At 65.5% G+C, this 57,671-nt stretch carries 50 protein-coding genes, 2 tRNA genes and 3 rRNA genes (2 of these 55 running past the window's edge); 35 read left to right on the plus strand and 20 right to left on the minus strand.

What is annotated here, in order from left to right; all coding sequences use genetic code 11:
• From hrpA to PA01_11105, 13 genes are all read left to right on the plus strand, one after another.
• Positions 1-3,283 carry the 3' portion of an ATP-dependent RNA helicase HrpA gene (gene hrpA, locus PA01_11045; GenBank protein KON82455.2) on the plus strand. It extends 842 nt beyond the left edge of the window, so the window shows 3,283 of its 4,125 coding nt (coding positions 843-4,125); its start codon lies off the left edge, out of view; it ends in the stop codon at positions 3,281-3,283.
• A gap of 123 nt (positions 3,284-3,406) precedes the next feature.
• Positions 3,407-3,793 carry a 30S ribosomal protein S6 gene (gene rpsF, locus PA01_11050; GenBank protein ID KON82059.1) on the plus strand — a complete coding sequence of 129 codons (387 nt, stop codon included), beginning with the start codon at positions 3,407-3,409 and terminating at the stop codon, positions 3,791-3,793.
• A gap of 1 nt (position 3,794) precedes the next feature.
• Positions 3,795-4,151, plus strand: coding sequence for a primosomal replication protein N (gene priB / locus PA01_11055; GenBank protein KON82060.1), 357 nt, complete (start codon positions 3,795-3,797; stop codon positions 4,149-4,151).
• Positions 4,111-4,386, plus strand: coding sequence for a 30S ribosomal protein S18 (gene rpsR, locus PA01_11060; GenBank protein ID KON82061.1), 276 nt, complete (start codon positions 4,111-4,113; stop codon positions 4,384-4,386). The genes priB and rpsR overlap by 41 nt, the downstream gene beginning before the upstream one ends.
• Positions 4,387-4,401: 15 nt before the next feature.
• Positions 4,402-4,854 carry a 50S ribosomal protein L9 gene (rplI, locus tag PA01_11065; protein ID KON82062.1) on the plus strand — a complete coding sequence of 151 codons (453 nt, stop codon included), beginning with the start codon at positions 4,402-4,404 and terminating at the stop codon, positions 4,852-4,854.
• A 128-nt stretch (positions 4,855-4,982) separates the two neighbouring features.
• Complete coding sequence (gene dnaB / locus PA01_11070; GenBank protein ID KON82063.1) at positions 4,983-6,383, plus strand: replicative DNA helicase; 1,401 nt, start codon at positions 4,983-4,985, stop codon at positions 6,381-6,383.
• Between the two features lie 352 nt (positions 6,384-6,735).
• Positions 6,736-8,273: ribosomal RNA gene (locus PA01_11075) — 16S ribosomal RNA — on the plus strand.
• Between the two features lie 77 nt (positions 8,274-8,350).
• Positions 8,351-8,427 (plus strand) — tRNA-Ile (locus PA01_11080).
• Positions 8,428-8,442: 15 nt separating this feature from the next.
• A tRNA-Ala gene (locus tag PA01_11085) sits at positions 8,443-8,518 on the plus strand.
• A 260-nt stretch (positions 8,519-8,778) separates the two neighbouring features.
• Positions 8,779-11,661, plus strand: a 23S ribosomal RNA gene (locus tag PA01_11090).
• Between the two features lie 96 nt (positions 11,662-11,757).
• A 5S ribosomal RNA gene (rrf, locus tag PA01_11095) occupies positions 11,758-11,870 on the plus strand.
• Together the 16S, 23S and 5S rRNA genes with 2 tRNA genes alongside form the textbook arrangement of a ribosomal RNA operon.
• Before the next feature lie 219 nt (positions 11,871-12,089).
• Positions 12,090-13,253: a UbiH/UbiF family hydroxylase gene (locus PA01_11100; GenBank protein KON82064.1), complete on the plus strand. Its 1,164-nt coding sequence runs from the start codon at positions 12,090-12,092 to the stop codon at positions 13,251-13,253.
• Positions 13,254-13,268: 15 nt separating this feature from the next.
• Positions 13,269-13,994, plus strand: a complete 726-nt coding sequence (locus PA01_11105; GenBank protein ID KON82456.2) for a DsbC family protein — start codon at positions 13,269-13,271, stop codon at positions 13,992-13,994.
• A 56-nt stretch (positions 13,995-14,050) separates the two neighbouring features.
• On the opposite strand, the gene PA01_11110 is transcribed toward PA01_11105, so the two are convergent.
• The gene (locus PA01_11110) at positions 14,051-15,307 is read right to left on the minus strand and encodes a murein transglycosylase A (protein KON82457.2); all 1,257 of its coding nucleotides are present in this window, start codon (positions 15,305-15,307) and stop codon (positions 14,051-14,053) included.
• Positions 15,308-15,484: 177 nt separating this feature from the next.
• Here PA01_11110 and PA01_11115 point away from each other — a divergent pair, with 177 nt between their 5' ends.
• Together PA01_11115 and PA01_11120 are read left to right on the plus strand one after the other, a co-directional pair.
• A complete protein-coding gene (locus tag PA01_11115; GenBank protein KON82065.1) occupies positions 15,485-16,345 on the plus strand; it encodes an ATP-binding protein in 861 nt (286 codons plus the stop codon).
• Between the two features lie 12 nt (positions 16,346-16,357).
• Positions 16,358-17,299: a Nudix family hydrolase gene (locus PA01_11120; protein KON82066.1), complete on the plus strand. Its 942-nt coding sequence runs from the start codon at positions 16,358-16,360 to the stop codon at positions 17,297-17,299.
• Here the strand turns inward: PA01_11120 and PA01_11125 are convergent.
• The 11 genes from PA01_11125 to glnA all read right to left on the minus strand — a co-directional run bounded on the left by PA01_11125 (position 17,290) and on the right by glnA (position 27,499).
• Positions 17,290-17,487, minus strand: a complete 198-nt coding sequence (locus PA01_11125; GenBank protein ID KON82067.1) for a DNA gyrase inhibitor YacG — start codon at positions 17,485-17,487, stop codon at positions 17,290-17,292. The two genes, PA01_11120 and PA01_11125, sit on opposite strands and share 10 nt — an antisense overlap.
• Positions 17,488-17,501: 14 nt before the next feature.
• Positions 17,502-18,257 carry a cell division protein ZapD gene (gene zapD / locus PA01_11130; protein KON82068.1) on the minus strand — a complete coding sequence of 252 codons (756 nt, stop codon included), beginning with the start codon at positions 18,255-18,257 and terminating at the stop codon, positions 17,502-17,504.
• 120 nt (positions 18,258-18,377) lie between these two features.
• Complete coding sequence (coaE, locus tag PA01_11135) at positions 18,378-18,995, minus strand: dephospho-CoA kinase (GenBank protein KON82069.2); 618 nt, start codon at positions 18,993-18,995, stop codon at positions 18,378-18,380.
• A complete protein-coding gene (locus PA01_11140) occupies positions 18,992-19,462 on the minus strand; it encodes an SPOR domain-containing protein (GenBank protein KAI5913104.1) in 471 nt (156 codons plus the stop codon). Before PA01_11140 ends, coaE begins: the two co-directional genes overlap by 4 nt.
• Before the next feature lie 365 nt (positions 19,463-19,827).
• On the minus strand, positions 19,828-21,195 hold the full coding sequence (locus PA01_11145; protein KON82070.1) for a TrpB-like pyridoxal phosphate-dependent enzyme: 1,368 nt from the start codon (positions 21,193-21,195) through the stop codon (positions 19,828-19,830).
• A 55-nt stretch (positions 21,196-21,250) separates the two neighbouring features.
• Positions 21,251-21,979 (minus strand): type III pantothenate kinase, encoded by a 729-nt coding sequence (locus PA01_11150; protein KON82071.1) that lies wholly within the window; start codon positions 21,977-21,979, stop codon positions 21,251-21,253.
• Complete coding sequence (locus PA01_11155) at positions 21,976-22,785, minus strand: biotin--[acetyl-CoA-carboxylase] ligase (protein KON82072.1); 810 nt, start codon at positions 22,783-22,785, stop codon at positions 21,976-21,978. The genes PA01_11150 and PA01_11155 overlap by 4 nt, the downstream gene beginning before the upstream one ends.
• A 103-nt stretch (positions 22,786-22,888) precedes the next feature.
• Positions 22,889-24,316 (minus strand): nitrogen regulation protein NR(I), encoded by a 1,428-nt coding sequence (ntrC, locus tag PA01_11160; GenBank protein ID KON82073.1) that lies wholly within the window; start codon positions 24,314-24,316, stop codon positions 22,889-22,891.
• 42 nt (positions 24,317-24,358) lie between these two features.
• The gene (glnL, locus tag PA01_11165; GenBank protein ID KON82074.1) at positions 24,359-25,426 is read right to left on the minus strand and encodes a nitrogen regulation protein NR(II); all 1,068 of its coding nucleotides are present in this window, start codon (positions 25,424-25,426) and stop codon (positions 24,359-24,361) included.
• Positions 25,427-25,478: 52 nt separating this feature from the next.
• Entirely contained in the window at positions 25,479-25,958 is a 480-nt protein-coding gene (locus PA01_11170; GenBank protein KON82458.1) for a DUF4124 domain-containing protein, read from the minus strand.
• Positions 25,959-26,089: 131 nt separating this feature from the next.
• Positions 26,090-27,499 (minus strand): type I glutamate--ammonia ligase, encoded by a 1,410-nt coding sequence (gene glnA / locus PA01_11175; GenBank protein ID KON82075.1) that lies wholly within the window; start codon positions 27,497-27,499, stop codon positions 26,090-26,092.
• Positions 27,500-27,885: 386 nt separating this feature from the next.
• Here glnA and PA01_11180 point away from each other — a divergent pair, with 386 nt between their 5' ends.
• The 6 genes from PA01_11180 (at position 27,886) to PA01_11205 (ending at position 32,603) form a co-directional block, all read left to right on the plus strand.
• Complete coding sequence (locus tag PA01_11180; protein KON82076.1) at positions 27,886-28,338, plus strand: rhodanese-like domain-containing protein; 453 nt, start codon at positions 27,886-27,888, stop codon at positions 28,336-28,338.
• A 97-nt stretch (positions 28,339-28,435) separates the two neighbouring features.
• Positions 28,436-29,536, plus strand: coding sequence for a quinolinate synthase NadA (nadA, locus tag PA01_11185; GenBank protein KON82459.1), 1,101 nt, complete (start codon positions 28,436-28,438; stop codon positions 29,534-29,536).
• Complete coding sequence (locus PA01_11190) at positions 29,536-30,297, plus strand: endonuclease/exonuclease/phosphatase family protein (GenBank protein KON82077.1); 762 nt, start codon at positions 29,536-29,538, stop codon at positions 30,295-30,297. Before nadA ends, PA01_11190 begins: the two co-directional genes overlap by 1 nt.
• Entirely contained in the window at positions 30,294-31,451 is a 1,158-nt protein-coding gene (clsB, locus tag PA01_11195) for a cardiolipin synthase ClsB (GenBank protein ID KON82078.1), read from the plus strand. The genes PA01_11190 and clsB overlap by 4 nt, the downstream gene beginning before the upstream one ends.
• A 116-nt stretch (positions 31,452-31,567) precedes the next feature.
• The gene (locus tag PA01_11200; protein ID KON82079.1) at positions 31,568-31,801 is read left to right on the plus strand and encodes a DUF2789 domain-containing protein; all 234 of its coding nucleotides are present in this window, start codon (positions 31,568-31,570) and stop codon (positions 31,799-31,801) included.
• Between the two features lie 91 nt (positions 31,802-31,892).
• Positions 31,893-32,603, plus strand: a complete 711-nt coding sequence (locus PA01_11205) for an SDR family oxidoreductase (protein KON82080.1) — start codon at positions 31,893-31,895, stop codon at positions 32,601-32,603.
• A 48-nt stretch (positions 32,604-32,651) separates the two neighbouring features.
• Here the strand turns inward: PA01_11205 and gluQRS are convergent, their stop codons facing one another.
• Positions 32,652-33,602 (minus strand): tRNA glutamyl-Q(34) synthetase GluQRS, encoded by a 951-nt coding sequence (gluQRS, locus tag PA01_11210; GenBank protein ID KON82460.2) that lies wholly within the window; start codon positions 33,600-33,602, stop codon positions 32,652-32,654.
• The gene (locus tag PA01_11215; protein KON82081.1) at positions 33,599-34,504 is read right to left on the minus strand and encodes a ChbG/HpnK family deacetylase; all 906 of its coding nucleotides are present in this window, start codon (positions 34,502-34,504) and stop codon (positions 33,599-33,601) included. Before PA01_11215 ends, gluQRS begins: the two co-directional genes overlap by 4 nt.
• 98 nt (positions 34,505-34,602) lie before the next feature.
• On the opposite strand from PA01_11215, the gene PA01_11220 reads away from it, so the two are divergent.
• From PA01_11220 to PA01_11235, 4 genes are all read left to right on the plus strand, one after another.
• On the plus strand, positions 34,603-35,634 hold the full coding sequence (locus PA01_11220; protein KON82461.2) for a glycosyltransferase family 2 protein: 1,032 nt from the start codon (positions 34,603-34,605) through the stop codon (positions 35,632-35,634).
• A 62-nt stretch (positions 35,635-35,696) separates the two neighbouring features.
• Positions 35,697-37,274 (plus strand): glycosyltransferase family 39 protein, encoded by a 1,578-nt coding sequence (locus tag PA01_11225; GenBank protein ID KON82462.2) that lies wholly within the window; start codon positions 35,697-35,699, stop codon positions 37,272-37,274.
• Positions 37,271-37,669, plus strand: a complete 399-nt coding sequence (locus PA01_11230) for a GtrA family protein (protein ID KON82082.1) — start codon at positions 37,271-37,273, stop codon at positions 37,667-37,669. The genes PA01_11225 and PA01_11230 overlap by 4 nt, the downstream gene beginning before the upstream one ends.
• Positions 37,670-37,786: 117 nt before the next feature.
• A complete protein-coding gene (locus PA01_11235) occupies positions 37,787-38,587 on the plus strand; it encodes a peptidylprolyl isomerase (GenBank protein ID KON82083.1) in 801 nt (266 codons plus the stop codon).
• Positions 38,588-38,727: 140 nt separating this feature from the next.
• Here the strand turns inward: PA01_11235 and ychF are convergent, their stop codons facing one another.
• Both ychF and nhaR read right to left on the minus strand, forming a co-directional pair.
• Positions 38,728-39,819 (minus strand): redox-regulated ATPase YchF, encoded by a 1,092-nt coding sequence (gene ychF, locus PA01_11240; protein ID KON82084.1) that lies wholly within the window; start codon positions 39,817-39,819, stop codon positions 38,728-38,730.
• A 221-nt stretch (positions 39,820-40,040) separates the two neighbouring features.
• Complete coding sequence (nhaR, locus tag PA01_11245; GenBank protein KON82085.1) at positions 40,041-40,937, minus strand: transcriptional activator NhaR; 897 nt, start codon at positions 40,935-40,937, stop codon at positions 40,041-40,043.
• A gap of 122 nt (positions 40,938-41,059) precedes the next feature.
• On the opposite strand from nhaR, the gene PA01_11250 reads away from it, so the two are divergent.
• Positions 41,060-41,410, plus strand: coding sequence for an HPF/RaiA family ribosome-associated protein (locus PA01_11250; protein ID KON82086.1), 351 nt, complete (start codon positions 41,060-41,062; stop codon positions 41,408-41,410).
• 49 nt (positions 41,411-41,459) lie between these two features.
• On the plus strand, positions 41,460-42,125 hold the full coding sequence (locus PA01_11255) for a Bax inhibitor-1/YccA family protein (GenBank protein KON82087.1): 666 nt from the start codon (positions 41,460-41,462) through the stop codon (positions 42,123-42,125).
• 96 nt (positions 42,126-42,221) lie between these two features.
• Here the strand turns inward: PA01_11255 and PA01_11260 are convergent, their stop codons facing one another.
• Positions 42,222-44,906: an HAD-IC family P-type ATPase gene (locus tag PA01_11260; protein ID KON82088.1), complete on the minus strand. Its 2,685-nt coding sequence runs from the start codon at positions 44,904-44,906 to the stop codon at positions 42,222-42,224.
• A 65-nt stretch (positions 44,907-44,971) separates the two neighbouring features.
• On the minus strand, positions 44,972-46,306 hold the full coding sequence (locus tag PA01_11265) for a hemolysin family protein (protein ID KON82089.1): 1,335 nt from the start codon (positions 46,304-46,306) through the stop codon (positions 44,972-44,974).
• Between the two features lie 517 nt (positions 46,307-46,823).
• On the opposite strand from PA01_11265, the gene PA01_11270 reads away from it, so the two are divergent.
• Positions 46,824-47,792, plus strand: coding sequence for an acetyl-CoA carboxylase carboxyltransferase subunit alpha (locus tag PA01_11270; GenBank protein KON82463.1), 969 nt, complete (start codon positions 46,824-46,826; stop codon positions 47,790-47,792).
• Between the two features lie 28 nt (positions 47,793-47,820).
• A complete protein-coding gene (tilS, locus tag PA01_11275) occupies positions 47,821-49,092 on the plus strand; it encodes a tRNA lysidine(34) synthetase TilS (protein KON82090.2) in 1,272 nt (423 codons plus the stop codon).
• Positions 49,093-49,116: 24 nt separating this feature from the next.
• Here tilS and PA01_11280 read toward each other — a convergent pair whose 3' ends face one another.
• A complete protein-coding gene (locus tag PA01_11280; protein ID KON82091.1) occupies positions 49,117-49,725 on the minus strand; it encodes a response regulator in 609 nt (202 codons plus the stop codon).
• Positions 49,722-51,755, minus strand: coding sequence for a PAS domain S-box protein (locus PA01_11285; protein KON82464.2), 2,034 nt, complete (start codon positions 51,753-51,755; stop codon positions 49,722-49,724). The genes PA01_11280 and PA01_11285 overlap by 4 nt, the downstream gene beginning before the upstream one ends.
• 150 nt (positions 51,756-51,905) lie before the next feature.
• Here PA01_11285 and PA01_11290 point away from each other — a divergent pair, with 150 nt between their 5' ends.
• From PA01_11290 to PA01_11315, 6 genes are all read left to right on the plus strand, one after another.
• Positions 51,906-52,910, plus strand: coding sequence for a TRAP transporter substrate-binding protein (locus PA01_11290; protein ID KON82092.1), 1,005 nt, complete (start codon positions 51,906-51,908; stop codon positions 52,908-52,910).
• Positions 52,911-52,984: 74 nt separating this feature from the next.
• Positions 52,985-53,689: a TRAP transporter small permease gene (locus PA01_11295; GenBank protein KON82093.1), complete on the plus strand. Its 705-nt coding sequence runs from the start codon at positions 52,985-52,987 to the stop codon at positions 53,687-53,689.
• A complete protein-coding gene (locus tag PA01_11300; GenBank protein KON82094.1) occupies positions 53,686-54,969 on the plus strand; it encodes a TRAP transporter large permease subunit in 1,284 nt (427 codons plus the stop codon). The genes PA01_11295 and PA01_11300 overlap by 4 nt, the downstream gene beginning before the upstream one ends.
• Before the next feature lie 151 nt (positions 54,970-55,120).
• Positions 55,121-56,074, plus strand: coding sequence for an ornithine cyclodeaminase family protein (locus PA01_11305; protein KON82095.1), 954 nt, complete (start codon positions 55,121-55,123; stop codon positions 56,072-56,074).
• Positions 56,075-56,138: 64 nt separating this feature from the next.
• Complete coding sequence (locus tag PA01_11310) at positions 56,139-56,837, plus strand: FHA domain-containing protein (protein ID KON82096.1); 699 nt, start codon at positions 56,139-56,141, stop codon at positions 56,835-56,837.
• Between the two features lie 147 nt (positions 56,838-56,984).
• Positions 56,985-57,671, plus strand: partial view of a 3',5'-cyclic-nucleotide phosphodiesterase gene (locus PA01_11315; protein ID KON82097.1) — the 5' portion only. It continues 81 nt past the right edge of the window; 687 of the gene's 768 nt are visible here — the first part of the coding sequence; the start codon lies at positions 56,985-56,987; its stop codon lies beyond the right edge, outside the window.

Below are 57,671 nucleotides of genomic sequence, written 5' to 3' on the forward strand. Positions count from 1 at the left end.
GCGGAAGGAGAAGGGGCGCGACCTGTACGACGCGATCGTCGACGCGGTCGACGAGGCGCACCGCAGCGGGCCGGGCGACACGCTGGTGTTCCTGCCGGGCGAGCGCGAAATCCGCGAGGCCGCCGAGGCGTTGCGCAAGGCGCATCACGCCGGCAGCACCGAGATCCTGCCGCTCTTCGCGCGCCAGTCGGCGCAGGAGCAGGCGCGCGTGTTCTCCGCAGGCCGGGGGCGGCGCGTCGTGCTCGCGACGAACGTCGCCGAGACGTCGCTGACCGTGCCGGGCATCCGCTATGTCGTCGATACCGGTCTCGCGCGCGTCAAGCGCTACTCGCATCGCAACAAGGTCGAGCAGCTGCAGATCGAGAAGATCGCCCAGTCGGCGGCGAAGCAGCGCGCCGGGCGTTGCGGTCGCGTCATGGACGGGATCTGCTTCCGACTCTACGACGAGGCGGATTTCGACAAGCGCACGGCGCACACCGACCCGGAGATCCTGCGCTCGTCGCTCGCCGGGGTGATCCTGCGGATGAAGTCGCTGCGCCTCGGCGAGGTCGAGGACTTTCCGTTCCTCGACGCTCCGCTGCCGCGCATGATCGCGGACGGCTACCAGCTGCTCGCCGAGCTCGGCGCGCTCGACGAAGACGGCGACGCGCGGCAGCTCACGCCGATCGGCCGCGAGTTCGCGAAGCTGCCGCTCGACCCGAAGATCGGCCGCATGATCCTCGCCGCGCGCGATCGCGGGTGCCTGGCCGAAGTGCTCGTGATCGCCGCCGCACTGTCGGTGCAGGATCCGCGCGAGCGCTCGCCGGAGAGCCCCGGCGCGGCCGACCAGGCGCACGCGAAGTTCCGCGGCGGCGAACAGGATCAGCGCTCGGAATTCCTGTGGTACTGGAACCTCTGGAAAGCCTGGGACGAAGTGCTGCGGCATGAGTCCGGATCCAAGCAGAAAGCGTGGGCGAAGCGTCATCACCTGTCCTACATGCGGCTGCGCGAATGGCGCGACGTGCATAGCCAGCTGCTGACGCTGTGCGCCGAGCACGGCTGGAAGGAAAACCAGCAGCCGGCGCAGTACGAGCCGCTCCACAAGGCGCTGCTGACCGGCTTGCTCGGCCATGTCGGCAACAAGATCGAGGATGCGAGCGGGCCGCAGGCGGGTAGCTATCTCGGCGCGCGCGGCATCCGCTTCTGGCCCCATCCCGGGTCGGCGCTGGCGAAGAAGGCCGGCAAGTGGATCGTCTGCGCCGAGCTCGTCGAGACCTCGAGGCTCTTCGGCCGTTGCCTCGCGAAGATCGAGCCGGAATGGCTGGAAGAAGTCGGCACTCATCTCGTCAAGCGTCAGGTCTTCGAGCCGCACTGGTCGAAAGCGTCGGGGGCGGTGCGCGCGTGGGAGCGCGGTACGCTGCACGGGCTCGTGCTCTACCCGCGCCGCGGCGTCAGCTACCGCGACATCGACCCGACGCTGTGCCGTGAGCTCTTCATCCGCGAAGGCCTCGTGCAGGGCGAGATCGCCGAAGGGCCGGCGCGCGGCATGGCTTTCCTGCAGCACAACCGGCGGCTCGTCGCCGAGATCGAACGGCTCGAACACAAGTCGCGGCGGCCGGACGTGCTCGTCGACGAGGAGCTGATCTTTGCGTTCTACGACGCGAAACTGCCGCCCGACGTCATGGATGTCGCGAGCTTCGAATGCTGGCGCAAGGCTGCCGAGCAGGCCGAGCCGAAGCTGCTGTACCTGACGCGCGACCAGCTGATGCGCCACGAGGCCGAAGGCATCACGACCGACCGCTTTCCGTCGAGCTTCGACGTGCTCGGGCAGAAGCTCAAGCTGAGCTATCTTCACCAGCCCGGCGAGCCCGACGACGGCGTGACGCTGACGGTGCCGCTCGCGATGCTGAACCAGGTGCCGGCGAAGCGCTGCGAGTGGCTGGTGCCCGGCCTGCTCGGGGAAAAAGCCGCGGCGCTGCTGCGCACCGTGCCGCAGAGGCATCGGCACCGGCTCCAGCCGATCGCAGACAGCGCCGCGGCCTTCGTCGAACAGTTCGAGGCGGGCGAATTCAATGTCGACGACGGGTTGCTGCGCACGCTGCAGCGCTTCGTCGAAGAGCGCGTGTCGCTGAAGCTGCCGATCGAGTCGTTCCGCCCGGAAAACCTCAATCCGCATTTCTTCATGAACTTCCGCGTCATCGACGAGCATGGTCGCGTGCTCGGCCAGTCGCGCAATCTCGCGGAATTGCGCACGAGGCTGCGCGACCAGGTCGCCGAGCGCTTTCGCGCCGCGCGCATCGCGTTGCCGGAAAACGAAGCGGCGAAGCAGTCCGACGCTGCGCGTCGTGGAGCAGCGCCTTCCGCGAGCCGCGTCGCGCGTGCAAAAACAAAAACTGACGGCGGCGCAGCGCAGGCGGAGCGCCAGCCGCCGGCATCTCCCGCGTCCCCGTCGATCGGAGGTTTCACGGCATGGACTTTCGGCCCGCTGCCCGAACTGCTCGAAGTAAAGGTCGCCGGGCGTGAGGTCATCGGCTACCCGGCGCTGCACGATGACGGCGACAGCGTTTCGCTGCGCCCTTACGACACGCCCGAGGAAGCCGCGAAAATCCATCGCAAGGGGCTCGCGCGGCTCTTCACGCTCGTGCTGAAGGACCAGGTCAGGGCGATCGAGAAGCTGCCCGGTCTGCGCGACCTGGCGCTCGCGTTCATCCCGTTCGGCACCGAAGCCGAACTCAAGGCGCAACTGGTCGCCGCAACCCTCACGCGCACTTGCCTGCTCGACCCGCTGCCGAGCGACCCCGGGAGTTTCGAACGGCGCTGCGCGGAGGCCAAGCCGCGCGTCACGCTCGTCGCGCAGGAATTCATGCGTCTCGCCGCCACATTGATCGCCGAACACGCGGCCCTGCAGAAACGCCTGACCGGGTTGCGCGCGTTCCCCGAGGTCGCCGCCGATATCCAGTCGCAGGTCCGCGAACTGCTGCCGAAGAACTTCCTGCTCGCGTTCCCGTGGGAGCGTCTGGCGGAATTTTCGCGCTACCTGAAAGCGGCCGGCGTGCGGCTCGACAAGCTGCGCAACGATCCGGCGCGCGATGCCCGGCTCGCCGCCGACTGGCGCTCGCTCGCGCAGCCGTTCGAGCGCGAACTGCTCGCGAAACGCAAGGCGGGCGTCGCCGATCCGGCGCTCGAGGAATTCCGCTGGCTGCTCGAAGAGTTGCGCGTGGGGTTGTTCGCCCAGGAGCTGAAGACGCCGATGCCGATGTCGGTCAAGCGGCTGCAGAAGATCTGGGATGCGCGACCGCGTTGAGGACGGTGCGGGGCCGAAGCACGCTTTTTGATTCGCTGCGCCTTTCCTGCTATCCTGCCGGGCTTTCCCTTGCTCCACCGGTCCGCATGCCGGGGAGCTGACATCAAACCGCAAGGAGTCTGCATGCGACATTATGAAGTTGTATTCATCGTCCACCCGGACCAGTCGGAACAGGTCCCGGCGATGATCGAGCGCTACAAGGCGATCGTCACCGCGCGCAATGGCCAGATCCATCGCCTCGAAGACTGGGGCCGCCGCCAGATGGCCTACCCGATCCAGAAGGTGCACAAAGCCCACTATGTGCTCATGAACATCGAGTGCGACGGCGAAGCCCTCGGCGAACTCGAGCATGCGTTCAAGTTCAACGACGCCGTGCTGCGTCACCTGGTCGTCAAGACGAAGGCCGCCGTGACCACCCCGTCGCCGATGATGAAGGAAGAGAAGTCGCGTTCGCTGACCGCCGCACCGGCCACCGACGAAGCGAAGCCGGCCGAGGCCGAATCGGCCTGAGGTGGCTGAAACCGGGGCGAACGAACTGCGCCTCGATGCGCGGATAGCCGAGCTGCTGCCGCTGCGTCGAACCCCGGCAGGAGTGCCGATCGCCGCTTGCGGCCTCGCGCACGAATCGAAACAGGACGAGGGCGGCATCGCCCGCGACGTTTCGGTGGAACTGCAGGCGGTCGCGGTCGGCGAGTTGGCCAGTGTGCTGGCCGGCGCTTCTCCCGGCATGAGGATACGGGCCACCGGTTTTCTCGCGGCGAAGAGTCTTCGCAGTCGGACGCCGGTGCTGCACCTGAGCAAGATCGAATTTCTGGAAGGAAACGAAAATGGCTTTCAAGCCCAAGTCGAAGTTCAAGAAAAAGGATGATCGCGGCAACCGCGGTCTGTTCAAGCGTCGCAAGTTCTGCCGCTTCACCGCGGAGAAGATCGAGGAAGTCGACTACAAGGATGTCGATATCCTGAAGGACTTCGTCACCGAAAACAGCAAGATCATGCCGGCCCGCATCACCGGCACGAAGGCCGGCTATCAGCGTCAGCTGTCGACCGCGATCAAGCGCGCACGCTTCCTCGCGCTGCTGCCCTACACCGATCTGCACAAGTAAGAGGAGAGATCGGACATGCAAATCATTCTGCTCGAAAAAGTCGCCAACCTCGGCGTGCTCGGCGACGTCGTCAAGGTCAAGGACGGCTACGCGCGCAACTACCTGATCCCGCAAGGCAAGGCCAAGCGCGCGACGCAATCCAACATGGCCCAGTTCGAGGCCCTGCGTGCCGAGCTCGAGCGCGCTCACGCCGAGAAGCTGGCCGAAGCCCAGGCGATCGCGACCAAGCTCGAAGGCCTGATGGTGCAGATCACGCGCAAGGCCGGCATGGACGGACGCCTGTTCGGCTCGGTCAGCAACATCGACATCGTCGACGCGCTTGAAACGCAGGGCTTCAAGATCGAGCGCAGCGCCGTGCGCATGCCGGAAGGTCCGATCAAGCAGGTCGGCGATTCCCAGGTCGATGTCGCCCTGCACTCCGATATCGTCGTGCCGATCACCGTTTCGGTGCTGGGCGAACAGCAGTAAGCTGCGCCAGGAAGTCTGATCCGGAAGGGGCTGCTTCGGCAGCCCCTTTGCTTTTCAGTGGTCGTCTTTTCAGCCCCTTTCCCGCTTCGCTAGAATTTTTTTCCCTTTTCGCAAGGACCGGTGCCCCGATGGCCACTTCAAAGCGACGCTTTTCCGATAGCTCGAGCGATCCGCAGATTTCCGCAATCAAGCTCCCGCCGCATTCGCTCGAGGCCGAACAGTCGCTGATCGGCGGCATTCTGCTGGATAACGCCGCATGGGAGCGTATTGCGGATCTCGTCAATGAGGTGGATTTCTACCGGGACGATCATCGGCGCATCTACCGGCACATCTCGCGATTGATCGATCTGGGAAAGCCCGCGGACGTCGTGACGGTCTTCGAGTCGCTCGAAAAGAACGGCGAGACCGAGCAGGCGGGCGGGCTCGCATACCTCGCAGAAGTCGCGAACAACACCCCGTCAGCGGCAAACATCCGCCGTTACGCGGAAATCGTTCGCGAGCGGGCGATCCTGCGCAAGATGGTCGCAGTGGGCGACGAGATTGCCGCCAGCGCATTGAGTGCGTCGGGCAAGGACGCGAAGACGCTGCTTGACGAGGCCGAAGCCAAGGTTTTCGAGATCGCCGAGGCCGGCGCGCGCCACGCGAGCGGTTTCGTGTCGATCCAGCCGATCCTGAAGCAGGTCGTTGACCGCGTCCAGGAACTGTACGACCGCGACAACCCGCTCGAAGTGACCGGTGTGCCGACCGGCCTCATCGACCTCGACGAGAAGACTTCGGGCCTGCAGCCGTCCGACATGATCATCGTCGCGGGCCGCCCCGCGATGGGCAAGACGACTTTCGCGCTCAATGTCGCCGAGCATGTCGCCGTCGATTGTCGTCTGCCGGTGGCGATTTTCTCGATGGAAATGCCCGGCACGCAGCTCGCGACCCGTTTCATCTCGTCGGTCGGGCGAATCGACCAGCAGAAAATCCGTACCGGCCGTCTCGGCGACGAGGATTGGCAGCGACTCACGGCGGCGATGGGCAAGCTCTACGACGCGCCGCTGTTCATCGATGAGACGCCGGGCCTCAACCCGATCGACCTTCGCGCGCGTGCGCGCCGCTTGTCGCGCCAGTGCGGCAAGCTCGGCCTGATCGTCATCGACTACATCCAGCTAATGACCGGCACGAAAGACAGCGACAATCGCGCCTCCGAGCTCTCCGAGATCTCGCGGTCGATCAAGTCGCTCGCGAAGGAGCTGCACGTGCCGATCATCGCGCTGTCGCAGCTCAACCGCAGCCTGGAACAGCGGCCGAACAAGCGCCCGGTGATGTCCGACCTGCGTGAATCGGGCGCGATCGAGCAGGATGCCGATATCATCATGTTCATCTACCGCGACGAGGTCTACAACCCGGACTCCCCGGACAAGGGTTCGGCCGAGCTGATCATCGGTAAGCATCGTAACGGGCCGACCGGAACGGTGCGCATGACTTTCATCGGCGAATGCACGCGCTTCGAGAATTACGCGGGAGGCGCGGCTGGGTATTGATCGGTTGTTTTCAATCCGCTTCAGGAAAGGGTTGACTGTCTGTTGGATGTATCTATAATTCGGCCCTCTTCGCGGCACCGGACGGTTGGGAAGTCGGGTGCGAGGCGCGGTGGCGGCAGAGGAAGGGTTGCCGGGGGTGAGGAAAGCGCCCGGCGGGGGTTGACGGCAGCAGCGAAGTCGGTCAGAATCTCTTTCTCGCTGCAACGGCAGCGGTTCTTTAAAAAGTTGAACAACCGATAAGTGTGGGTACTGGGTTGCTGCGGTGGTCGAATCGCCTTCGGGTGGATTCGGCATTGCAAAGATTGAGTGCTCACGGAAGTCAGTAGAGATTCTTTGAGTACTTTGTTGGATTGAACTTAAGAGTTTGATCCTGGCTCAGATTGAACGCTGGCGGCATGCTTTACACATGCAAGTCGAACGGCAGCGGGGGCTTCGGCCTGCCGGCGAGTGGCGAACGGGTGAGTAATGCATCGGAACGTACCCAGTCGTGGGGGATAACTACGCGAAAGCGTAGCTAATACCGCATACGCCCTGAGGGGGAAAGCGGGGGACCTTCGGGCCTCGCGCGATTGGAGCGGCTGATGTCGGATTAGCTAGTTGGTGGGGTAAAGGCCTACCAAGGCGACGATCCGTAGCTGGTCTGAGAGGATGATCAGCCACACTGGGACTGAGACACGGCCCAGACTCCTACGGGAGGCAGCAGTGGGGAATTTTGGACAATGGGCGCAAGCCTGATCCAGCCATGCCGCGTGAGTGAAGAAGGCCTTCGGGTTGTAAAGCTCTTTCAGACGGAAAGAAATCGCGCGGGTCAATAGCCTGCGTGGATGACGGTACTGTCAGAAGAAGCACCGGCTAACTACGTGCCAGCAGCCGCGGTAATACGTAGGGTGCGAGCGTTAATCGGAATTACTGGGCGTAAAGCGTGCGCAGGCGGTTGTGTAAGACAGGTGTGAAATCCCCGGGCTTAACCTGGGAACTGCGCTTGTGACTGCACGGCTAGAGTACGGCAGAGGGGGGTGGAATTCCACGTGTAGCAGTGAAATGCGTAGATATGTGGAGGAACACCGATGGCGAAGGCAGCCCCCTGGGCCGATACTGACGCTCATGCACGAAAGCGTGGGGAGCAAACAGGATTAGATACCCTGGTAGTCCACGCCCTAAACGATGTCGACTAGTTGTTCGGGAAGGTAACTTCCTGAGTAACGCAGCTAACGCGTGAAGTCGACCGCCTGGGGAGTACGGCCGCAAGGTTAAAACTCAAAGGAATTGACGGGGACCCGCACAAGCGGTGGATGATGTGGATTAATTCGATGCAACGCGAAAAACCTTACCTACCCTTGACATGCCTGGAATCCTCGAGAGATCGAGGAGTGCCTTCGGGAGCCAGGACACAGGTGCTGCATGGCTGTCGTCAGCTCGTGTCGTGAGATGTTGGGTTAAGTCCCGCAACGAGCGCAACCCTTGTCGCTAATTGCCATCATTAGGTTGGGCACTTTAGCGAGACTGCCGGTGACAAACCGGAGGAAGGTGGGGATGACGTCAAGTCCTCATGGCCCTTATGGGTAGGGCTTCACACGTCATACAATGGTCGGTACAGAGGGTTGCCAAGCCGCGAGGTGGAGCCAATCCCACAAAGCCGATCGTAGTCCGGATCGTAGTCTGCAACTCGACTACGTGAAGTCGGAATCGCTAGTAATCGCAGATCAGCATGCTGCGGTGAATACGTTCCCGGGTCTTGTACACACCGCCCGTCACACCATGGGAGTGGGTTTCACCAGAAGTAGGTAGCTTAACCTTTCGGGGAGGGCGCTTACCACGGTGAGATTCATGACTGGGGTGAAGTCGTAACAAGGTAGCCGTATCGGAAGGTGCGGCTGGATCACCTCCTTTCAAGAGAAGACGGCCGCGGCGGCCGCAGTATCCACAACTTATCGGTTGTTCAGGCAACGAGCGCCTCGCAGGCATGAGGGTCTGTAGCTCAGCTGGTTAGAGCACCGTCTTGATAAGGCGGGGGTCGTTGGTTCGAACCCAACCAGACCCACCACCGCCGCAGGACAGGGGGGGATTAGCTCAGCTGGGAGAGCACCTGCTTTGCAAGCAGGGGGTCGACGGTTCGATCCCGTCATCCTCCACCACCGCCTCATCGGGTGGGCTCGAGAGTAGGGCTAAGCAGTGCGCACGGACGGTGCGTAGTGCTTAGGCCTAGTGCCAGTGTTCTTTAACAAAGTGGAAGAAGTAAAGTGTGCGACAGTGGGCCGCAAGGCGCGCTGTTGCATGGGTTGGTGTGATTGCATTTTTTGCATTCACCTGCGCTTTGAACCAGCGGCAGGTGAGTGCGCACAAGCGTGAGTTCGTCTATGACGGTGCACCCTGGCGACAGGGTCCATGGTTATAGGATCAAGCGACTAAGTGCATGTGGTGGATGCCTTGGCGATCACAGGCGATGAAGGACGTGCAAGCCTGCGAAAAGCGGGGGGAGCTGGCAATGGAGCTTTGATCCCCCGATGTCCGAATGGGGAAACCCACTCCTTTTGGAGTATCCCGCGCTGAATACATAGGCGTGTGGAGGCGAACGCGGCGAACTGAAACATCTAAGTAGCCGCAGGAACAGAAATCAACCGAGATTCCCCAAGTAGTGGCGAGCGAACGGGGAGGAGCCTGCACGACTAAACCAATTACTTAGCAAAACGGTCTGGAAAGTCCGACGATACAGGGTGATAGTCCCGTATGCGAAAAGTGGCTGGCGGGTCTGAGCGTGCGACAAGTAGGGCGGGACACGAGAAATCCTGTCTGAAGATGGGGGGACCATCCTCCAAGGCTAAATACTCGTGATCGACCGATAGTGAACCAGTACCGTGAGGGAAAGGCGAAAAGAACCCCGGGAGGGGAGTGAAATAGATCCTGAAACCGCATGCATACAAACAGTGGGAGCCTCCTTTGTGGGGTGACTGCGTACCTTTTGTATAATGGGTCAGCGACTTACGTTCAGTAGCGAGCTTAACCGAATAGGGGAGGCGTAGGGAAACCGAGTCTGACAAGGGCGATTGAGTTGCTGGGCGTAGACCCGAAACCGGATGATCTATCCATGGCCAGGATGAAGGTGCGGTAACACGCACTGGAGGTCCGAACCCACTAATGTTGAAAAATTAGGGGATGAGCTGTGGATAGGGGTGAAAGGCTAAACAAATCCGGAAATAGCTGGTTCTCCCCGAAAACTATTTAGGTAGTGCGTCGTACGGACACTTGCGGGGGTAGAGCACTGTAATCGTTGGGGGGGTCACTGCGATCTACCCCGCGATAGCAAACTCCGAATACCGCAAAGTGATATACGGCAGACAGTCCTGGGGTGCTAACGTCCTGGGACAAGAGGGAAACAACCCAGACCGCCAGCTAAGGTCCCAAATACATGGCTAAGTGGGAAACGAAGTGGGAAGGCCCAGACAGCTAGGAGGTTGGCTTAGAAGCAGCCATCCTTTAAAGAAAGCGTAATAGCTCACTAGTCGAGTCGTCCTGCGCGGAAGATGTAACGGGGCTCAAGCCATGAACCGAAGCTGCGGATCTCGCAAGAGATGGTAGGGGAGCGTTCCGTAAGCCTGCGAAGGTGTCTCGAGAGGGATGCTGGAGGTATCGGAAGTGCGAATGCTGACATGAGTAGCGATAAAGGGTGTGAAAAGCACCCTCGCCGAAAGCCCAAGGTTTCCTGCGCAACGTTCATCGACGCAGGGTGAGTCGGCCCCTAAGGCGAGGCAGAAATGCGTAGTCGATGGGAAACGGGTCAATATTCCCGTACCGCTCTTAGATGCGATGGGGGGACGGAGAAGGTTAGGCCAGCCGGGTGTTGGACGTCCCGGTTTAAGCGTGTAGGCGTGCCCCGTAGGCAAATCCGCGGGGCTAAGCTGAGGCGTGATGACGAGGGCTCTTTGAGCCCGAAGTGGTTGATACCATGCTTCCAGGAAAAGCCTCTAAGCTTCAGTCTAAGAGCGACCGTACCGCAAACCGACACAGGTGGGCAGGTAGAAAATACCCAGGCGCTTGAGAGAACTCAGGAGAAGGAACTCGGCAAATTGATACCGTAACTTCGGGAGAAGGTATGCCCCGCTAGCTTGTAGGCGAACAGCCGAAGGGCGAAGGGGCCGCAGAGAATCGGTGGCTGCGACTGTTTATTAAAAACACAGCACTGTGCAAACACGAAAGTGGACGTATACGGTGTGACGCCTGCCCGGTGCCGGAAGGTTAAGTGATGGGGTGCAAGCTCTTGATCGAAGCCCGGTAAACGGCGGCCGTAACTATAACGGTCCTAAGGTAGCGAAATTCCTTGTCGGGTAAGTTCCGACCTGCACGAATGGCGTAACGATGGCCACACTGTCTCCTCCTGAGACTCAGCGAAGTTGAAATGTTTGTGAAGATGCAATCTCCCCGCGGCAAGACGGAAAGACCCCATGAACCTTTACTGTAGCTTTGCATTGGACTTTGACGGGACTTGTGTAGGATAGGTGGGAGGCTGTGAAGCGGGAACGCCAGTTTCCGTGGAGCCAACCTTGAAATACCACCCTGGTGTCGTTGAGGTTCTAACCTTGGCCCGTGAATCCGGGTCGGGGACCGTGCATGGCAGGCAGTTTGACTGGGGCGGTCTCCTCCCAAAAGGTAACGGAGGAGTACGAAGGTCGCCTAGACACGGTCGGACATCGTGTTGATAGTGCAATGGCAAAAGGCGGCTTGACTGCGAGACCGACAAGTCGAGCAGGTGCGAAAGCAGGTCATAGTGATCCGGTGGTTCTGTATGGAAGGGCCATCGCTCAACGGATAAAAGGTACTCTGGGGATAACAGGCTGATTCCGCCCAAGAGTTCACATCGACGGCGGAGTTTGGCACCTCGATGTCGGCTCATCACATCCTGGGGCTGTAGCCGGTCCCAAGGGTATGGCTGTTCGCCATTTAAAGTGGTACGTGAGCTGGGTTTAAAACGTCGTGAGACAGTTTGGTCCCTATCTGCCGTGGGCGCTGGAAGTTTGAGAGGACCTGCTCCTAGTACGAGAGGACCGGAGTGGACGCACCCCTGGTGTACCGGTTGTGACGCCAGTCGCATCGCCGGGTAGCTAAGTGCGGAAGAGATAACCGCTGAAAGCATCTAAGCGGGAAACTCGCCTCAAGATGAGACTTCCCCGGGGCCTCGAGCCCCCTGAAGGGTCGTTGAAGACCACAACGTTGATAGGTCGGGTGTGGAAGCGCAGCAATGCGTTGAGCTAACCGATACTAATTGCCCGTGAGGCTTGATCCTATAACCCTGGATCGAACACCGCGTGACGACTCACCGAAAAAAACGCCTCACACCTCCCCCACACACTTCGCTTCTCCGCTTTGTTACCCCTTACAGTCTGACGACCATAGCATCCTGGTACCACCCCTTCCCATCCCGAACAGGACCGTGAAACAGGACCGCGCCGATGATAGTGCCCATGCGGGTGCGAAAGTAGGTCATCGTCAGACTAACTCTTCACCCGAAAAGCCGCTTTCCCGAACCGGAAAGCGGCTTTTTGCTGTCCACCTGCCGCCCGAAACCCTCACCGCCGTCTCGGCGGTCGGCCGCCTCCTGCTGCGCCTGCCTTCCGGACGCACCCGCGTGCTGCTCCCCGCCACCCCCGCGCCCGGCGTGACTTGCCCGGCGCGTTACGGCAGAATCACGTTCTTTCCGAAAAGCCGCGGTTCATGGATTTCGACCTGATCATTGTCGGAGGAGGGCTTGCCGGTGCGAGCCTGGCTGTGGCCCTGCGCGCGAGCCGTCTGCGGATCGCCGTCGTCGAGACGCATCTTCCGACGGATGTTTCGGGCTGGGATCCACGGATCTACGCGGTCAGTCCGGAGAACGCGGATTTCCTTCGGGAAATCGGAGCCTGGCAGCATCTCGATGCCTCCCGCCTCACTCCGGTGCACACGATGTCGATTCGAGGCGACGCAGGGGGCAGCCTCGAATTTTCCGCATATGAAAGCGGCCTGCGGGAACTCGCCTGGATTGTCGAGTCGGGGCGCCTCCACCGGGAGTTGTGGGAGACGATGCGCCGGCAGCACAACGTGACGCTGCTCAGCGGCATCTCGCCCGTCAGTCTCTCCCAGGATGCCGCTTCTGTTACCGTGGGACTCTCCGACGGCAGGCACGCGCATGCACGCCTCCTGGTCGGCGCGGATGGCGTCAATTCGTGGGTTCGTCAGCAAGCCGGCATTGCAGCGGCGTTCACCCCGTATGATGAGGTCGGTGTCGTCGCGAATTTCCGCTGCGAGCGCGGGCACCGTAACATTGCGTACCAATGGTTCCGGCCGGACGGAATTCTCGCGTTGCTGCCGTTGCCCGGGAAAATGGTGTCGATGGTCTGGTCGGCTCGTGCCGGACATGCTCAGCAACTGCTCGAACTCGACGCAGCGTCCTTGTGCCGACGCGTTGCCGATGCGGCGAGCCGTGAACTGGGATGCCTGGAGCTCGAAACTCCCGCTGCCGGTTTTCCGCTTCGCCTGATGCGGGTCGATACGACCGTCAAACCGAGGATCGCTGTCATCGGCGACGCGGCCCATGCAATTCATCCTCTTTCGGGGCACGGTATCAATCTCGGATTCAAGGACGCCCGCGAGCTCGCGAATCTCTTGAACGGGCTGGCGCCGTGGCGGGACCCGGGGGAAGTCTCCGTCCTTCGCTCCTATGCACGTCAGCGGGCCGAAGAGCCGTTTCTGCTTCAATACACAACGCATGCGTTGAATCGCCTGTTCGGAACAGCGAACCCGGTACTTGCGGTGCTACGCAACGTGGGAATGAACCTCACCGACCGGCTGCCGGTCGTACGACACGCGCTGGTGCGGTATGCCGCCGGCGGACGATTCTGATTTCTGGAGATACCGATGTTTCAACGCGCACTTCGTCCGGTCCTGGCGACCGCTTTTGTCGGCATGGCGTCGCTGGGCCTTGCCCACGCCGACGAAGGGAGCGTACGCAAGGCCGTGGAAGAATTCGTCGGTTCCCCGGTCGTCGAGTCGGTTGCCAGGATTCCGTACGGCGGGCTTTATGAAGTCGTGCTGAAGAGCGGGGAAATCGTCTATACGGACGAAAAGATGAGTTTCCTGATCGACGGCAGGGTGATCGACACCAGGACGCGGCGTGATGTCACTCAGGCACGCATGGCGCAGCTTTCGGCGATCGACTTCGCCACGCTTCCGCTCGATCAGGCGATCAAGCAGGTAAAGGGAAACGGCAAGCGGGTCATCGTCTCGTTCGAAGATCCGAATTGCGCGTACTGCAAGCGTCTCGGCAAGGAACTGGCGCAGCTGAAGGACGTCACCGTCTATACCTTCCTGTATCCGATCCTGAGCCCGGATTCGACCGAGAAGTCGCGCAACATCTGGTGCGCCCCGGACCGGGCGAAGGCGTGGAACGACTGGATCCTGAATGCGAAAGTGCCTACCGCGGCGAGCTGCGACAGTTCGGTTGTCGAGCGCAACGTCACGCTCGGGCAGAAGCTCAGGATCAATGGAACGCCGACGATGTTCCTCGCCGACGGACGGCGGCTCGGCGGCTATCTCCCGGCGGCGGAACTGGAACAGGCGCTGCTGGAAGTAGGGAAGAAGTAGGCGGAAAACGCCGCACAAGGGCGAGCGGATTCTGCGCCGTCCGGGGCGCGGGCGGTTCAAGGCTGCGAGCCTCGCGGGAGCAGTACCCACAATTGGCCTTGTTGGCGCATCCGACCGGCCTGCACTCCCGCCTCCGGTCCGAATCCCCAGAAAAAATCCGCGCGCACTGCTCCCTTGATCGCCCCGCCGGTGTCCTGGGCCACCATCAGGCGCTGCAGCGGGCGGTCCGATAGCGGCCAGGTCGTCGAAAGGTACACCGGCGCGCCGAGTGGAACGGTGCGCGGATCGACGGCGACACTGCGCTCATCGGTCAGCGGAACCCCCAGCGCGCCGATCGGTCCTCCGCCGCGGGCCGGCAGCTCGCGGAAGAAGACGTAGCTCGGGTTGGTGTTGAGCATTTCCGACAGGCGTTGCGGGTGGGCGCGCGCCCAGTTCTTGATGCCCTCCATCGAGGCCTTCTCGATCGGCAACTCACCCTGCGCGACGAGCCAGCGCCCGATCGACTGGTACGGATGACCGTTCTGGTCGGCGTAGCCGATGCGCACTTTCGTCCCGTCGGGCAGTTCCACCCGTCCGGATCCTTGTACCTGCAGGAAAAACAGGTCGATCGGATCGGCTGCCCAGAGCAGAGTCGGGGCGGGTGCGCGATCCTGCATGCGCTCGATGTCGGCACGGGTCCAGTACGGGACGACTTTGTTGCCGACAATTCGCCCGCGCAGGCGAAGATTCTTCAGGTCCGGATACAGGTCACCGAAGTCCACCGTCAGCATGTCGGGCGGAACGCCGTGGATCGGCCAGGGATAACGTTCGGAACGCGTACGGCTGCCCCGGATCAGGGGCTCGTAATAGCCGGTGATGAGGCCCTGCGTCGTTCCGTCGGGATTGACGATCGCCCACGGCTCGAGATGGGCTTCGAGGAAGCGACGAACCGACGCGGCCGCGGGCGCGTCGCCGAGCGCCCGTACTGCCTCGCAGGTCGCCTGCCATCGCGGCTGCCGCGCGATTGCGTTGCAGGACTCGCGCAACGCGGGCCATGCACGGGCGTGGTCGTCTTCGCCCCAGCCGGGGAGTTCGCTCCAGTCGATCCGCTGCAGAGGCTCGGCCGGCGCGGACGGCGGCAGGACCGCTGCGGACGCAGCGGGACAAGCCTGGCAGGCGGGACATGCCTGGGCCGGGGGGCACTGGTGCACCACGGAGGCGGGTTCGGAAGGTGGCGTCGTCGAGGGCGGGCGCGTGCCGCAGGCGGAAAGCAGACCCAGCATCGCAACGGCGAGCAGGGCACGGAGCGGGAAAAGAGAGGCGCGTCGTTTCATGGAGGGATCAGGTAGACTTGCGGCCGAGCCGGCGAGTATACCGGGCCGACAACCCGCTTTGGGCAGGAGGCAGGATGTGGGTAATTTTTCTCGAAGCGGGCGTTGCGCTGGCGCTGTTGCTCATCATCGTCTGGGCGACCTGGCCGAAACGCCGTAACCAGCCGGGTGAGGATCGCGATGAATGACGTTGCCAAGCTGCTGGCGCGCGCCGAAGAGCTTATCGACCGGCTCGGGCAGTTGCTGCCGGGCCCGGCACCCGCGCCGGACTGGTCGGCCGCGACGGCGTTCCTGTGGCGCAGGCGAAATGGTCGGCCCGGCCTGCACTCGGTCACGCGCCCGCACCGGATCCGCCTCGCCGACTTGTGCGACGTCGATGATCAGAAAGCCCGCATCGACCAGAACACCCGCCAGTTCCTCGACGGGCGGCACGCCAACAACGTGCTTCTGACCGGCGCGCGCGGCACCGGCAAATCGTCGCTGGTGAAAGCGTTGCTGAATGCGTACGCGGACCGCGGGCTGCGGCTGATCGAAGTCGACAAGGAGGACCTGATGGATCTTCCGGATATCGTCGAACTGGTCGCGGGCCGTCCGGAGCGATTCATCCTGTTCTGCGACGATCTGTCGTTCGAAGCGGCGGAACCCGGCTACAAGGCGCTGAAGAGCGTGCTCGACGGCTCGGTTGCGGCAGTGCCGGACAACGCGCTGATCTATGCGACGTCCAATCGGCGGCATCTGATGCCCGAATACCACGACGAAAACCTCCAGGCGCGGCATGTCGATGGGGAAGTGCATCCCGGCGAAGCGGTCGAGGAGAAGATTTCGCTGTCCGAGCGCTTCGGGTTGTGGATTTCGTTCTACCCGTTCAGCCAGGACGAGTATCTGGCGATCGTCGCGCACTGGCTCGAGGAATTCGGCCTCGATCGCGAGGCGATCGCGAATGCGCGCCAGGAAGCCTTGCAGTGGGCGTTGCTGCGCGGTTCGCGTTCGGGCCGTGTGGCGTGGCAGTTCGCCCGCGATCACGCCGGGCGCTTCGAATAGCGGGATTCATCGATGAAAAAGCGGGTGGAGGTGGCGGCGGGGGTGATCACGCGCGCCGACGGGAGTTTCCTGCTGGGGCAGCGCGCCCCTGACACGTTCTATCCGGGTTACTGGGAATTCCCGGGCGGGAAAGTCGAAGCCGGCGAGACTGCAGAGCAGGCCCTGGTGCGCGAGCTCGACGAGGAACTCGGGATCCGCGTGACGTTGATCCGGCCGTGGGTCACGCGCGAGCATCGGTACGAGCACGCCCACGTGCGCCTGCATTTCTTCGAAGTCACGAACTGGGACGGCGAGATCAACGACCACGTGCACACCGCATTGTCGTGGGAACATGCCGAGCGGCCGTTCGTCGGCCCGATGCTGCCGGCGAACGGTCCGATCCTGAAGGCGCTGCGCCTGCCGCGGTGGATGGGGATCACGCAGGCGGGTGATATCGGCACCGACGTGCAGCTTGCCGGTCTCGACGGTGCGCTCGAGCGCGGCCTGCGGCTGATCCAGGTGCGCGAGCCCGGCATGCCGCGCGCCGAACTGGCGTCGTTTGCTGCTGCCGTGGTCCGTCGCGCCCGGGAATACGGCGCGCTCGTCGTGATCAATCAGGACTCCGCACTCGCGCACGAACTCGGCGCCGACGGGGTGCATCTTCCGTCGCACGAACTTCGAAGGACGACGGCGCGGCCCGCTTTCGAGTGGGTCGGGGCGTCGTGCCATTGCCGTGCCGACCTCGAACGGGCCGCCGAACTGGAACTGGATTACGCGTTGCTCGGTGCAGTGCGGCCGACGCTCACGCACCCGGAGCGCGAGACGCTGGGGTGGCGCGCGTTTGCCGACCTGGTCCGCGACCTGCCGATTCCGGTGCTCGCGTTGGGCGGGCTCGTCGCAGCCGACATGGAGGCTGCCCGCAGCGCCGGGGCGCACGGGATCGCAGCGATTCGGGGCACCTGGCTTCAGTCCTGACGGGACTGGTCCGACGGATCCTCGTTATCGGGCTGGGTCGATACCGGCACTCGATAGCTCTCCGACGCCCAGGCGCCGAGATCGATCTGCTTGCAGCGCTCGGAGCAGAACGGACGAAAAGGATTGTCGGTCGACCACTTGGTCTTCGCGCCGCATTGCGGGCAACTGACGATTCGCGCCTTGGTCATTTTTCGCCGGGCAGTCAGAGACTGCAGAAGGTGATTTCGAACGGGATGTCGCGTTCGGCGCGCCGCGGGCGGACCACCGTCTCGGACAGCATGAAGCGGACATTCAGTGCGTATTTGTTGGCACTGATCTCGGGCACGACCGCTTCCACGGGCGCGAGGCGCAACTGCAGCATCTGCGCGCCGCGCCCTCCCATCGTCAGCTGGTACGTGCCGCCGCGCGCGAGCTGCCTTTCAGGCTGGGCGCTGGCGCGCAGCAGACGAAGCACGATCGTGAGGCCTTCGCGAATCGGGATCATCGGGCGCAGCCACCCTTCCAGATCGCCGCGGCGTTGCTCGGGGTCGCGGTTGAGCCAGTAGTGATACGACGGGAGGTCGAACTGGCACACACCGCCGGGGATCGACGCGCGGCTGCGGATCGCCATCAGCCACTCGTTTTCGCGCAGGTACTGCCCGATTTTTCCCGCCATCGCGAGCAGCGACGACGATGCCTGCTCGATCTCGTACAGCGCCCCCGACAGCGCCTGCTCCGAGATCTCCGGATTGTGGCGAAAGGAGATCAGGATCTGACGCTGGCGCTCCAGTTCCTGCACCAGGTCCACTTTCAGGTCGGCACGCCCGGCGACCTCGAGCACCTCGAACAGCGTCAGCAGCGCGACGTGGTGGTCCTGCGGCGCGCCGCCGTCGAGGAAGTGGGCGATCTTGGCATACAAGTCCTCGAGGCGCAGTAGCGTCCGGATACGCTCGTTCAGAGGATATTCGTAGCTGATCACCGGCTGTGCCCGCAAAGCCAGGGCGTCCTGGCTGGAGCGCCGCATGATAGCACAGCGCCCGAAGCCCGGCCGTCCGGCTGGATTCTTTAGCGACGGGTGCAAGAGGCAGCGGTCCGGAACTCAGCGTGGCGCGCGCGCGGCGGCGAGATACCGGGCGTGCAGGCGGTCGACCTGCGCATAAAGCGATGCGCGGTCGCCGCTGTTGTCGATCACGTCGTCCGCCGCGGCGAGCTTTTCTTCACGGCTCGACTGGACGGCGATGATCGCGCGAACCTGCTCTTCGGGCAAATGGCTGCGGGTCATGACGCGTGCGATCTGCACCTCGACCGGGCAATCGACGACGCAGATGCGGTCGTATCGTTCGCGGTACGAGTTCGATTCGATCAGCAGCGGCACGACGAGGACGGCGTACGGGCCGCGTGCCTCGCGAATCTGGCGATCGCTCTCGGCGCGGATCGCCGGATGGATGATCGCTTCGAGTTGCCGGCGCACCTCGGGATCGCTGAACGCGAGATCGCGCATCGCTTTGCGATCGAGCGCGCCATCGGCGCTGATGACGGCAGCGCCGAATGCCGCGCGGATCGGTTCGATCGCGGCGCCGCCGGGTGCGGTGAGCGCGTGGGCGATCAGGTCGGTGTCGATCACCGCCGCGCCGAGTTCGGCGAGACGATCCGCGGCTGCGCTCTTGCCGCTGCCAATGCCCCCGGTCAGGCCGACCAGGAAGTGATGGGAATTCATGGAGTGCATCCGGTCTTGGCGGCACCCGCCTGGGCGGCGCCGCGGGATTTGTCGAAAGTCGCGAGTGCGGCCGACGGGCCGCGTATCTCGATACGGTAAACGGCGGGGTTGCGGGGCGTCACCGCTGCGCCCCGCACCCGCTTGGTGCGAAGAAAGGCGAGATGTTGCTGCGCTTTGGCTTCGCTCTTGAAAATGCCCAGCGAAACTGCGAACTGGTTCGGGCCCGTCTCGTGGACGATGAAGTAATCGCGGATGCCGAGCTCCCGCAGCTCGGCCACCTTGCGTTCGGCGCCGTCACGGCCGCTTTCGGGAGGGATGCGCACCCACCATGTGCTCGGAGCACTGGTTGGGACGCGCTCGATTTGCAGCCCGGCGACCGCTTGGGCCTCCGCCGTGAGCGCACCGGCCTGGCTTGCTCCGAGCCCGCGATAGGCGACGCACGCCAGGGTTTCGACGGGCGTTTCCACCGCTACCGACGCAGCCTCGGGCTGGCGGGCGGCTGGAGCGGGGGTGGGCGGGAGTTCGGCGGCCGGTGCGGGGCCGGTGCCGGGCCGGTGCCGGGCCGGTGCCGGGCCGCCGGCTCGGCTTCGGCCCGCCCCCTGCCGGTGCGCGCTCGCTCGCCGGCTGTAGCGGGTGCAGGATGATGCGGCCGGGATTGAGCTGGTTGCTGAGCCGCTCGGGTTCGCCGTCGGGCACCGCGGCCCCGAGCCAGCCTCGCGTCGACGCGAAGGCGAGCAGGTTCAACAGGATCAGGACGACGAAAATCAGGCGCATTGCGGGCATCGCTGCAAGCTTACCGGAGTGCCCGCGAAGTCATCGCTCGCCGCCCTGTTCAGCCGAATTTCGGCAGGTGCGCCAACGACGCTGCGACTGCTTCGGCCGGGTAGTCGTAGTTTTCGAGTTGGCCAGAGAAATAGCGGTCATAGGAACTCATGTCGAAGTGACCGTGGCCCGTCAGGTTGAACAGGATCGTCTTGGGTTCGCCGGTTTCCTTGCACTTGATCGCTTCGTCGATCGCGGCGCGAATCGCGTGGCACGACTCCGGCGCGGGAATGATGCCTTCGGTGCGCGCGAACAGCACGCCGGCTTCGAAAGTCGCGAGCTGGGGCACGGCGACGGCTTCGAGCAGCCCTTCGTGGTAGAGCTGCGACACCAGTGGCGAGTCGCCGTGGTAGCGCAAGCCGCCGGCGTGAATGCCCGGGGGCATGAAATCGTGGCCCAGCGTGTACATCTTCATCATCGGCGTGAAGCCGGATGCGTCGCCGAAGTCGTAGGCATATTCCCCTTTCGTCAGCGTCGGGCAGGAATTCGGCTCGACCGCGACGCAGCGCAGGTTCTGCGCGCGCTTGTCGCCGGCCGCCTTGTCGGCGAGAAACGGGAATGCGATGCCGCCGAAGCTCGAGCCGCCGCCGCAGGGACCGAGGACGACGTCGGGATAGAGGCCGATCTTGTCGAACTGCTTCTTCGCTTCGAGGCCGATGATGCTCTGGTGCAGCAGCACGTGGTTGAGCACCGAGCCGAGCGTGTAGTTCGTGTCGCTGCGCCCGGCGGCTTCCTCGACCGCTTCCGAGATCGCGAGGCCGAGCGAGCCCTGGTTGTCCGGATCCTTTGCGAGCGCGTCGCGCCCGGTCTGCGTGAGCTCGGACGGGCTGGCGAACACTTCGGCGCCCCACGTCTGCATCATCAGCCGGCGGTACGGTTTCTGGTGATAGCTGACTTTCACCATGTAGACACGCACTTCGAGGCCGAACATCTGCCCGGCAAAGGCGATCGACGAACCCCACTGGCCCGCGCCGGTTTCGGTCGTCAGGCGCTTGATCCCGGCCTGGCGGTTGTAAAAGGCCTGCGGCACTGCCGAATTCGGCTTGTGCGAACCGGCTGGCGAGACGCCTTCGTTCTTGAAGAAGATTTTCGCCGGAGTACCGAGTGCGCGTTCGAGCCGCACCGCCCGCATCAGCGGGCTCGGGCGCCAGATCCTGTACGTCTCGCGCACTTCGTCGGGGATCGGAATCCAGCGCTCGGCGCTCATCTCCTGCTCGAGGATCTGCGTCGGGAAAATCGCCATCATCTGCTCCGGGCTGACCGGCTTGCCGTCCGCGCCGAGCGAGGGCGCAGGCGCGTGCGGCATGTCCGCGACGACGTTGTACCAGTGCGTCGGGATCTCGTTTTCTTCCAGCAGGATGCGGGTCGGTTCGGTCACGTTGTCTGCTCCGTTGAATGCACAGAAGGGAATATCGGATTGCTGCGAGCGACGTTCATGCCGCTGCGTCCTCGCGCGCGACGACTGCGAGCCCTTTCAGGACGAGATTGTCGACGCGCGAAAAAGGGATGCCAAGGAGTTCTTCGAGCCGCGCTGCGGCGCCTCCGCTGAGCAGACAGCGGGCGCCGGGCAGGTGCGCGACGTGGCGGAACATGCGTTCGATCGCTCCGACCTGCGCGGTGCGGCAGCCGGAAACGATCGCATCGGCGGTATTGCGCGGCGCGCCGACGTAGCGACCTTCGGCAAACGGCAGCTGGGCAGTGTTGCCGGCGAGCGCGCGACGCATCAGGTCTTCCCCCGGCAGGATGATCCCGCCGTCGAAGTCGCCCGACGCGGTGAGGATGTCGACGGTCGTCGCCGTGCCGGCATTGACGACGAGACAGGCCGCGCCATGCAGCGCGCGGGCGCCGATCAGCGCGACCCACCGGTCGGCGCCGAGCCGGGCGGGGTCGTCGTAACGGTTGCGCACGCCGCAGCGTTGCGCCGACGCGTGGATCCACTGCGGCGCGCTACCGACTCCGCGCAATGCGGCAGTGATTGCGGCGGCCATGGCGGGGCCGGCGACGTTCGTGCCGACGATGCGGCGCACCTCGGGGTGGGCCGTCGCGACGTCGCCGAGCGCCGCGACTTCGGCGTGCGCGAGGGCGCCTTCGCCGATCCAGGCCTCTCCGCGGATCACGCCCCACTTGATGCGGGTGTTGCCCGCGTCGATCAGCAGGATCACTGTCGGACTCTCAGTGATACCTCGCCTGAGAGGATGCGCACCAGCCCGTCGTCGCCGCGGATCAGCAGTGCGCCGTCTTCGTCGACGCCCGCGCAGATGCCGTCGAGTTCGCGGCCCTCGCCAGTGACGCGCACCGGCAGGTCGGCGAACGCGTTGCGTTGCTGCCACGCCCCGCGCAGCGCCGGAAAACCCGCTGCGGCGTAAGTCTCGAACAGCGCGTGCAGCTCGGCGAGCAGGGAAGCGAGCAGCGCGCTGCGATCCGGCAGCTCGGCAACGTGCGCGGCAAGGTCGGTGACACCGGGTTGGTCGGGGATCGATGCGCCGGCCGGCAGGCGCAGGTTCAGGCCGATTCCGACCACCGCTGCCACGGTGCGGGCGCGGCCCGGCAGCAGTTCGACGAGAATCCCGGCGAGCTTGTCGCCATGCACCAGCACGTCGTTCGGCCACTTCAGCTGCAGCCCCTCGACGCCGAGCTTCTCGAGCGCCCGGACGACGGCAAGACCGGCCACCAGCGACAGTCCGGCCGGTACCGGGGCGCCCGGCCGAAAGCGCCACAGCGCCGAAAAAGTCAGGCTGCCGCCGGGCCAAGATTGCCACAGCCGCCCGCGCCGACCGCGGCCGGCCGTCTGGCGATCCGCGACGACGACGGCGATTCGGCCGTCGTCCGCGGGGGGCGCATCGATGAGTTCGCTGTTCGTCGAGGCGCATTCGGCCAGCAGCCGCACGTCGAACGCGCTCGCGAGCGTTCCGAGCGGCGCGGCGATCGCTGCGGCAGTAAAGGGCTGTTCGATGGTTGGGGCAGTCAAGCCGGTTTTCCCGTGTCGTGGGTGAAAGCCGGCATTATCCGATATTGGGCGGCCGCGCACGAGCGCGGTGCGCAGTCGCCCGGCAGTTCTTCGGTCCCGCGCGTTAGCTGGAGGCGTCTTCGCTCGCCGGCGGATGCCGGTGCTCCTCGAGGCCGAGCTCCTGGATCTTGCGCGTGATCGTGTTCCGGCCAATGCCGAGCAGCAGCGCTGCCTCGATGCGCCGCCCGCCGGTGGCCGTCAGCGCGCGGCGGATCAGCGTGCGTTCGAATTCGCGTGTCAGCCGGTCGAACACCTCGCCGGGCGCGGTGGCGATCATGCGGTCCGCCTCGACGGCGAGTCCGTCGACCCACGCGACGGGCATCTCGCGATCGGGGCGGTCGCGCATTTCGGGCGGCAGGTCGGCAACTTCGATCGTCTGTCCCGGCGCCATCACCGTCAGCCAGTGGCACAGGTTCTCGAGCTGCCGGACGTTGCCCGGGAAAGGCAGGGCCTGCAGGTATTTCAGTGCCGGTTCGGAAATGCGCTTGGGCTCGACGCCGAGATCCTGCGCGCTCTTCTGCAGGAAATGACGCACCAGGATGGGGATGTCTTCGCGGCGCTCGCGCATCGGTGGCAGGCGCAGGCGGATCACGTTGAGGCGGTGGAACAGGTCCTCGCGGAACAGCCCCTGTCGCACGCGGTCTTCGAGGTGCTGGTGGGTCGCGGCGATGACGCGCACGTTCGCGCGGACCGGCTGGTGGCCGCCGACGCGGTAGAAATGGTTGTCCGACAGCACCCGCAGCAGGCGGGTCTGCAGTTCGGCGGGCATGTCACCGATCTCGTCGAGGAACAGCGTGCCGCCGTCGGCCTGTTCGAAACGCCCGCGGCGTTGCGTGGCCGCACCGGTGAAGGCGCCGCGTTCATGGCCGAAAAGTTCCGATTCGAGCAGATCGCGCGGGATCGCCGCAGTGTTGATCGCGATGAACGGGGCGTCGCGGCGGGGGCTGTGGCGATGCAGCGCGCGCGCGACCAGTTCCTTGCCCGTGCCCGATTCGCCGTTGATCAGCACTGTCGCATGCGACTGGGCGAGGCGGCCGATCGCGCGAAACACTTCCTGCATCGAAGGTGCCTGGCCGAGAATCTCGGGCGCGACGGTCGCCTCCTCCTGTGCGCCCTGCTGGTGCGCGTTCTGGGCGATCGCACGCTGCACGAGGGCCACCGCCTGGTCGACGTCGAACGGCTTGGGCAGATATTCGAACGCTCCACCTTGGAACGCCGAGACCGCGCTTTCGAGGTCGGAATAAGCGGTCATGATGATGACCGGTACGTGCGGGTGCAGGGTTTTCACGCGCTGCAGCAGGCCGAGGCCCGATTCGCCGGGCATGCGGATGTCGGAAATCAGCACTTTCGGCGGCTGCGGCGACGTTTCGAGCGCCGTCAGCGCTTCGCTCGCCGACGCAAAGCTGCGGTAGGAAATGTTTTCGCGGCTGAGGGCTTTTTCGATCACCCAGCGGATGGAGCGGTCATCATCGACGATCCAGACGGTGTTCATCAGTTATGCACTTTTTTGGTGCGACCGCGCTGATCGTAAGCCTCACGCGCGGTCGGTAATCGGCAGCAGGATGGTGAAGCAGGTGCGCCCGCGACGGCTGTCGACTTCGATCATCCCCTGGTGCTGCTCAATGAAGCTCTGGGCCAGCGACAGGCCCAATCCGCTCCCGCCTTCCCGCCCCGAAACCAGCGGATAGAAGATCTTGTCGCGGATCTCCTCCGGAATGCCGGGGCCGTTGTCGATCACTTGCAATTCCAGTGCCAGTTTGAAACGCCGCTTCGCCAGCGTGACCTGCCGGGCGACTCGGGTGCGCAGGCGGATTTCCCCGCGGCCTTCCATCGCCTGCGCGGCGTTCCGCACGATATTGAGAATCGCCTGGATCAGCTGTTCGCGGTCGGCGGTGAACTCCGGCAGGCTGGTATCGTAGTCGCGCCGCACCGCGAGTTCGGGAAATTCGGCGAGAATCAGGCGCCGCACGCGTTCGAGCACGTCGTGAATGTTGAGCTGCCCGGGGCGCATCATGCAGTGCGACGTCAGCAGACGGTTCATCAGATCCTGCAGCCGGTCGGCCTCGGCGATGATGACTTCGGTGTATTCGCGCAGCTGCGGGTCGGCCAGCTCGCGCTCGAGCAGCTGCGCCGAGCCGCGGATGCCGCCGAGCGGATTCTTGATCTCGTGCGCGAGGTTGCGGATCAGCTCGCGGCTCGCCTGTTGCTGCTGCAGCAACTGCTCTTCGCGGGCGACGCGCAGCTGAGCGTCGATCGGCCGGAATTCGAGCAGCAGGCGAATGCCGACGGCTTCGGCCGGGCTGACGGTGCAGTCGAGGTGGAGCGGCTCGGCGTCGGCCCGGGCGATCTTCAGGTTCTGACCGGTGTAGCTCCAGTTCTTGTGCAGGGCGTTGTGCAGCGCCGCGGTCAGTCCGGGCGGTTCACCGAGCAGCGCCGATAACGGCTGTCCGAGCAGGCGCCGCTGGCTGACCTCGAAGAGGTTCTCGGCGCCTGCGTTAAGGTAGCGGATGACAAGCTCGGCGTCGACGAGGACGATTGCCGAAGACAGCAGATCGAGGCCGGCGAACGGGCCGGGGTTCGAAGGGCGAGGGTGGTCGGGCATAAGCGTCCTGGGGAGTCCGAGGAGGTCTCGCAAAAAGCGCGCCAAGCCCTCGCTACTTGAGGCTGCCGATTTCCTTTTTCAGTGCATCGACGTTGCGCTGGTGGAGTTCGACCTTGTCCTTGTAAGGCTGCAGCCGGTCGAGCACTTTCTGGTAGTTGCGCTCGTTGCCGAGTCGGATCGCCTCCTGCTCGGCGAGCGCTTTTTTGGCTTCGGCGAGCGCGGTTTCCTCGGCGAGGAGCTCCTTCTCCAGCACCTGCCGGCGGGTGTCGTCGCGCGCACGCTGCGCTTCGGGCGCGACGCGCGGGAAATCGTTCGGCGTCGCGCGCGGCTGCGCAGCGGGCGCGCGAGGCGGCGCAGGGATCGACGATACGGGCTGGTCTTCGCTCAGTTCCTTGCAGCCGCGGGCGAAAGTGCTGTCATTGGTGTAGGTGACGCTGCCGCTGCTGTCGACGCATTTATAGACGCTCGCGTGCGCGGGCGCGGCGACCAGGATCAGGATCAGGACGGCGGGGAAAAGGCGGATGTCGAGCATGAGGGCTGGCAGGAAATCCATTGGGGAAGGCAGGGGCCGGGCGGAAAGATCGCCGGCAGTGGCGGCGATTAGACCCCATAAAAAAGGGACGGGCAATGCCCGTCCCTCGCGTGACCCCGGTAATGCGCAGATCAGAGGCTGTAGTACATGTCGAATTCGACCGGGTGCGTCGTGATCCGCATGCGGTCGACTTCCTCGCCCTTCAGCGCGAGGTACGCGTCGATGAAGTCGTTCGAGAACACCCCGCCGCGCGTCAGGAACTCGCGATCGTTGTCGAGGTACTCGAGCGCCTGGTCGAGGCTCGTGCACACCGTCGGGATCTTCGCGTCCTCTTCCGGCGGCAGGTCGTACAGGTTCTTGTCGGCCGGATCGCCCGGGTGGATCTTGTTCTGGATGCCGTCCAGACCCGCCATCATCAGCGCCGAGAAGCACAGGTAGGGGTTGGCCAGGGGATCCGGGAAGCGCGCCTCGATGCGGCGGCCTTTCGGATTGGCGACGTACGGAATGCGGATCGACGCCGAACGGTTGCGCGCCGAGTACGCGAGCTTGGTCGGGGCTTCGTAGTGCGGCACGAGGCGCTTGTACGAGTTGGTGCCCGGGTTGGTGATCGCGTTCAGAGCGCGAGCGTGCTTGATGATGCCGCCGATGTAGTACAGGGCCATTTCCGACAGGCCGGCGTAGCCGTTGCCCGCGAACAGGTTCTGGCCGTCCTTCCAGATCGACTGGTGCACGTGCATGCCCGAGCCGTTGTCGCCGACGATCGGCTTCGGCATGAAAGTCGCAGTCTTGCCGTACTGGTGCGCGACGTTATGCACGATGTACTTCAGGACCTGCGTCCAGTCGGCGCGTTTGGTGAGCGTGCTGAACTTGGTGCCGATCTCGCACTGGCCGGCGTTGGCCACTTCGTGGTGATGCACTTCGACCGGCACGCCGCACGCTTCGAGGGCGAGCACCATCGCGGCGCGAATGTCGTTGAGGCTGTCGACCGGCGGGACCGGGAAATAGCCGCCCTTGATGCGCGGACGGTGGCCGGTGTTGCCGCCTTCGAACTTGTCGGCCGTCGACCACGCCGCCTCTTCGGAGATGATCTTGCTGTAGACGCCCGACATGTCCACCGACCATTCGACCGAGTCGAAGATGAAGAACTCGGGTTCCGGGCCGAAGAACGCGGTGTCGCCGATGCCGGTGCTCTTCAGGTAGGCTTCGGCGCGCTTCGCGATCGAACGCGGGTCGCGGTCGTAGCCCTTGCCATCGGACGGCTCGATGACGTCGCAAGTCAGCACGACGGTGGTTTCGTCGAAGAACGGGTCGATGTACGCGGAGCCCGCTTCCGGCAGCAGGATCATGTCGGATGCCTGAATGCCTTTCCAGCCGGCGAGCGACGAGCCGTCGAACGGGTGGCCGTGCTCGAAATGGTCTTCCTCGAACGCCGAAACAGGCAGGCCGACGTGGTGCTCCTTGCCGCGGGTATCGGTAAAGCGCAGGTCGACGAAGCGCACTTCGTTCTCCTGGATCATCTTCATGACTTCTTGGGCGTTCATATTCACTCCTGGTCTGATCGGGCGATAGCGATTAACGACGAAACTTGCGTTGCGCGGCAATAAGCAGCATCCGTGCCATGCTGTTTTGGCGTGTCCGGCATTGTGCCACAAGGCAGGAGAGCGGCGCGGCAGCGTTACCCCGATTACCGTACGCTTCGGAATGCGCCGGACCGCCTCGCCGCGACCGAGGAAATTTGCCGAAGGAATGCACCATTTAGGGGTGGTGGATGAGGCGTGCGCACCGGCATGGTGCATGTGCAGGCAAAATGGACGGTGCTCCGGCAGCGCCGTTCCGCCTGCGGGAACGGGGAGCGGGAACGCGTGCTGTTGGGTCGTCCGCGAGCGGAGCGATATACTTCTCCGACTTATCTATGCGGATGACGGCAATGGGGAAATTGACTGATCTGCTCGGGCTCGCGCGGTGCCGCGCGCAGGAGCTGAATTTGCCGTACGCGGGCGCGCTGACGCCGGCCGAAGCTTACGAAGTCTGGCAACTCGCGCCCGGAGCGCGGCTCGTCGATGTCCGTACGCGTGCCGAGTGGGACTGGGTCGGCCGCGTGCCCGACGCGGTGGAGATCGAGTGGTTGAGCTATCCCGGAAACCAGGCGAATCCGCACTTCCTCGCACAACTGAAACGTGAAGTCGACCCCGAGGCGCTGGTGATGTTCATGTGCCGCTCGGGCGCGCGCTCCGACAAGGCCGCACGCGCCGCGAGCGAAGCGGGTTATCCGGAGTGCTACAACGTCCTCGAAGGTTTCGAGGGGGACCTCGACGCGAACGGCCGGCGCAACCGCATCGGCGGCTGGCGCCATGCCGGCCTGCCGTGGCGGCAGAGCTGATCCGCTCCGCGGCCTGCGGGCGTCATCGCAACCCCTGCGGGCTGTCGTGGTCTGAACGACATTGCTACCGATTGAGATACGAAAGAGATACCGAATGATGCAAGTTGCCCCCATCAGTTTCGATCGTTTCAACACCCTCCGGGACGACGAGGCGCAGGCCCGCATTCGCGCCGCGCGTGCGCGACTCGGCGATCGCGCGGTGCTGTTGTGCCATCACTACCAGCGCGCCGACGTCTACCAGCATGCGGACCTGACCGGCGACTCGCTGAAGCTGGCGCGTCTCGCGTCGCAGACCGATGCCGAGTTCATCGTGTTCTGCGGCGTGCATTTCATGGCCGAAGTGGCCGACATCATGTCGCAGCCGCACCAGAAGGCGATCCTGCCCGACCTGGCTGCGGGCTGCTCGATGGCCGACATGGCGAGCCTGGCGAAAGTCACGCGCTGCTGGCGCGAACTCGCGGAAGTGCTCGGGACGCCCGACGACCTCATCACGCCGGTCACCTACATCAATTCGGCGGCCGACCTGAAGGCGTTCTGTGGCGAGCACGGCGGCATCGTGTGCACCTCGACGAACGCGCCGACGATCCTCGACTGGGCGTTCGCGCAGCGCCCCAAAGTGCTGTTCTTCCCCGACCAGCACCTGGGGCGCTGGACCGGCTACAAGAAAGGCATTGCGCTCGACGCGATGGTGGTCTGGGATCCGGATCTCGAATACGGCGGGCTCACGCCGGAGCAGATCCGCAACGCGAAGATCCTGCTGTGGAAAGGGCACTGCTCGGTGCACCAGATGTTCCAGGAGAGCCATATCCGGCGCTGGCGCATGCAGCATCCCGACGGTCTCGTGATCTCGCATCCGGAGAGCAGCCTCGAGGTGTGCATCAACTCCGACTACGTCGGTTCGACCGAATACATCATCAACACGATCAAGGCCGGCGCGCCGAACACGCACTGGCTGGTCGGCACCGAGCTGAACCTGGTCGATCGTCTTGCCGGGGAAGTCAAATCCGAAGGCAAGGTCGTCCAGTTCATGGCGCCCACGGTGTGCATGTGTTCGACGATGCAGCGCATCGACCCGCAGCATCTCGCCTGGACCCTCGAAAACCTCGCCGACGGCAAGGTCGTCAATCATATCCAGGTGCCGGCGCACGAAGCGCAGCTCGCGAAGGTCGCGCTGGACCGGATGCTGTCGGTGTCGTGATGGACACGGTGCCGGCCCTGCGCGTCTGCACCTACAACATCCACAAGGGGTTCTCGCAGTTCAATCGCCGCATGGTCGTGCATGAACTGCGCGAACGCCTGCGCAGCCTCGACGTGGATGTGGTGTTCCTGCAGGAAGTGCAGGGGCTGCACCTGGGGCACGCGAACCTCCATCCGAACTGGCCGGGCTCGCCGCAGCACGAGTTCCTGGCCGAGGACGTGTGGAGCCAGTTCGCCTACGGCGGCAATGCGGTCTATGACCACGGGCATCACGGCAACGCCGTCCTGAGCCGCTACCCGATCGTTTCCTCGACGAACCAGGATGTGTCCGATCATCGCTTCGAGCGGCGCGGGCTGCTTCACTGCGAAGTGCAGGTGCCCGGTATCGGCGAGCCGGTGCATTGCGTGTGCGCGCATCTGGGCCTGATGGCGGGCAGCCGGCGCCGTCAGATGGGGGCGCTCGCCGAGCGCATGGAACAGGTCGCGCCTGCGGGGGCGCCGCTGATCATCGCCGGCGATTTCAATGACTGGCGCAACCGCGCCGACCAGTTGCTCGCGCGCCGGCTGGGCCTGCGCGAAGCGTTCGACCGCGGCCGCGGAGAAGCGGCACGCAGTTTCCCGAGCACCGTGCCGGTGCTGTGCCTCGACCGTATTTACGTGCGCGGTTTCCGGGTGCGCCAGGCGCAGGTCCATTGCGGCCTGCCGTGGTCGCGAATTTCCGATCATGCCGCGCTCACTGCGGAGCTGGAGTTCGGCGGGTGACGGAGTTTCTCCCCGGCAACGCGATCAAGCTGCTGGAGAATGGCGGAGATTTCTTCCCCGCACTGCAAGAGGCGATCGACGGCGCGCAGAAGGAAATCTTTCTCGAAACCTACATCTTCGAGAACGACGCGACCGGCAGCCTGATCGCCGCTGCGCTGCGACGCGCTGCGCTGCGCGGCGTCGCGGTACGGCTGCTGGTCGACGGGTTCGGCGGGCGCCAATTCGTCCGGACGCTGATGTCCGAAATGATTCCGGACGGCGTCGGGGTGATGATCTACCGCCGCGAGTTGCGCATGCTGGCGTTGCGCCGACACCGCCTGCGCCGCATGCATCGCAAGTTGGCCGTCATCGACGGGGCGGTTGCGTTCGTCGGCGGCATAAACATCGTCGACGACCTGCAGGGCGGCCTGCTCGAACGCCCGCGCTTCGACTACGCGGTGCGTGTCGAAGGGCCGCTGCTCGCGCCGATACTCGAGTCGATGCACCGCCTGTGGCGGCTCGTGTCGTGGGCGAGAGTCGGGCGCCGGCTGCATGATCCGCTGCTCGTCCCGGCGAAGACCGGTCCTGCCGGGACGGTGCGCGCCGCGTTCGTCACGCGCGACAACCTGCGCCGCCGGCGCGACATCGAAGATGCGTATCTCGACGCGATCGCCGGCGCGCGCACCGAAGTGCTGATCGCCTGCGCGTATTTTTTCCCCGGCCGGCGTTTCCGCCAGGCCCTCGTCGATGCCGCCAAGCGCGGCGTGCGCGTGTCGCTGCTGCTGCAGGGGGTGTCCGACCACCCGATGCTGTGCCATGCGACGCGCGCGCTGTATCCGTTCTTTCTCGGCCGCGGCATCCATCTGTTCGAATATCACGACAGCCATCTTCACGCGAAAGTCGCGGTCGTCGATCGGCGCTGGGCGACGGTCGGTTCGAGCAACATCGACCCGTTCAGCCTGCTGCTCGCGCGCGAAGCCAACGTCGTCATCGACGACGTCCTTTTCGCGACCGAACTCGATGCGAGCCTCCAGCGGGCGATTGCGAGCGGCGCGCGCGAACTGCGCCGCGAGGACTGGCGCCGGTTGCCGACGCTGCGCCGCGTGACCAGCTGGATTTCGTACCAGCTGGTGCGTCTGGCGATCGGGGTGGCCGGTTACGGCGGCAAGCATTGAGATCCTCCCGCCGCCGGCATGAACTCGTGCGCGAGCAGGCACTCTATAAAACGTCGGGAAGCGCATTCGGCGCGATCGCGGCGGAAGTGATTTTTCCGACGACACGGAGGTTAGCGATGGAACTCTCGACCCACTCGCTGAGCAACCTGTTCGCCCAACTCGGCTTGCCCTCCGACGAGGCGTCGATCGAACGATTCATCGCCAGCCATTCACCGCTCCCCGAAAACATCGCCCTTGCCGACGCGTCGTTCTGGACGCCTGCCCAGGCCGCTTTCCTGCGCGAGGAGATCAATGACGACGCGGACTGGGCCGAGCTCGTCGATCAGCTCAACCTGAGCCTGCGATCCTGAGCGATCGCCTCGCGCACGCTTGCGCCCGCGCCGTGCTGCAGTCGCGGCCGGGAGCGTAGGACGACGGACGTCGCCCAGCAGGAGCCGGATCATGGAAAGCCGCACCATCTCGGTCATCAGCGGCGCGAGCCGCGGACTCGGCCGCGCTGCCGCCTATCGCCTGGCGACGATGCCGGACCACCTGGTCATTGCGACGGCGCGCAATCCGGCCGATCTTGCGCCGTTGTGCGCGAAGCTCGAGCTGAGCGGTCATTCGCTCGAAACCTGCCGCCTTGACGTGACCGAGGATGCGTCCGTGGGTGCGCTGCGCGACTGGATCGCGGCACGCTTCGGTCGCGTCGATGTGCTCATCAACAACGCCGGCGTGCTCCTCGACCGTTATTCGACGAGCATTCTCGAGCTGCCGGTCGATACGCTTCGCGCGACGCTCGAGACGAACCTGTTCGGCGCGCTGCGCGTCTCCCAGGCGCTGCTGCCGCTGATGCGCGCGAGTCGCGCGGGGCGGGTCGTCAATCTCGCGTCGGGAATGGGTCAGCTCGCTGAAATGGAGGCGGGGGCACCGGCGTACCGCATCTCGAAAACCGCCTTGAACGCCCTGACGCGCATCCTTGCAACCGAAATGGCTGAGTACCGCATCAAGGTGAATTCGGTCTGTCCGGGCTGGTGCCGCACCGATCTTGGCGGGCCCGAAGCGCCGCGCTCGCCGGAAGAGGGCATCGACAGCGTCGTGTGGCTGGCGACGCTGCCTGACGACGGACCGAGCGGCGGTTTCTTCCGCGATCGCCAGCCGATTCCGTGGTGAGGCTTCGCACCGGCGCGAAGCTCCCGGCGATGGCCGTCGCGGTGATTTTCAATTCGTCGGCGGGGGGTTTTCGGGTGCCGGGGAGGAAACGGCTGCCGACGCTTCCGCCTGCCGCTGCCGCGGCACGTCCGCGAGCGACCAGTGCGTTACGGCCCATTTCCATATCTCGCGCAATGAGGCACGGTCGAGCGCGAGGGGCGGATTCTGCCCGAGAAAGGCGAGCGCGGCGACGAGCGCGCGGGCCGGCGGCAGCGTCGCTACCGGGGCGGCCAAAGTCTGCTTCGACAGCTTTTCGCCTGCCGCATTGACGACGACCGGCAGATGCGCATAGGCGGGCGTCGGGTAGCCGAGCAGCCGCTGCAGATGGATCTGGCGCCCGGTCGAGCCGAGGAGGTCGGCGCCGCGCACGACGTCGGTCACGCCCGCCGCCGCATCATCGACGACCACCGCGAGCTGGTACGCGAACTGCCCGTCGCCGCGCAGGACGACGTAGTCGCCGACTTCGGTCGCGAGATCTTCCTCCTGCCGTCCCTGAATGCGGTCCGCGAAGACGATCCTTCCGTGCGCCCGCACGCGCCACGCATGGGCGCTGCGTCCGGGTGGCAGGCCGTTGCGGCAGGTGCCCGGGTAGAGCCGCGAGCCGTCGCGCGCGAGCGCGGAATCGGCGATCTCGCGGCGCGTGCAGGCGCACGGGAAGACATGTCCTGCGGCTTTGAGGCGCTCGAAGGCGTCGCGGTAGGCGTCGAGCCGTGCGCTCTGCCACACCGGTTCGGCGTCCCATTCGAAGCCGAAACGCTCGAGCGTCGCGATGATGTCCTGCGCAGCGCCGGGCACGCTGCGCGGCGTGTCGACGTCCTCGATGCGCAGCAGCCACTTGCCATGCTGCGCGCAGGCGTCGAGAAAACTGCCGACGGCCGCGACCAGCGAGCCGAAATGCAACGGCCCGCTCGGGGAGGGTGCGAAGCGGCCGACATACGAGGGCAGGGCTTCGTCGATCATGTGCCGGCGGGCAACCCCGCTCTTGTCGCGGGAGGGGCGGCGAAGTCCGCAAAACGCGCAGGGCGCAGACCGGCGGTGGCGAGATCACGCGGGAACTGCGCGGACGCGAGATATGCGAGTTCGACCTCCCGCGGTGCCGTCAGGCTGTCGCAGGCACGCAGCGTCGCATCCACGCGGCCGGGATGGACGTGGAGCAGCGGTCGGGGGCCGGACGTTTCGAGAAAACGCCGCATCAGCGCGCCGAACGGACGGCGTCCGGAAAAATCGTGCAGGCCGGCAAAGCCGTCGTTCGCGGGCAGGGCGTAGTTGCGCAGCAGGCGGCGCAGGCCGAGCGCGAGGCGGCTGATGAACAGCGCTTTCGGTAGCGCGACGCGCCGCCGCAGGCATCGCCCGGACGACTCGACGCAGTCGCGCACCCACACCGTGTTCGGGACATAGCGGCGATGCAGTTCCTCGACGAGCACTTCGCGCACCAACGGCAGCACATGGACGTGCTGGTGACCATCGACGTACGCGGGCGGGCCGCCCCAGATATCCTCGAACGCGTCGAGCTGCGCGCGCAGCTCGTCAGCGATAGAGTCGCGACGCACGGCGCCGGCGAGCGTCCGCGGCAGCAGATGGCCGAGTGTCGGCAGACGGCCGTGCCGCGCGAGTCCGCTTGCGCGGCTGACGGGAGCGTGATCGGTCAGCGTCAGGTGCAGACCGACGTCGGCAGGGTTGCGGAGAATCACCTGCCGCAGCGTCGGTGCGCAGCGGCGCCAGTCGGGCAGGCCGGTCATGCAGCTCGTCGCCGTCAGGCGGCGCGCAGCGATCAGCTCGGCAATCGCGTCGCTGACTCCCGGCGCGATGCCGAAGTCGTCGGCGCAGACGATGAGCGGGCGGGTTGCGGAAAAGTGTGGCATGGCGGGACTTTATCGCGGACGGGGCGTCAACGCGCGAAGGGGCGGCTGCGTTTACACTTGGTTGTCTCCGCGCCCGGAGATTTTTCGAATGTGAAGCCGTGCCCCGCCTCGATCTGCGCGATCCGCGTCCCGATGCGTCCGCCTTTTTGGCGTCCGCGCCGTTGCCCCACCGCCCTTCGCCGACGCTCCCGAAGCTGTCGGTGGTGATCCCGCTGTACAACGAGAGCGGCTCGCTGGGTGAACTGCACGCGCGGCTGGCGGCGCTCCTCGAAACCCTGCCCCTCGCCGGCCACGAGATCATCTTCATCGACGACGGCAGCCGGGATGCGACTTTTGCCGAGGTCGCCGCGCTGTGCGAAATCGATCCCGCGTTGCGCGCGATCCGCTTCGCGCGCAACTTCGGCAAGGAGGCGGCGATGGCGGCGGGCCTGCGCGCGGCGACGGGCGAGGTCGTCGTGCTGATGGACGGGGACCTGCAGCATCCGCCGGAGCTGATTCCGGAGATGCTCGCGCGATGGCGGGCCGGCGCGAAGATGGTCACCGCCGTGCGGTGCTCGCGCGACACCGATACCTGGTTGCGGCGCCAGCTCTCGCGCGGCTTCTACGGCCTGTTCAAGCGCGTGTCCGAAGTCGCGCTCGCCGAGGGGGGCGGGGATTTCCGGCTGTTCGACCATGCGGTGGTGCGCGCAATCAACAGCATGCCTGAGCGCACGCGGTTCATGAAAGGGATCACGAGTTGGGTCGGGTTCCGCCAGGAAGAAATCCCGTTCGATCCGGCCGAACGCGCCGCCGGGGCCTCGGCGTGGTCGCTGCTGCGGCTGTTGAACTACGCGTGGGACGGCCTGTCGGCGTTCAGCACCCTGCCGCTGCGCGTGTGGTCGCTGGTCGGGCTGGTGATGGCAGCGATATCAGGGCTCTACGGTGGCTGGCTGGTCGTGCGGACGATCCTCTGGGGCATCGATGTGCCGGGCTATACGTCGCTGATGGTCGCGGTGCTGTTCCTGTCGGGCATCCAGCTGATCAGCCTCGGCGTGCTCGGCGAATACGTCGGCCGCATTTTTACTGAGGTCAAGGCGCGGCCGCTGTACCTCGTGGCCGAGAAGCTGGGTTTCGACGAGGATGCACCGTGAGTCGCCCCGGAGAAATCGCGTTCGAGGGCGGTTTGCGCGCGGACGCCGCTGCCGTGGCGCTCTTGCCGGGGTGGGCGCAGCGCATCGCGCTGCTGCTGCTCGCAGCGACCGCGCTGTTCATCGTGCTCACGTTCGATCAGCACGGCATCAGCAACGACGAGGAGGTGCAGCACATCTATGGCCGCCGGCTCGTCGATTTCTACGCGTCGGGCTTTACCGACCGCGCCGCGTTCGCCTACAAGAACCTGTACCTCTACGGCGGCCTGTTCGATCTTATCGCGGCCACGCTCGAGCGCATCGTGCCGATCGGCGTGTGGGATCTGCGTCACCTGTTGTCGGCCGCGTTCGGTTTGGCCGGCTTGGCCGGCACCTGGCTGCTGGCACGCCTGCTGGCCGGCGAACGCGCGGCGCTCGCGGCGCTCGGGCTGCTGCTGCTGACGGGCGCGTGGTCCGGGGCGATGTTCACGCACACGAAGGATGTGCCTTTCGCCACCGCGATGGTGTGGGCGCTGTATTTCACGACCCGCTTCACGAGCGACCTGCCGACGATCCGCCGCGCGGACGTGCTCGGACTCGGCGTGGCGATCGGTTGTGCCTTCGGGCTGCGCGTCGGCGCGGTGTTCACGGTGTTCTATTTGGGCGTCGCGGTGTTGGGGGCAGCGTGGATCGGCGGCGCGGACCGACCGGAACGGGGGGCGATTCTCGGCCGGGCCGTCATTGCGCTGTTGCCCGCCGGGCTCGTCGCGTTCGTGCTGATGGGGCTCTTCTGGCCGTGGGCGGTGATGTCGCCGGGCAACCTGTTTCGCGCGATGACGACGTTCTCGCATTTCGCGTTCCAGCTCGACACGATCCTCGCTGGCGTCGTGATGAAGAACGGCGACGTGCCGGGCCACTACCTGCTGAGCTATCTGCTCGTGCGTCTGCCCGAACTGTTCCTCCTCGGCGTCGCGTGCGTGCTGCTCGGCGCGGTGCGCGCATTGCCGTCGCTGCGCTCCGCGGAGGGCTGCCGTGCGGCGCGGCGCTGGCTGCCGGTTGCGCTCGCCGCGGGATTCCCCCTCGCGTACACGCTGCTCGCCGCGCCGCCGCTGTACAACGGCATCCGCCACTTCACCTTCGTCCTGCCGCCGCTGGCGGTGCTCGGCGCCGTCGGCCTGCAGCACGCATGGCGGCGTGCTGCCCGCTTGCCTCGCGCGCGAAGGCTGGCCGCGGCCGGCTGCGTGCTGCTGGCGATCGCCCATGTCGTGACATTGGCACGCCTGCACCCGTACGAATACGTGTTCTACAACGGCTTTGCCGGCGGTCCGGGCGGCGCCGGGCGGTGGGAGCAGGACTACTGGGCGAGCAGCCTGCGCGAAGCGGCCGGCCTGCTGAATGCCCATGTCGCACGAGAAGGCGAGGGGGGGCGGCGCTACAGCGTCGCGGTGTGTGCGGAATCGCTGCAAGGTGCGGAATGGCTCGCACCGGGGCTGGACGTGACGCGCGACTGGCGCGCTGCGGACTTCTTCCTCGCAGCGACGCACATGAATTGCGATACGGCGGTCAAGGGCAGGGCCGTCGCCGAAGTCGTGCGCGACGGCGTGACGCTCGCGGTCGTGCGTGACCGGCGCCTGCTGGCCGGAGCCGACCGGGAGCCGCAGTGAGCGCCTTCCGGCTCGGCCGCTTCCTGCGCTTCGCGATGGTCGGCGCGGTCGGTACGCTGGCGCATTACTCGTTGCTGCTCGCGCTCGTCGAAGTCGCGGGCGCCGAGCCGGTCGTGGGTTCGGCGGCCGGTTTCGTGCTCGGCGCGCTGGTCAATTACGCGATGAACCGCAGCCTCGTGTTCCGCTCCCAACGCGCGCACGTCGAGGCGCTGCCGCGTTTCTTCGCCGTCGCCGGCATCGGGCTGCTATGGAACGCGCTGCTGATGTACGCTTTCACCGATCTCCTCGCGCTGCATTACCTGCTCGCGCAAGTCGTGACGACCGGTCTGCTGCTCGGCTGGCATTATGTCGGCAACGCGCTGTGGACGTTTGGCGCCCACTCGTCGCAGCGCTGAACACGACTCCGGCAAGGTGCGCAGGATTTCAACATCGATGTTGAACGCTTCAACCCCTGTCCTGCCCGCATGCCTCTCCGGCGTTGCGGCATCCTTCAACTCTTGGCCGCAAACACCATGGACAACATTGTCACCTTTTACCGAAACAGCCCCGAGGCGATCGCCGTCAATGGCGAGCGTATCAGCGAAGAGACGATCACCGCGGTCATGGAGCAGTTCCGGGATGCGCCCGATCCCCGGCACGCAGCGGCCCGCTCGCTGGTGGTGCGCACGCTGCTGCGCCAGCGCGCCGCGACCGTCGGGATCGAAGCGGACAACGAAGAGGCTGCAGTCGAAAAGCTGCTGGAACGCGAGGTCAAGCTCGAGCCGGTCGCCGACAAGGAAATCCGCCGCTATTTCGACGCCAACCGGCAAAGATTCCGCAGCGGCGCTCTTTTCGAAGTCCGCCACATCCTGTTCGACACGACACGCGACGGGAGTGACCGGGCAACTGCGCAAAAGGCAGAACGCGCGCTGTTCCACCTCAAGAACAATCCGGAAGCGTTCGAACGGGTCGCCGCGGAGGAATCGTGCTGCACGAGCGCGAAGATCGGCGGAGCGCTGGGCCAGCTCTCCGAAGGAGCGGTCGTCCCGGAATTCTGGGTGGCCCTTGTCAATTTCGGCAAGGCAGGGCTGTTGCCCCAGCTCGTCGAGACCCGCTTCGGCCATCACATCGTCATGATCGACCACCTCGCGCTCGGCGAAGCGCTGCCGTTCGAAGCGGTGCAGGCCAGGATTCGCGATTATCTGACCGGTCGCCTGGAACAGTTAACGTATCAGCAGTACGTTGCGCAGCTGGTCGGCCAGGCCCACATCGTCGGCATCGATCTGGGCGACCAAAGACCCAAGTCCGCTGGCCCCGGCCTTCCCGCCGAGTGACACGAACCGGGACGCAAGCTGCGACAGCGCCGGGGATCGTCGGCCGGACACGGCGGGTTGCCTTACGACAAACCCCGTAACCGTAGCAGCTTGCGGGGTTTGTCGAGCTGCTGCCGGATGTCTGATCCCGCAATCCGGGCTCAGACGTTGAACAGGAAGTTCAGCACGTCGCCGTCCTTGACGACGTAATCCTTGCCTTCGGCGCGCATCTTGCCGGCTTCCTTCGCGCCCTGTTCGCCTTTGTACGCGATGAAGTCGTCGAACGCGATCGTTTGCGCGCGGATGAAGCCGCGCTCGAAATCGGTGTGGATCACGCCGGCCGCCTGCGGCGCAGTGTCGCCGACGTGGATCGTCCAGGCACGCACTTCCTTGACCCCGGCGGTGAAGTAGGTCTGCAGGCCGAGGAGCTTGTAGCCGGCGCGAATCAGGCGGTTCAGGCCCGGTTCGTCGAGCCCGAGGTCGGCGAGAAATTCGGCTTTGTCGGCATCGTCGAGTTCGGCAATCTCGGCTTCGATCGCAGCGCAGATCGCGACGACTTCGGCTTTCTCGGCAGCGGCGTGCGCGACGACGGCGTCCAGCTGCGGGTTGTTCTCGAAGCCGCCTTCCTTGACGTTCGCGACGTACAGCACCGGTTTTGCGGTGATCAGGCAGAACGGCTTGAGGCTCGCCCATTCCTCCTTCGCCAGGTCGAGCGCGCGCACCGGCTTCGCCTGGTCGAGCTGCGCGATGCATTTTTCGAGCACCGCGACAAGGACTTTCGCGTCCTTGTCGCCGGCGGCGGCGGGACGCTTGTAGCGGGCGAGCGCCTTGTCGACCGTTGCCATGTCGGCGAGTGCGAGTTCGGTGTCGATGACTTCGATGTCGCGGATCGGGTCGACGCTGCCCGACACATGCACGACGTTCTCGTCGGCGAAGCAGCGCACGACGTGCACGATCGCGTCAGTCTCGCGGATGTTCGCGAGGAACTGGTTGCCGAGGCCTTCGCCTTTCGACGCTCCGGCGACGAGGCCCGCAATGTCGACGAACTCGACGATCGCCGGCTGCACTTTCTGCGGCTTGACGATCGCGGACAGCGCATCGAGCCGTGCATCGGGCACTTCGACGATGCCGACGTTCGGCTCGATCGTGCAGAACGGGTAGTTCTCGGCGGCGATGCCGGATTTCGTCAGCGCGTTGAAGAGGGTCGACTTGCCGACGTTCGGCAGGCCGACGATTCCGCATTTGAGGCTCATTTAAAACTCTTTCTGGTCAAGTGGTTACGCTGGTGTCGGGGCGCCATCAACACCGGATCACGAAGACGAGCCAGCGAACGGCGAAGAGAGACCGGGGATCGACGGTAGGATGCCTGAGCTGGTTCTGACGACACAGTTTCGACACAGGGACGAGCATTCTAACATTCAGCGATACGGCGATAGGCCGGCGGCCGCGCGCTCCCCTACGGTTCCCGTCGCGGTCAATCCCGCTTCGCCCCCTCCAGTCCCGAACGGCTGATCGCCAGCGTCGCCGGGTGGGAGATGCGGCGCTCGACCGAGATCGCGTAGTAGGCTTCGCTGACCGCAGGTGCTTCGCCGAGGCAGCGCACGCCGTGCTGGCGGCACACCTGTTCGGCGATCAGCGTCGCCGCGGGGAACACGCCGACGCCCGCTTCGCCGAACGCTTTCATGAGCGCGGCATCGTCGAATTCGCCGACGATGTGCGGCGCGATGTGCTGTTCTTCGAACCACTGCATCAGCGGCCGCCGCACCGCGGCATCGGCGCCCGGGATCAGCATCGGCTGGCGGGCGAGATTCGCCGGAAAACTGCCGCTCAGGCTTTCGGCGAGCGAAGGGGCGGCGAAAAAGCTGATCGGCGATTCCCCGAGCTTGTGGTTGTAGCCGCGCACGTCCATGTGGGCCGGCATCGGACTGTCCGCGAGCACGACGTCGAGCTTGTGGATCGCGAGGTCGCCGAGCAGCCGGACCATCTTGTCCTCGCGGCAGACGATGCGCACCGGTTCGGCGAGCTTCATCGACGGCGCGAGCAGCAGCCACGCGATCGCTTTCGGCACGACATCGGCGATTCCGACACGGAACGGAATCGCGCGCCCGGCCGCGCGGTTGTGCAGCGCCTCCTCGAGCTCGCTGCCGACGCGGAAAATCTCCTCGGCATAATCGAGCACCATCTGGCCGGTTTCGGTCAGCGCGAGCCCGCGGCCGCGGCGGCGGAACAGCGTCACGCCGAGGCTCGCCTCGAGGATCGCGATCTGGCCGCTCAGCGTCTGCGGCGCGAGGCCGGAGCGCTCGCTGGCGCGCACGATCCCGCCGGCGCGGGCAACGTTCCAGAAGTGGTGGAGCTGCTTGAAATTGAGCATCACGTCCTCTCGACTCTTCGGAAAAACATGCTAAAGATTCCGTTGAACTCGTATTTTACCGAACAGTCTGACGCTTAGTATCAACGAGTAGATGCAGGCATCAACCACCAGGGAGAAGAAACATGCGCATCGATCTGCAATGCAGCGGTCTGGAAGCACCGTCGGGTCTGCGGGACTATGTCGCACGGCGAATGCGTTTCGCGATCGGCCGCTTTCGCGACCAGATTCAGTGGGCGCGCATCAAGGTCGCGGACGTGAACGGGCCGCGCGGCGGGGCCGACAAGCGTTGTGTGGTACAACTGCGTTTGCGCAATTGCCCGGACGTGATCTTTTCGGTGACCGGCACGGATGCGCGCCCGGTCGTCGATCTGGCCGCGGAGCGGGTCGCCCAAGTGCTGGGGCGGCGTCTCGCCCGTTTGCGGCAGTTCAGCCGGGCGACAGCAGTCGCGGATCCCGTCCTCGCCGGAACCTGATCCGGGCAGCGGGTTCAAAACAACTTCGATTCAAGGAGGTAGACATTCAATGGAAAACCGAATCGGTACGATGACAAGGTCGGAGGCGTCGGTCCTCTCGACGAACAGGGTCATCCGCAACACTTACATGCTGCTGTCGCTGACGCTGGCTTTCTCGGCGCTCACCGCCGGCGCGTCGCTCGCGCTCGGCCTGCCGCACCCGGGGATCATCCTCACGCTGGTGGGGTACTTCGGCCTGCTGTTCCTGACGACGAAGTTCCGCGACAGCGGGCTCGGCATCCTGTTCGTGTTCGCGCTCACCGGCTTCATGGGCTACACGCTCGGCCCGATCCTGTCGCACTACCTCGCGCTGCCGAACGGCGGGCAGGTGGTGATGCAGGCGATGGGCGGCACCGCGGCGATCTTCCTCGGCCTGTCGGCGTACGCGCTGACGAGCCGCAAGGACTTCTCGTTCATGGGCGGCTTCCTGATGGTCGGCATCCTCGTCGCGTTCCTCGCCGGCCTGGGCGCGATCTTCTTCGAGATGCCCGGCCTGTCGCTCGCGGTGTCGGCGATGTTCGTGCTGCTGATGTCGGGTCTCATCCTGTATGAGACCAGCAACATCATCCACGGCGGTGAAACGAACTACGTGATGGCGACGGTGACGTTGTACGTGTCGATCTACAACCTCTTCACGAGCCTGCTGCACATCCTCGGCGTGATGAACAACGACTGAACGTTGCCGCTGCGGCGGCGAGGCGGGGCGGTTCGCGCAGCGGGCCGCCCCGTTTTTTTGCAACCGCTTGCCGCTGCTGTCCGGCGCCACAAGCATCTATGACTGCTTGAGAGCGGGAAACAGCAGCCGCTGCAGCAGCTTGCGGGCTTCGTCGAGCAGCAGGACGCTCGAGGCGACCGCCGCCGAGAGCAGCCAGTCTCCGCCCTCCAGCGCCGTCGTGCCGAAAATGGCTTGGGCCGGCGGCCAGTGCACCACTACTCCCTGCAGCGCGAGCACGCCGCCGAGCGCGATCCACAGCCGTATGTTGGTGAGGAACTGCGAGTTGAAAGCGCTGCCGTGCTCGTTGCGCGCGTTGAACACGTTGAAGAACTGGAACAGCACGAAAGTCGTGAATGCCAGCGTCAGCGCGCGCGCCTCGCCGTGCTCGGCCAGCGCGGACTGGAACAGCCACAGCGTGCCCACCATCATCGTCGCGCCGTAGAGCGACAGCCGCGCCAAGCGGCGCAGCGTCAGGATTTGCGCGTCCTGCGCGCGCGGCGCGGCGCGCATGATGCCCGGGCGGGCCGGCTCGATGCCGAGCGTCATCGCCGGCGGGCCGTCCATGATGATGTTGATCCACAGCAGCTGGATCGCGGTGAACGGCGCCGGCATCCCGAGCAGCGTCGCGGCCAGCACGGTCAGGATCGCGCCGATGTTCGTCGACAGCTGAAAGCGCACGAACTTGACGATGTTGTCGAAGATCACGCGCCCTTCCTCGACCGCGCGCACGATCGTCGCGAAGTTGTCGTCGGTCAGCACCATCGTCGCCGCTTCGCGCGTCACCGCGGTCCCGGTGATGCCCATTGCGATGCCGATGTCGGCCGCCTTGAGCGCCGGCGCGTCGTTGACGCCGTCGCCGGTCATCGCGACGACATGCCCGCCGGCTTTCAGCGCCTTGACGATCCTGACCTTGTGCGTCGGCGACACGCGCGCGAAGACGGTAATGTCGTTGACGCGCGCGTCCAGCTCGGCGTCCGTCATCGCGTCGAGCTCGGCACCGCTGACGGCGTCGCCGCGCAGTCCGAGCTCGCCGGCAATCGCTGCCGCCGTGACCTTGTGGTCGCCGGTGATCATCTTGACCTGGATGCCGGCGCGCGTGCACAGCTCGATCGCCGCTGCCGCTTCGGGGCGCGGCGGATCCATCAGGCCGGCGAGGCCGACGAAAGTCCAGCCGTCGGCCCACGCCCACAGGTCGGCTTGCGGGTCGAACTGGTGTTTCGGGATGCGGCGCCGCGCGACCGCGAGCACGCGCAACGCCTGTCCGGCGAGATGATTGTTCTCGGTGACGATGCAGCTGCGCGCCCGCTCGTCGAGCGGCTCCTCGCGGTCCGCGACGAGCCACATCGCGCAGCGCGCGAACAGCACGTCCGGTGCCCCCTTGATGAACATGTCGACGTGCTCGCCGGCGTCGTGGAACGTCGCCATGAACTTGTGCGCCGAATCGAACGGGATTTCGGCGATGCGCGCGCACCGTTCCTGTTCGGCGGGCGGCTCGTAGCCGCCTTTTTGCGCGAGCACCCACAACGCGCCTTCGGTCGGATCGCCGACGAGTTCGCCGTCATGGACGCGCGAGTCGGAGCACAGCGCGACCGGCAGCAGCAGCGGCCGCAAGCGCAGGCCGGCGTCGCCGTCTGCGCTGCCGGTGATGCAGCCCTCGGCGCGGTAGCCCTCGCCACTGACTGCGAACCGCTCGCACGCGACCCAGCACGCGCGCGCGGTCATCTGGTTCAGCGTCAGCGTGCCGGTCTTGTCCGAGCAGATGACGGTCGTGCAGCCGAGCGTCTCGACTGCCGAGAGTTTCTTCAGGATCGCGCGTTTCTGCGCCATCCGCCACATCCCGATCGCCAGCGTCACCGTGACGACTGCCGGCAGGCCTTCGGGGATCGCCGCGACGGCGAGGGCCACGGCGCTCATCGCCGCCTGCGTCCAGGGCAGGCCGCGTGCGAAATCGAGCGCGAAAATCGCCGTCACGACGACGCCGGCAATCGCCGCGAGTTTCTTGCCCAGGCTGTCGAGCTGGCGCTGCAGCGGGGTCTCGGTCTCCGCGGTTTCGGCGATCATGCCGGCGAGCTGACCCATCTCGGTCGTCATGCCGGTCGCGACGACGATCAGCTCGGCGCGTCCGCGCGTCACGACGGTGTTCATGTAGAGCAGGTTCGCGCGCTCGCCGAGCGGCAGTTCCGTGGTCTCCAGCGCCGCGACCGATTTGCCGACGGTGTGGGATTCGCCGGTGAGTGCCGCTTCCTCGACTTCGAGGTTGTGCGCGGCGAGGAGCCGACCGTCGGCGGGGATGCGGTCGCCCGCTTCGAGCAGCACGATGTCGCCGGGCACGAGCTCGCTGGCGTCGACTTCGACGAGCTTGCCGTCACGCCGCACGCGAGCCCGCGCAGCGAGCATGTCCTTCAGCGCGGCGAGCGTGCGTTCGGCGCGATGCTCCTGGTAGAAGCCGAGCGAAGCGTTGAGCAGCACGACGACGAGGATCACCACCGCATCCTTGAATTCGCCGATCGCCCAGGCGAGGACGGCAGCGAATATCAGGACGATCACGAGGAAGTTCCTGAACTGATCGACGAACTTCAGCCACACTGGCCGCGCTGCCGCTTCGGCGAGCCTGTTCGGGCCGAAGCGCGCGAGCCGCTCGGCGATCTGCTCGGTAGCCAGGCCGCGCACGACATCCACGTCGAGCGCTTCGGCCGCGGCTTCGGCGGTCAGGGTGTGCCAGCGGCGGGTTTCGGTAGCCATGAGCATGCGGTCGGTGGTGCAGTCAGTGCGGCGATAAATGCCCGCCGCCGCGGCTCTGCGGGGCTTCAGTCTGCGGGCGGAGTTGGAGCCGGAGCATCCGGAGTCACGGCAGCCGCAGGGTCGGGGATGCGCGTCGCGAGCACCTTGTCGATGCGCTTGCCGTCGAGATCGACGACTTCCAGTCGCCACTCTCCCCACTGCGACACATCCCCGGTATGCGGCAGGCGGCCGAGCAGCCACATCACCATGCCGCTCAGCGTGTGGTAACGCCCCCGTTCTTCCTCCGGTACCGTCTTGAGTTCGAGACGGTCTTTCAGTTCCGGAATCGGGATCATGCCGTCGAGCAGCCAGGAGCCGTCTTCGCGCTGCACCGCCCAGGCTTCTTCGAGGCTGTGCGGGTGGAATTCGCCGGTGACCGCTTCGAGCACGTCCTGCAGCGTCACCATCCCCTGGATTTCGCCGTATTCGTCGATGACGAACACCATCTGCGTGCTCGACGCGCGGAACTGGTCGAGCAGTTCCATGCCGGTCAGCGACTCGGGCACATAGACCGGCGGCTGCAGCTGCTGCGTCAGATCGGTCTTGCCGCCTTTGAGCGTCTGGTTGAAGAGCTGCTTCGACGAGATGATGCCGAGGATGTCATCGAGTCCGCCACGGCACACCGGAAAGCGCGAATGGTCGGACTCGGCCATGCGCGCGAGGTTCTCGTCGAGCGGGCGCGTGACGTCGAGCCACACGATGTCGGCGCGCGGCACCATCAGCGAGCCGATCTGGCGGTCGTCGAGTCGGAACACGTTGCGCACCATCGTGTGCTCGTTCTTTTCGATGATGCCGGCTTCCGATCCCTCTTCGAGCAGCGCGTGGATCTCTTCCTCGGTGATGCTCGGCGCCCCTTCGTCACGCTTGCCCAAGAGGCGCAGCAGCAGCGCGGTCGACGACATCAGCAGGCGCACGAACGGGCGCGACCCGATCGCGAGCGCCTTCATCGGGCGGGCGACGAGGATCGCGATGCCTTCCGGGTTGATCTGGCCGATCCGTTTCGGCACCAGTTCGCCGACAACGATCGAGACATAGGTGATCACGACGACGACCAGCACGGTCGCGCCGACTTCGCTCGGATTCTGGTCGAGGCCGAGCGTCTGCAGCCAGCTCGCAAGCGGGGCCGCGAGCGCGGCTTCGCCGACGATGCCGTTGAGGATGCCGATCGACGTGATGCCGATCTGGATCGTCGACAGGAAGCGGGTCGGCTCCTCGCCGAGCTCGATCGCGACGCGGGCGGACGCATCGCCGTCTTCGGCGAGCCGCGCGAGCCGGCCGCGGCGCGCAGTGACGAGGGCGATCTCGGACATCGCGAAAGCCCCGTTCAGCAGAATCAGGGCGACGAGAATGAAAATTTCCATTTTCGGGCTATCCGGGAAAAGCGTGGCGCGACGCGGCCGCAGCCCGCGTGCCGCCGGCAACGACAGGACGCGCTGCGGCGGGCACGGCGGCGATCAGCAGACGGACCGAACGGAGAAGCTGCGACACGGGAGGTGCTGCGATCCGGGCAGGCGCGGCAGCGGCGGGCGGGGGCGGGGTCGATCGGGAGCGAGCGAACAGGGGCGCGCGAGGGCGGGAGAAAGCGTTCTCCGGGCAACATCGCCGGGAGCTTTCGCTGCGGTGGCGCTTGCCGCGCCTGGCGGCTTTCGGTGTGGCCGAAAAGGCCGTCATCGGGGTGTTTCGACTACTCATGGCGCGGAGATTGTGTCGTCCCCGCTGCTCCTTTGCGTTGTATGCCTGCGCGCATCATGCCTCAGCGGTCCCGGGCTGTCACGTGCGGGTCGCCCCGCGACGGGTGCGATGGAGCGTGCCGCAGGCCCGCGGCTTTGCAGCGACAAGCGTTACAATGTCGCACTTTTTTTCGCTTGGAACGGTCGGATGAAGACCACCTTTCTGGATTTCGAACAACCTGTTGCCGATCTCGAAGCAAAGATCGAGAAGCTAAGATTCGTCCAGGACGATTCGGCAGTGGATATTTCCGAGGAGATCGCGCGCCTCGAAGCGAAGAGCCAGACGCTGTCGAGGAACCTGTACGCGAAGCTCACGCCGTGGCAGATCGCGCAGGTCTCGCGTCATCCGCAGCGGCCCTACACCCTGGACTACGCGCGCCATATCTTTACCGACTTCGTCGAGCTGCACGGCGATCGCACGTACGCCGACGACAAGGCGATCGTCGGCGGCCTCGCGCGGTTCAACGGCCAGAGCTGCGTCGTCATCGGCCACCAGAAAGGCCGCGACACGAAGGAAAAGATCCTGCGCAACTTCGGCATGCCGCGGCCGGAAGGTTATCGCAAGGCGCTGCGGCTGATGCGGCTCGCGGAGAAGTTCGGCCTGCCGGTGTTCACGTTCGTCGACACCCCCGGCGCGTATCCCGGGATCGACGCCGAGGAGCGCGGCCAGTCCGAAGCGATCGGCCGCAATCTTTACGTGATGGCCGAACTCAAGGTGCCGATCATCGCGACGATCATCGGCGAAGGCGGTTCCGGCGGCGCGCTGGCGATCGCGGTCGGCGACCAGGTGATGATGCTGCAGTACGCGACGTACTCGGTGATCTCGCCGGAAGGCTGCGCGTCGATCCTGTGGAAGAGCGCCGACAAGGCTGCCGAAGCGGCCGAGACGATGGGCATCACCGCAGCGCGGCTGAAGTCGCTCGGTCTCATCGACCGGGTCGTCAATGAACCGCCGGGCGGCGCGCACCGGGATCATCGCGCGATGGCGCAGACCCTCAAGCGTGCGCTGCAGGATGCGTTGCGCCAGGTGGCGGACCTTTCTCCGGCCGAACTGGTCGAGAAGCGGCTCGAGCGCCTGATGAGCTATGGCCGGTTCAAGGAACAGAACGTCGCCTGATTCCCTGCTTGCCGATGCTGTCGCTGGCGTGCTCGCGGCGGCAGCGGTGGCGCCACGGCAGCGGCTGTGCGTCGCGTTCAGCGGCGGGGCCGACTCGACGACGCTGCTGCATCTGCTCGCCGGCCTGCGGCCGCGCTTCGGCTTCGACCTCTGCGCAGCTCACGTCCATCACGGCCTGAGTCCGAACGCTGACGCGTGGCTCGATTTCTGCGCCCGACAGTGCGCGGCGCTCGGCGTGGCTTTCCACCCGTTTCGCGAGCAGGTCGCGCGCGACCATCCGGCAGGGCTCGAGGCGGCCGCGCGCGACGTCCGTCATGCTGCGCTCGCGCGCGTCGCGTGCGACTGGCTCGTGTTCGGCCACCATCAGGACGACCAGGCCGAAACGCTGCTGTTCCGGCTGCTGCGCGGCGCGGGCGTGCGCGGCGCTGCGGCGATGGCAGCGATCGAGCCGGGAGCGCCGGGACGGTTGCGGCCGCTGCTCGGCGTGCGCCGCGCCGACATCCGCGCGTTCGCGCACGCAGCGTCACTCGAATGGATCGAGGACGAGAGCAACGCCGATCCGCGCCATGCCCGCAATTTCCTGCGTCATCGCGTATTTCCGCTGCTCGGCGAAGCTTTTCCCGGCGCGGTCCCGGCGCTTGCGCGCGCAAGCGGCCATTGCCGCGAGGCGGACGGACTGCTTGACGATCTCGCGGCGCTCGACTGCTCCGCGTGCGGCGGCTCGCCATTGCTGCGCGACCGGCTGCTGAGGTTGTCCGACGAGCGGGTGCGCAACCTCTTGCGCTGGCGGGTCCGGGAAATGGGGTGCGCGGCGCCGGCGCGCGCGCGGCTCGTCGAAGTCGTCCGGCAACTGCGCGCGACACAGGCGCCGCTGTACCTGCCGCTCGGCCCGGCGGTGTGCTGCGCCTACCGGGGTGGGGTGTGGCTGGAGCCGCTGCGCGACGGCGCACCCGAGCAGCCTGTTCTTTGGCGCCAGGAGTCCGCGCTGTGCTGGGGGGGCGGCGTCGTGCGCTTCGAGCCGGTGACCGGCGCGGGCATCGGCCGGGCGGCGCTGCAGCGTGCCGCCGACGTCGCGCTGGTGCCGCGTTGGCCGGGGCTGACGATGCGGCAGAATGGCGGGCGCCCGCGGCGCAGTTTCAAGAACCTGTGCCAGGAAGCCGGCCTGCCGGCGTGGCTGCGGCCGCGGTTGCCGGTGCTGTGCATCGACGGCGAGGCGGCGTGGATCGGCGAGATCGGCGTCGCGGCCGAATTTCGCTGCGCTGCGGGCGAAGCCGGACTGCTGCCGGTGTGGCAGCGCTGAACTCGCCGCCTGCCGAACGGTTTCCTAGCGCCCGCCGACCAGGTTGATCAGCTGTGCGAGCTCGACCGCCGAGCGCACGGCCATCTTGTCGAAGACTTTCGAGCGATGCGCCTCGACGGTGCGCATCGAGATGTTCAGCTGGTCCGCGATGACCTTGTTGTACTTACCGGCGAGGATCTGCTCCATCACTTCGCGCTCGCGCGCCGTCAGCAGCGCGAGCCGTGCTTCGACCGTTTCACGCGTCGCGGCGGCGAGCTGGCGTTGCGCGTCGGCGTCGAGGGCGCGCACCACGACTTCGACGAGGTCACTGTCGTTGAACGGCTTTTCGATGAAGTCGAAAGCGCCTTTCTTCAGCGCCGCGACCGCCATCGGCACATCGCCGTGGCCGGTGATGAACACCACCGGCAGCAGGTTGCCGCGCGCGCGCAGCGCGTCGAAGCACTCGAGCCCGCTCATGCCTTCCATGCGGATGTCGATCACTGCGCAGCCGCGCCAGTCGGGCTGCACCGCAGCAAGGAATTCTTCGGCGCTCGGCCACGTCGTGCACGCCACGTTGCGCGTCTTGAACAGCCACTGCAGCGCGTCGCGGATCGCTTCGTCGTCGTCGATGATGTGGGCGCAGGCGGGATTCATGAGAGTTCGACCGGGAACGACAGGATGAAGATGGTACCGCCGTCCGGATTGCTTTCGAACCCCAGGCGTCCATGGTGAAGTTCGGCGATCGAGCGGCAGATGTTCAGCCCCATTCCCATGCCTTCGGGCTTGGTGGTGAAGAACGGCTCGAACAGGCGGCGCGCGATGTCCGGATCGATGCCGCGGCCGGAATCGGCGACCCGCACGACCAGCTGGCCGCCTTCCTCGCGCGTCGTGACATGCACCGTGCGCCGTCCGGGCGGATTGTCGTGCATCGCGTCCATGCCGTTGCGCACCAGGTTGACGATGACCTGCTCGATCATCACCGGATCGGCAGGGATGTCCGGCAGACGCGGCGCCAGGTCCGTTTCGATGCGCATGCGCCGCTTGCGCGCATCGGCTTCGATCAGGCCGATCGCTTCGCGGATCACCGCGTTGAAGTCCAGCGTCTCGCGCTTGGGTTCGGCGCGGCGGACGAAATCATGGACGCGGCGGATGATCTCGCCGGCGCGCCGCGCCTGGCGGCCGAGTTTGGCATGGATGTCGCGCAGCTCGTCGCGATCGATCGGAGCCTGCTCGAGGCGGTTCAGGCAGCCGGTGTTGTAGCTCGCGATCGCGGCCAGCGGCTGGTTCAGCTCGTGCGCGAGCGTCGAGGCCATCTCGCCCATCGTCACCAGCCGTGAAGTCGCCTGCAGGCGTTCTTCCTGCTGGCGCCCGAGCTCGCGCGCGCGTTTCTGCTCGGTGATGTCGAGCAGCGACCCCATCCAGCCGGTGTGGCAACCGGCGGCGTCGATCAACGGCGCTTCGAAGATCAGTGCGTCGAGTCGCTCGCCGTTCTTGCGGCGCAGGCGCAACTCGACGCCTTCGGGCGGCGCGGCGCCGGAGAGGATCATGTCGTGGACTTCCTGCGTGCGTTCGAGGTGATCGGGATCCCAGTACGGCATCGGCGGCAGGTGGCCGATCAGCTCTTCCGGACTGTAGCCGACCATCCGGCAGAACGCCGGATTGACGTAGGTGATGCGCCCGTCGAGATCGCGGGCGCGCAGCCCGGTCAGCAGCGAATCTTCCATCGCCTTGCGGAACAGCGACTCGCTGCGCAATGCCTGTTCGGCGCTGTGGCGGCGCACCAGCTGGCGGCGCAGCTGCCACACGCTCCACACGATGATGCCGGCGAGCAGCACGATCGAGGCGATCAGCAGCACCGGCACCCAGCGCGTCTCGCCGCGGTAGGCGGTGATGTGCAGGCTCAGCCCGTGCCCCGGCGGGTCGAAAGGGATCGTGTAGTCGAGTTCGCCGGACAGCGGCGCGACTTTCGATTTCGCGACGATCTGCCGCCCGTCGGCATCCACGACGCTGACGCGGTAGCGTTCCGAGAACCACCACGGCAGCTCGCGCGCGATCAGCTCGTGCAGCGAGTAGATCCCGACCACGGCGCCGATGAATGCATCTTCGGAGTGGATCGGCACGTGGACCTCGAACTGATGACTGCCGTCGGCGACCTCGTAGGCCGGCCCGTAGGCGCGCCGGCCGAGCGCGCGTGCCAGGCGGAAAACCGAGTCCGCCGGGACGGCGCCCGCGCTCTCGCCGATCAGATGGCTGCCCGACAGCGGCGGCATCTCGCCTTCCCGGCGGCCTTCGGCGTCGAGCCAGATCACGCGCACGAGCCCGCTGTCGGCGCGCAGCAGCTGGCGCAGCTTCGCGTCGATCGACGCCGGCTGGGGGTCGGGCGCGAAGAGTTCGGGGCCGATCTGGGCAAGCAGCGAAGCGTTGCGGTCGAGCTGGAACTGGAGGTTCTGTTCCATCCACAGCACGTCATTGATCAGTGTCATCCGCTGCTCATCGCGGTCGGCGCTGCGCGTCAGCCATACCAGCGCGGCGATGACCGCGAGAAACAGGGGCAGCGTCAGGTACGGCAGCACGGCGAGCCATTTCGCCGGAGCCGGAGTCGGCGCCTCCGGCGCGCGCCCGGGAGGCGCGGGCCCGCTCGCGGGGTGCGCGGGCGTCGGCGCGGGGTCGGGCCGGCGGCTCATCGTATCGATGCGAGGGGAGCGGATTTGCGGATGACCACAATATGGCCGGATCGAGGGCGGTACTAGACTTTACCTGTATTCCGGGGCCCAGGCCTTGTTTTGGCAGCGCCCGGATACTCGAGAATCGACAAATTCACGGAGGAGAGAGTAATGAAAATTCGCGCACTTTTGGTTGGCCTGTTTGCCGTCGGCCTGTCGGCCGCGGCCGTTGCCGCTGACCCGATCGTCATCAAGTTCAGCCACGTTGTCGCAAACGACACGCCGAAAGGCAAGGCCGCCGAAAGGTTCAAGGAACTCGCCGAGAAATACACCAAAGGGGCGGTGAAGGTCGAAGTCTACGCGAACAGCACGCTGTACAAGGACAAGGAAGAAATGGAAGCGCTGCAACTCGGGGCGGTGCAGATGCTCGCGCCGTCGCTCGCCAAGTTCGGTCCGCTCGGCGTGAAGGAATTCGAGGCCTTCGACCTGCCGTACATCTTCGACGGCTACGCCGACCTGCACAAGATCACGACCGGCCCGGTCGGACAGAAACTGCTCGGCAAGCTCGAAGGACGCGGCATCAAGGGCCTGGCGTTCTGGGACAACGGCTTCAAGTCGTTCTCGGCGAATTCGCCGATCAAGAAGCCCGAGGACCTGAAAGGCAAGAAGATGCGCGTGCAGTCGTCGAAAGTGCTCGAGGAGCAGATGCGCGCGCTCGGCGCGATCCCGCAGGTGATGGCCTTCTCCGAGGTCTATCAGGCGCTGCAGACCGGGGTCGTCGATGGCACCGAGAACCCGCATTCGAACCTCTACACGCAGAAGATGCACGAGGTGCAGAAGCACATGACGCTGACCGACCATGGCTATCTCGGCTACGCGGTGATCACGAACAAGAAGTTCTGGGACGGCCTGCCGGGCGAGACCCGCACGCAACTGGAGCAGGCGGTCAAGGAATCGACCGAGTACGCGAACCAGATCGCGAAGGAAGAAAACGACAAGGCGCTCGAAGCGGTGCGCGCGTCGGGCAAGACCGAGATCTACCAGCCGACCGACGCCGAGAAGCTCGCGTTCAAGAAGGCGCTCGTGCCGGTGCATAAGAAGATGGAGTCGCGCATCGGCGCCGAGACGATCAAGTCGATCTACGAAGCGACCGGCTTCGATCCGTCCAAGCTGTAATCCATCATCCTCAACGCCCGCCGGCCCCGCGCAACACCGCGTGCCGGCGGGCGTTTTCGTGACGGGAGTCTCCCATGCTAAAAATCCTTGACCACGTCGAGGAGTGGCTGATCACCTTCCTCATGGGTGTGGCCACGATCATCATCTTCGTATCGGTCGTGCACCGCTACGGCTCCGGTCTTGCAATTCCCGGCCTGCAGGACTGGCTGTTGTCGCTGCATTTCGGCTGGGCGCAGGAGCTGTGCATCATCCTGTTCGTGTGGATGGCGAAGTTCGGCGCCGCCTACGGCGTGCGCACCGGCATCCACGTCGGCGTCGACGTGCTGATCAACCGGCTGTCCGCCTCCAACCGCGCCAGGTTCGTCGTCATCGGGCTCGGCGCCGGCGCGCTCTTCACCGGCATCGTCGGGACGCTCGGCCTGACGTTCGTGCTCGAGAACGGCGCCCATTATCAGTTCCTGACGTGGTTCGGCATGGACACCGGCGACCTGTATGAAGGACCGACGACGCCGGACCTCGAATGGCCGACGTGGATCGTGTATTCGGCGATCCCGCTGGGGTCGTACCTGATGTGCTTCCGTTTCCTCCAGGTGATGGTGTCGTTCCTGCGCACCGGCGAACTGCCGACCCACGACCACGGCCACGTCGAGGGCATCGACGAGGAGCACCTGCCGGTCGACGCCAACTACTACGACATGGACGACAACCTGCACCCGCACGACCTGAAACATAAACAGCTGGGCGAGAACGGCAATCGCAGCCGGGGAGACAAGCAATGAGCGCCGCCATCATCTTCGTACTGCTCCTGGTGCTGATGCTCACCGGAATGCCGATCTCGATCTCGCTCGGTCTCACGGTCCTGACGTTCCTGTTTACGATGACCGAAGTGCCGATCGAGTCGGTTGCGCTGAAATTGTTCACCGGCATCGAGAAGTTCGAGATCATGGCGATCCCGTTCTTCATCCTCGCGGGCAACTTCCTGACGCATGGCGGCGTCGCGCGACGCATGATCAACTTCGCGACGTCGATGGTCGGACACTGGCATGGTGGACTCGGTCTCGGCGGCGTCGTTGCCTGCGCGCTGTTTGCCGCGGTATCCGGGTCGAGCCCGGCGACGGTTGTCGCGATCGGCGCGATCCTGCTGCCGGCGATGGTAAGGCAAGGCTTCCCGAACAAGTTCGGCGCCGGCGTGATCACGACTTCGGGCGCGCTCGGCATCCTGATCCCGCCGTCGATCGTCATGGTCATGTACTCGGTGTCGACGAACACCTCGGTCGGCTCGCTGTTCATGGCCGGCGTCGTGCCAGGCCTGTTGCTCGCGATGTTTCTCGGCTTCACGACCTGGTATCGCGCGCGCAAGTATGACTATCCGCGCCAGCCGAAAGCGAGCTGGGGTCAGCGGCTGCGCGCGTTCAAGGAATCCGCGTGGGGTCTGTTCCTGATCATCGTCGTCATGGGCGGGATCTACACCGGCATCTTTACGCCGACCGAGGCGGCGGCGATGAGCGCCGTGTATGCGTTCTTCGTCGCGGTGTTCATCTACAAGGATCTCGGCATGAAGGATGTGCCGAAGGTGCTGTTGAACTCGGCGAACATGAGCGCGATGCTGCTGTACATCATCACCAACGCCGTGCTGTTCTCGTTCCTGCTGACGCACGAGAACATCCCGCAGGAGATGGCGGACTTCATGATCGGCACCGGCGTCGGGGTGATTGGCTTCCTGATCATGGCCAACATCCTGATGCTGATCGCCGGCAACTTCATGGAGCCGTCGTCGATCGTGCTGATCCTCGCGCCGATCCTGTTCCCGATCGCGATCAAGCTCGGCATCGACCCAGTGCATTTCGGCATCATCATGGTCGTGAATATGGAAGTCGGCATGTGCCACCCGCCGGTCGGCCTGAACCTCTACGTCGCCAGCGGCATCACGAAGATGGGCATCACCGAGCTGACGGTCGCCGTGTGGCCGTGGCTGCTGTCGATGCTGGTGTTCCTCGTTCTCGTCACCTACATCCCCGCCATCTCGCTGGCGCTGCCGCGCGCGCTCGGCATGATGTAGCGAGGCGATGTTCCGGCACAGCAAAAGCCCGCCTTTCGAGGCGGGCTTTTTTCACTGAACGGCCCGGCGACGCAAGCTAGAATACGTCGCCCCGCGGGCATTGCCGCAGGGGCCCTTGACGTGGATTGCCGGATCGCGGAGCAGGAGATACATGGCGATATATCTGAACGAAGCCGAAGTCGGCAGCCTCCTCGACATGCCGATGGTGCTCGGCGCAGTCGAGCAGGTCATGGCCGCCCACGGGCGCGGCGAAACGATCGACTTCCCGCGGCAGCGCGTACGCCTGCCGGCGACGATGACGCACCTGCTGCAGGGCGGGGTGCCGGCCGTCAACCTGTCGGGATTGAAGGTGTATACGAGCGGCGGCGGCCGCAACCGCTTCTGGGTGCATCTTTTCGACGCGACCACTGGGGACCCGGTCGCCGTGCTCGAGGCCGACCGGCTCGGCATGATGCGCACCGGCGCCGCGGGCGGCATCGCCGCGAAATGGCTCGCGCGCGCGGACGCTCGCGTCGCGGGCGTGTTCGGCGCCGGCTGGCAGGCGCAGGGACAGATCCTCGCGCTGTGCGCGGTGCGGCCGCTCGAACGCATAAAAGTGTTCGCGCGCAACCAGGAGCGGCTGCAGGCTTTCTGCACGCAGATGAGCCGCGACACCGGGCGCGACGTGGTGCCGGCGGCGAACGCCGAAGACACCGTGCGCGGCGCCGATGTCGTCGTCACGATCACGACGTCGCCGAAGCCGCTGTTCGACGCGGCGTGGCTCGCTTCGGGCACGCACATCACGGCCGCGGGTTCGAACAGCCTCGCCCGTCAGGAACTCTCTGAGGCGGCAGTGAGGCGCGCCGACGTGATCTGCGTCGATTCGCGCGAGATCGCGCTGCGCGAGGCCGGCGACCTGCTGCCGCTGCTCGAAAAAGGGCGCACGCAGCCGGGGCGATGGGTGGAGCTCGGGGAAGTGGTCGCCGGCATCCGCCCGGGACGCACGAGCGACACGCAGGTCACGCTGTTCGAATCGCAGGGCATGGCGATCCAGGACATCGCCGTGGCGGCGCAAGTCGTCGCGCGCGCCCGCGAACGCGGCCTCGGCACTGCGCTGCCTTACTGAAAGTGAAAGCCGTGACGGCGGTGCGCGCCGCGCGCTTGCCCACTCGAGAAATGGAACCAACGCAATGCCGAAGTTGATCCTCAGCATGGACGGGCTGGTCCTCAAGGAAATCGTCCTCGACAAGCCGCGCACGACAATCGGGCGCAAGCCCAACAATGACGTCCAGATCGACAACCTGGCGATCAGCGGCCAGCATGCCGTCATCACGACGATCCTCGAGGACGCTTTTCTCGAGGACCAGAACAGCACCAACGGCACCTATGTGAATGGCCAGCCGATCAAGAAGCATGTGCTGCGCAACAACGACCTCGTCGAACTCGGCAAGTACCGTCTCAAGTACATCGTCGACGCTCCGGCGCCGGCCGTGCACGCGTTCGGCTATGCCGCAGCGGCTGCAGACGGGGCGGTGTTCGTGCCCCCCGAGGTCGCCCCGGCGCCCGGCGCAGCGGCGTCGCCGATGCGGTCCTCTCCGGCGGCATCGCCCGCCGCGGGGGGCGGCGCGCTGGGGGTCATGCAGCTGCTCAACGGTCCGAATGCGGGACGGGAACTGGAGCTGACGAAGTCGCTGACCACGCTCGGCAAGCCGGGCAAGCAGGTGGCGGCGATCACGCGGCGCGTGAACGGATATTTCCTCACGCACGTCGAAGGCGAAGTGTTCCCGCTCGTCAACGGGTCTCCGCTGGACGCGCAGGCGCGCCGCCTCGACGAACACGACATCGTCGAGCTGGCCGGAGTCAAGATGGAGTTTTTCCTGCGCCCCTGATCCGCCCGCACCGTCGCGGGCTGTACATCGCGCGTCGTGAAGTAATGCACGCAGCACGAGCGGAAGGTAGTGATAGCGTGCTGCGTTACTTTTACCGGAGCGACGCTCGTAGCCTGCCGCAGCGGACTCCCGGCGCGACCCCAACTCATGAAGCTCAGGATACTCGGCTGCAGCGGCGGAATCGGCGGACAGGCTTCGGGCACGACGGCGTTCCTCGCCGATGACGACATTCTCGTCGATGCGGGCACCGGAGTCGGCGCCCTGAAACTCGACGAGCTGCGGTGCATCGATCACGTTTTCGTCACGCACGCGCATCTCGACCATATCGTGTCGATTCCGCTGCTCGTCGATTCGGTCGGCGAACTGCGCGAGACGCCGCTGACGGTATACGGGACGGCGGAAACCCTCCGCATGCTGCGCCTGCACGTCTTCAACTGGCAGATCTGGCCGGATTTCACCGCCATCCCGGACCGCCACCGGCCGTACCTCAGGTTTCATCCCGTCGAGCCCGGCCGTCCGGTCCGCCTCGGCGCACGGACGGTCACGCCGCTGCCGGCGCGCCACAGCGTGCCGACCGTCGCCTACTGTCTCGACAGTGGCGAAGGCAAGCTCGTCTATACCGGCGACACCGAGTATTCCGCCGAACTGATCGCCGCGATCAACGCGCTCGACCACCTGCGCCACCTGATCGTCGAGGCCGCTTTCCCCGAAAGCCAGCATGCCCTCGCGCTCATGGCGCGCCATCTGTGTCCCAGCCTGCTGCATGCGATGCTCGAAGAGCTCGTCGGCGCACCCGAGGTGCACATCACCCACCTCAAGCCGGGCCAGTGCGAA

It is taken from the genome of Azoarcus sp. PA01, from assembly GCA_001274695.2.
Taxonomy (GTDB): domain Bacteria; phylum Pseudomonadota; class Gammaproteobacteria; order Burkholderiales; family Rhodocyclaceae; genus Aromatoleum.

Excerpts from the sequence above, each read along its gene's own strand:
- PA01_11290 (KON82092.1), top strand. The coding sequence starts at position 51,906 with ATGAAAATTCGCGCACTTTTGGTTGGCCTGTTTGCCGTCGGCCTGTCG.
- PA01_11265 (KON82089.1), bottom strand. The coding sequence starts at position 46,306 with ATGGAAATTTTCATTCTCGTCGCCCTGATTCTGCTGAACGGGGCTTTC.
- PA01_11180 (KON82076.1), top strand. The coding sequence starts at position 27,886 with ATGGGGAAATTGACTGATCTGCTCGGGCTCGCGCGGTGCCGCGCGCAG.
- rplI (KON82062.1), top strand. The coding sequence starts at position 4,402 with ATGCAAATCATTCTGCTCGAAAAAGTCGCCAACCTCGGCGTGCTCGGC.
- PA01_11285 (KON82464.2), bottom strand. The coding sequence starts at position 51,755 with ATGAGCCGCCGGCCCGACCCCGCGCCGACGCCCGCGCACCCCGCGAGC.
- glnL (KON82074.1), bottom strand. The coding sequence starts at position 25,426 with ATGCCCGACCACCCTCGCCCTTCGAACCCCGGCCCGTTCGCCGGCCTC.
- PA01_11100 (KON82064.1), top strand. The coding sequence starts at position 12,090 with ATGGATTTCGACCTGATCATTGTCGGAGGAGGGCTTGCCGGTGCGAGC.
- glnA (KON82075.1), bottom strand. The coding sequence starts at position 27,499 with ATGAACGCCCAAGAAGTCATGAAGATGATCCAGGAGAACGAAGTGCGC.
- PA01_11105 (KON82456.2), top strand. The coding sequence starts at position 13,269 with ATGTTTCAACGCGCACTTCGTCCGGTCCTGGCGACCGCTTTTGTCGGC.
- PA01_11190 (KON82077.1), top strand. The coding sequence starts at position 29,536 with ATGGACACGGTGCCGGCCCTGCGCGTCTGCACCTACAACATCCACAAG.
- PA01_11260 (KON82088.1), bottom strand. The coding sequence starts at position 44,906 with ATGGCTACCGAAACCCGCCGCTGGCACACCCTGACCGCCGAAGCCGCG.
- PA01_11110 (KON82457.2), bottom strand. The coding sequence starts at position 15,307 with ATGAAACGACGCGCCTCTCTTTTCCCGCTCCGTGCCCTGCTCGCCGTT.
- PA01_11235 (KON82083.1), top strand. The coding sequence starts at position 37,787 with ATGGACAACATTGTCACCTTTTACCGAAACAGCCCCGAGGCGATCGCC.
- PA01_11305 (KON82095.1), top strand. The coding sequence starts at position 55,121 with ATGGCGATATATCTGAACGAAGCCGAAGTCGGCAGCCTCCTCGACATG.
- rpsF (KON82059.1), top strand. The coding sequence starts at position 3,407 with ATGCGACATTATGAAGTTGTATTCATCGTCCACCCGGACCAGTCGGAA.
- coaE (KON82069.2), bottom strand. The coding sequence starts at position 18,995 with ATGAATTCCCATCACTTCCTGGTCGGCCTGACCGGGGGCATTGGCAGC.
- PA01_11215 (KON82081.1), bottom strand. The coding sequence starts at position 34,504 with ATGCCACACTTTTCCGCAACCCGCCCGCTCATCGTCTGCGCCGACGAC.
- ntrC (KON82073.1), bottom strand. The coding sequence starts at position 24,316 with ATGAACACCGTCTGGATCGTCGATGATGACCGCTCCATCCGCTGGGTG.
- rpsR (KON82061.1), top strand. The coding sequence starts at position 4,111 with ATGGCTTTCAAGCCCAAGTCGAAGTTCAAGAAAAAGGATGATCGCGGC.
- PA01_11125 (KON82067.1), bottom strand. The coding sequence starts at position 17,487 with ATGACCAAGGCGCGAATCGTCAGTTGCCCGCAATGCGGCGCGAAGACC.
- PA01_11310 (KON82096.1), top strand. The coding sequence starts at position 56,139 with ATGCCGAAGTTGATCCTCAGCATGGACGGGCTGGTCCTCAAGGAAATC.
- PA01_11250 (KON82086.1), top strand. The coding sequence starts at position 41,060 with ATGCGCATCGATCTGCAATGCAGCGGTCTGGAAGCACCGTCGGGTCTG.
- gluQRS (KON82460.2), bottom strand. The coding sequence starts at position 33,602 with ATGATCGACGAAGCCCTGCCCTCGTATGTCGGCCGCTTCGCACCCTCC.
- PA01_11270 (KON82463.1), top strand. The coding sequence starts at position 46,824 with ATGAAGACCACCTTTCTGGATTTCGAACAACCTGTTGCCGATCTCGAA.
- nhaR (KON82085.1), bottom strand. The coding sequence starts at position 40,937 with ATGCTCAATTTCAAGCAGCTCCACCACTTCTGGAACGTTGCCCGCGCC.
- PA01_11255 (KON82087.1), top strand. The coding sequence starts at position 41,460 with ATGGAAAACCGAATCGGTACGATGACAAGGTCGGAGGCGTCGGTCCTC.
- PA01_11170 (KON82458.1), bottom strand. The coding sequence starts at position 25,958 with ATGCTCGACATCCGCCTTTTCCCCGCCGTCCTGATCCTGATCCTGGTC.
- PA01_11205 (KON82080.1), top strand. The coding sequence starts at position 31,893 with ATGGAAAGCCGCACCATCTCGGTCATCAGCGGCGCGAGCCGCGGACTC.
- PA01_11115 (KON82065.1), top strand. The coding sequence starts at position 15,485 with ATGAATGACGTTGCCAAGCTGCTGGCGCGCGCCGAAGAGCTTATCGAC.
- PA01_11280 (KON82091.1), bottom strand. The coding sequence starts at position 49,725 with ATGAATCCCGCCTGCGCCCACATCATCGACGACGACGAAGCGATCCGC.
- PA01_11200 (KON82079.1), top strand. The coding sequence starts at position 31,568 with ATGGAACTCTCGACCCACTCGCTGAGCAACCTGTTCGCCCAACTCGGC.
- PA01_11295 (KON82093.1), top strand. The coding sequence starts at position 52,985 with ATGCTAAAAATCCTTGACCACGTCGAGGAGTGGCTGATCACCTTCCTC.
- PA01_11300 (KON82094.1), top strand. The coding sequence starts at position 53,686 with ATGAGCGCCGCCATCATCTTCGTACTGCTCCTGGTGCTGATGCTCACC.
- dnaB (KON82063.1), top strand. The coding sequence starts at position 4,983 with ATGGCCACTTCAAAGCGACGCTTTTCCGATAGCTCGAGCGATCCGCAG.
- ychF (KON82084.1), bottom strand. The coding sequence starts at position 39,819 with ATGAGCCTCAAATGCGGAATCGTCGGCCTGCCGAACGTCGGCAAGTCG.
- nadA (KON82459.1), top strand. The coding sequence starts at position 28,436 with ATGCAAGTTGCCCCCATCAGTTTCGATCGTTTCAACACCCTCCGGGAC.
- PA01_11120 (KON82066.1), top strand. The coding sequence starts at position 16,358 with ATGAAAAAGCGGGTGGAGGTGGCGGCGGGGGTGATCACGCGCGCCGAC.